The sequence below is a fragment of the Streptomyces sp. NPDC029216 genome (assembly GCF_040648015.1).
Classification (GTDB): Bacteria; Actinomycetota; Actinomycetes; order Streptomycetales; family Streptomycetaceae; genus Streptomyces.
Map to the genome: position 1 here is coordinate 1 of NZ_JBEZWL010000042.1, position 54,224 is coordinate 54,224.

At 72.0% G+C, this 54,224-nt stretch carries 46 protein-coding genes and 2 pseudogenes; 14 read left to right on the plus strand and 34 right to left on the minus strand.

Annotated features, from left to right (window positions below; all coding sequences use genetic code 11):
* Nucleotides 1–364: 364 nt before the first annotated feature.
* From AB0F18_RS17440 to AB0F18_RS17455, 4 genes and pseudogenes are all read left to right on the plus strand, one after another.
* Nucleotides 365–460 (plus strand): annotated as a pseudogene (locus AB0F18_RS17440) (IS5/IS1182 family transposase); the annotation flags it as partial.
* 552 nt (nucleotides 461–1,012) lie between these two features.
* Entirely contained in the window at nucleotides 1,013–2,881 is a 1,869-nt protein-coding gene (locus tag AB0F18_RS17445; RefSeq protein WP_362061027.1) for a hypothetical protein, read from the plus strand.
* A gap of 740 nt (nucleotides 2,882–3,621) precedes the next feature.
* The gene (locus AB0F18_RS17450) at nucleotides 3,622–5,031 is read left to right on the plus strand and encodes a hypothetical protein (RefSeq protein ID WP_362061030.1); all 1,410 of its coding nucleotides are present in this window, start codon (nucleotides 3,622–3,624) and stop codon (nucleotides 5,029–5,031) included.
* Nucleotides 5,032–5,380: 349 nt separating this feature from the next.
* Nucleotides 5,381–6,259 (plus strand): glutaminyl-peptide cyclotransferase, encoded by an 879-nt coding sequence (locus AB0F18_RS17455; protein WP_362061033.1) that lies wholly within the window; start codon nucleotides 5,381–5,383, stop codon nucleotides 6,257–6,259.
* An 828-nt stretch (nucleotides 6,260–7,087) separates the two neighbouring features.
* Here the strand turns inward: AB0F18_RS17455 and AB0F18_RS17460 are convergent.
* From AB0F18_RS17460 to AB0F18_RS17475, 4 genes are all read right to left on the minus strand, one after another.
* Nucleotides 7,088–7,651 (minus strand): hypothetical protein, encoded by a 564-nt coding sequence (locus AB0F18_RS17460; protein WP_362061036.1) that lies wholly within the window; start codon nucleotides 7,649–7,651, stop codon nucleotides 7,088–7,090.
* Between the two features lie 336 nt (nucleotides 7,652–7,987).
* The gene (locus tag AB0F18_RS17465) at nucleotides 7,988–8,512 is read right to left on the minus strand and encodes an O-acetyl-ADP-ribose deacetylase (RefSeq protein WP_362061039.1); all 525 of its coding nucleotides are present in this window, start codon (nucleotides 8,510–8,512) and stop codon (nucleotides 7,988–7,990) included.
* Complete coding sequence (locus AB0F18_RS17470) at nucleotides 8,512–9,930, minus strand: NAD(P)/FAD-dependent oxidoreductase (protein WP_362061042.1); 1,419 nt, start codon at nucleotides 9,928–9,930, stop codon at nucleotides 8,512–8,514. The genes AB0F18_RS17465 and AB0F18_RS17470 overlap by 1 nt, the downstream gene beginning before the upstream one ends.
* Nucleotides 9,931–9,994: 64 nt before the next feature.
* Nucleotides 9,995–10,822: an inositol monophosphatase family protein gene (locus tag AB0F18_RS17475; RefSeq protein ID WP_362061045.1), complete on the minus strand. Its 828-nt coding sequence runs from the start codon at nucleotides 10,820–10,822 to the stop codon at nucleotides 9,995–9,997.
* 237 nt (nucleotides 10,823–11,059) lie between these two features.
* On the opposite strand from AB0F18_RS17475, the gene AB0F18_RS17480 reads away from it, so the two are divergent.
* Entirely contained in the window at nucleotides 11,060–12,091 is a 1,032-nt protein-coding gene (locus AB0F18_RS17480; protein WP_362061155.1) for a trypsin-like peptidase domain-containing protein, read from the plus strand.
* A 35-nt stretch (nucleotides 12,092–12,126) separates the two neighbouring features.
* Here AB0F18_RS17480 and AB0F18_RS17485 read toward each other — a convergent pair whose 3' ends face one another.
* Nucleotides 12,127–15,402 (minus strand): AAA family ATPase, encoded by a 3,276-nt coding sequence (locus AB0F18_RS17485; protein WP_362061048.1) that lies wholly within the window; start codon nucleotides 15,400–15,402, stop codon nucleotides 12,127–12,129.
* Here AB0F18_RS17485 and AB0F18_RS17490 point away from each other — a divergent pair.
* Nucleotides 15,319–15,892 (plus strand): annotated as a pseudogene (locus AB0F18_RS17490) (RHS repeat domain-containing protein); the annotation flags it as partial. The gene AB0F18_RS17485 and the pseudogene AB0F18_RS17490 sit on opposite strands and share 84 nt — an antisense overlap.
* A gap of 51 nt (nucleotides 15,893–15,943) precedes the next feature.
* Here AB0F18_RS17490 and AB0F18_RS17495 read toward each other — a convergent pair.
* Nucleotides 15,944–16,264 carry a hypothetical protein gene (locus AB0F18_RS17495; protein ID WP_362061158.1) on the minus strand — a complete coding sequence of 107 codons (321 nt, stop codon included), beginning with the start codon at nucleotides 16,262–16,264 and terminating at the stop codon, nucleotides 15,944–15,946.
* 541 nt (nucleotides 16,265–16,805) lie between these two features.
* On the opposite strand from AB0F18_RS17495, the gene AB0F18_RS17500 reads away from it, so the two are divergent.
* The gene (locus AB0F18_RS17500; RefSeq protein ID WP_362061051.1) at nucleotides 16,806–17,300 is read left to right on the plus strand and encodes a barstar family protein; all 495 of its coding nucleotides are present in this window, start codon (nucleotides 16,806–16,808) and stop codon (nucleotides 17,298–17,300) included.
* Nucleotides 17,301–17,757: 457 nt separating this feature from the next.
* Here the strand turns inward: AB0F18_RS17500 and AB0F18_RS17505 are convergent, their stop codons facing one another.
* The 4 genes from AB0F18_RS17505 to AB0F18_RS17520 are packed head-to-tail and all read right to left on the minus strand — an operon-like array spanning nucleotide 17,758 to nucleotide 22,374.
* Nucleotides 17,758–18,771 (minus strand): TIGR03842 family LLM class F420-dependent oxidoreductase, encoded by a 1,014-nt coding sequence (locus AB0F18_RS17505; RefSeq protein WP_362061054.1) that lies wholly within the window; start codon nucleotides 18,769–18,771, stop codon nucleotides 17,758–17,760.
* Between the two features lie 57 nt (nucleotides 18,772–18,828).
* A complete protein-coding gene (hydA, locus tag AB0F18_RS17510) occupies nucleotides 18,829–20,229 on the minus strand; it encodes a dihydropyrimidinase (protein WP_362061057.1) in 1,401 nt (466 codons plus the stop codon).
* Between the two features lie 10 nt (nucleotides 20,230–20,239).
* On the minus strand, nucleotides 20,240–21,535 hold the full coding sequence (locus AB0F18_RS17515) for an aspartate aminotransferase family protein (RefSeq protein ID WP_362061060.1): 1,296 nt from the start codon (nucleotides 21,533–21,535) through the stop codon (nucleotides 20,240–20,242).
* Complete coding sequence (locus tag AB0F18_RS17520) at nucleotides 21,532–22,374, minus strand: nitrilase-related carbon-nitrogen hydrolase (protein WP_362061063.1); 843 nt, start codon at nucleotides 22,372–22,374, stop codon at nucleotides 21,532–21,534. The genes AB0F18_RS17515 and AB0F18_RS17520 overlap by 4 nt, the downstream gene beginning before the upstream one ends.
* A 308-nt stretch (nucleotides 22,375–22,682) precedes the next feature.
* On the opposite strand from AB0F18_RS17520, the gene AB0F18_RS17525 reads away from it, so the two are divergent.
* Nucleotides 22,683–23,117 carry a hypothetical protein gene (locus AB0F18_RS17525; protein WP_362061066.1) on the plus strand — a complete coding sequence of 145 codons (435 nt, stop codon included), beginning with the start codon at nucleotides 22,683–22,685 and terminating at the stop codon, nucleotides 23,115–23,117.
* Between the two features lie 380 nt (nucleotides 23,118–23,497).
* On the opposite strand, the gene AB0F18_RS17530 is transcribed toward AB0F18_RS17525, so the two are convergent.
* The 3 genes from AB0F18_RS17530 to AB0F18_RS17540 form a co-directional block, all read right to left on the minus strand.
* Nucleotides 23,498–25,801, minus strand: coding sequence for a hypothetical protein (locus AB0F18_RS17530; RefSeq protein WP_362061068.1), 2,304 nt, complete (start codon nucleotides 25,799–25,801; stop codon nucleotides 23,498–23,500).
* A 23-nt stretch (nucleotides 25,802–25,824) separates the two neighbouring features.
* Nucleotides 25,825–25,968, minus strand: coding sequence for a hypothetical protein (locus AB0F18_RS17535; protein ID WP_362061071.1), 144 nt, complete (start codon nucleotides 25,966–25,968; stop codon nucleotides 25,825–25,827).
* 102 nt (nucleotides 25,969–26,070) lie between these two features.
* Nucleotides 26,071–26,322, minus strand: a complete 252-nt coding sequence (locus AB0F18_RS17540) for a helix-turn-helix transcriptional regulator (RefSeq protein ID WP_362061074.1) — start codon at nucleotides 26,320–26,322, stop codon at nucleotides 26,071–26,073.
* Between the two features lie 64 nt (nucleotides 26,323–26,386).
* On the opposite strand from AB0F18_RS17540, the gene map reads away from it, so the two are divergent.
* Complete coding sequence (gene map, locus AB0F18_RS17545; protein ID WP_362061077.1) at nucleotides 26,387–27,154, plus strand: type I methionyl aminopeptidase; 768 nt, start codon at nucleotides 26,387–26,389, stop codon at nucleotides 27,152–27,154.
* 156 nt (nucleotides 27,155–27,310) lie between these two features.
* Here the strand turns inward: map and ggt are convergent, their stop codons facing one another.
* A complete protein-coding gene (gene ggt / locus AB0F18_RS17550) occupies nucleotides 27,311–29,110 on the minus strand; it encodes a gamma-glutamyltransferase (RefSeq protein WP_362061080.1) in 1,800 nt (599 codons plus the stop codon).
* A 101-nt stretch (nucleotides 29,111–29,211) separates the two neighbouring features.
* Here ggt and AB0F18_RS17555 point away from each other — a divergent pair, with 101 nt between their 5' ends.
* Nucleotides 29,212–29,937, plus strand: coding sequence for a hypothetical protein (locus AB0F18_RS17555; RefSeq protein WP_362061083.1), 726 nt, complete (start codon nucleotides 29,212–29,214; stop codon nucleotides 29,935–29,937).
* On the opposite strand, the gene AB0F18_RS17560 is transcribed toward AB0F18_RS17555, so the two are convergent.
* From AB0F18_RS17560 to murJ, 5 genes are all read right to left on the minus strand, one after another.
* Nucleotides 29,897–31,162, minus strand: coding sequence for a cytochrome P450 (locus AB0F18_RS17560; RefSeq protein ID WP_362061086.1), 1,266 nt, complete (start codon nucleotides 31,160–31,162; stop codon nucleotides 29,897–29,899). The two genes, AB0F18_RS17555 and AB0F18_RS17560, sit on opposite strands and share 41 nt — an antisense overlap.
* A 226-nt stretch (nucleotides 31,163–31,388) precedes the next feature.
* Nucleotides 31,389–31,892 (minus strand): hypothetical protein, encoded by a 504-nt coding sequence (locus tag AB0F18_RS17565; RefSeq protein ID WP_362061089.1) that lies wholly within the window; start codon nucleotides 31,890–31,892, stop codon nucleotides 31,389–31,391.
* Nucleotides 31,889–33,352, minus strand: a complete 1,464-nt coding sequence (locus AB0F18_RS17570) for a HAMP domain-containing sensor histidine kinase (protein ID WP_362061092.1) — start codon at nucleotides 33,350–33,352, stop codon at nucleotides 31,889–31,891. Before AB0F18_RS17570 ends, AB0F18_RS17565 begins: the two co-directional genes overlap by 4 nt.
* A gap of 9 nt (nucleotides 33,353–33,361) precedes the next feature.
* Nucleotides 33,362–34,042 (minus strand): response regulator transcription factor, encoded by a 681-nt coding sequence (locus AB0F18_RS17575; RefSeq protein ID WP_362061095.1) that lies wholly within the window; start codon nucleotides 34,040–34,042, stop codon nucleotides 33,362–33,364.
* Between the two features lie 41 nt (nucleotides 34,043–34,083).
* A complete protein-coding gene (gene murJ / locus AB0F18_RS17580; protein ID WP_362061098.1) occupies nucleotides 34,084–35,730 on the minus strand; it encodes a murein biosynthesis integral membrane protein MurJ in 1,647 nt (548 codons plus the stop codon).
* A gap of 332 nt (nucleotides 35,731–36,062) precedes the next feature.
* On the opposite strand from murJ, the gene AB0F18_RS17585 reads away from it, so the two are divergent.
* Entirely contained in the window at nucleotides 36,063–37,286 is a 1,224-nt protein-coding gene (locus AB0F18_RS17585; RefSeq protein WP_362061101.1) for an Ig-like domain-containing protein, read from the plus strand.
* Between the two features lie 142 nt (nucleotides 37,287–37,428).
* Complete coding sequence (locus AB0F18_RS17590; RefSeq protein ID WP_362061104.1) at nucleotides 37,429–39,018, plus strand: CocE/NonD family hydrolase; 1,590 nt, start codon at nucleotides 37,429–37,431, stop codon at nucleotides 39,016–39,018.
* A gap of 23 nt (nucleotides 39,019–39,041) precedes the next feature.
* Here the strand turns inward: AB0F18_RS17590 and AB0F18_RS17595 are convergent, their stop codons facing one another.
* The 12 genes from AB0F18_RS17595 to AB0F18_RS17650 all read right to left on the minus strand — a co-directional run bounded on the left by AB0F18_RS17595 (nucleotide 39,042) and on the right by AB0F18_RS17650 (nucleotide 48,965).
* On the minus strand, nucleotides 39,042–39,920 hold the full coding sequence (locus tag AB0F18_RS17595; RefSeq protein WP_362061107.1) for an amino acid ABC transporter permease: 879 nt from the start codon (nucleotides 39,918–39,920) through the stop codon (nucleotides 39,042–39,044).
* Complete coding sequence (locus AB0F18_RS17600; RefSeq protein WP_362061110.1) at nucleotides 39,917–40,561, minus strand: amino acid ABC transporter permease; 645 nt, start codon at nucleotides 40,559–40,561, stop codon at nucleotides 39,917–39,919. Before AB0F18_RS17600 ends, AB0F18_RS17595 begins: the two co-directional genes overlap by 4 nt.
* 17 nt (nucleotides 40,562–40,578) lie before the next feature.
* Entirely contained in the window at nucleotides 40,579–41,487 is a 909-nt protein-coding gene (locus tag AB0F18_RS17605; RefSeq protein ID WP_362061112.1) for a glutamate ABC transporter substrate-binding protein, read from the minus strand.
* A 12-nt stretch (nucleotides 41,488–41,499) separates the two neighbouring features.
* Nucleotides 41,500–42,243, minus strand: coding sequence for an amino acid ABC transporter ATP-binding protein (locus AB0F18_RS17610; protein ID WP_362061115.1), 744 nt, complete (start codon nucleotides 42,241–42,243; stop codon nucleotides 41,500–41,502).
* A gap of 104 nt (nucleotides 42,244–42,347) precedes the next feature.
* Nucleotides 42,348–42,788 carry a DUF6278 family protein gene (locus AB0F18_RS17615; protein ID WP_362061118.1) on the minus strand — a complete coding sequence of 147 codons (441 nt, stop codon included), beginning with the start codon at nucleotides 42,786–42,788 and terminating at the stop codon, nucleotides 42,348–42,350.
* 76 nt (nucleotides 42,789–42,864) lie between these two features.
* Nucleotides 42,865–43,644 (minus strand): exodeoxyribonuclease III, encoded by a 780-nt coding sequence (locus tag AB0F18_RS17620; RefSeq protein ID WP_362061121.1) that lies wholly within the window; start codon nucleotides 43,642–43,644, stop codon nucleotides 42,865–42,867.
* A 30-nt stretch (nucleotides 43,645–43,674) separates the two neighbouring features.
* Nucleotides 43,675–44,307: an MBL fold metallo-hydrolase gene (locus AB0F18_RS17625; RefSeq protein ID WP_362061124.1), complete on the minus strand. Its 633-nt coding sequence runs from the start codon at nucleotides 44,305–44,307 to the stop codon at nucleotides 43,675–43,677.
* A gap of 24 nt (nucleotides 44,308–44,331) precedes the next feature.
* Nucleotides 44,332–44,922 carry a hypothetical protein gene (locus AB0F18_RS17630; RefSeq protein WP_362061126.1) on the minus strand — a complete coding sequence of 197 codons (591 nt, stop codon included), beginning with the start codon at nucleotides 44,920–44,922 and terminating at the stop codon, nucleotides 44,332–44,334.
* A complete protein-coding gene (locus AB0F18_RS17635; protein WP_362061129.1) occupies nucleotides 44,919–46,079 on the minus strand; it encodes an ROK family glucokinase in 1,161 nt (386 codons plus the stop codon). Before AB0F18_RS17635 ends, AB0F18_RS17630 begins: the two co-directional genes overlap by 4 nt.
* Nucleotides 46,076–46,924 carry an ATP-binding cassette domain-containing protein gene (locus tag AB0F18_RS17640; protein WP_362061132.1) on the minus strand — a complete coding sequence of 283 codons (849 nt, stop codon included), beginning with the start codon at nucleotides 46,922–46,924 and terminating at the stop codon, nucleotides 46,076–46,078. Before AB0F18_RS17640 ends, AB0F18_RS17635 begins: the two co-directional genes overlap by 4 nt.
* Entirely contained in the window at nucleotides 46,921–47,958 is a 1,038-nt protein-coding gene (locus tag AB0F18_RS17645) for an ABC transporter permease (protein WP_362061134.1), read from the minus strand. Before AB0F18_RS17645 ends, AB0F18_RS17640 begins: the two co-directional genes overlap by 4 nt.
* Nucleotides 47,955–48,965, minus strand: coding sequence for a sugar ABC transporter substrate-binding protein (locus tag AB0F18_RS17650; RefSeq protein WP_362061137.1), 1,011 nt, complete (start codon nucleotides 48,963–48,965; stop codon nucleotides 47,955–47,957). Before AB0F18_RS17650 ends, AB0F18_RS17645 begins: the two co-directional genes overlap by 4 nt.
* 143 nt (nucleotides 48,966–49,108) lie before the next feature.
* Here AB0F18_RS17650 and AB0F18_RS17655 point away from each other — a divergent pair, with 143 nt between their 5' ends.
* Nucleotides 49,109–50,113, plus strand: a complete 1,005-nt coding sequence (locus AB0F18_RS17655) for a Gfo/Idh/MocA family oxidoreductase (protein WP_362061140.1) — start codon at nucleotides 49,109–49,111, stop codon at nucleotides 50,111–50,113.
* 48 nt (nucleotides 50,114–50,161) lie between these two features.
* On the opposite strand, the gene AB0F18_RS17660 is transcribed toward AB0F18_RS17655, so the two are convergent.
* The 3 genes from AB0F18_RS17660 to AB0F18_RS17670 all read right to left on the minus strand — a co-directional run bounded on the left by AB0F18_RS17660 (nucleotide 50,162) and on the right by AB0F18_RS17670 (nucleotide 53,253).
* Entirely contained in the window at nucleotides 50,162–51,355 is a 1,194-nt protein-coding gene (locus AB0F18_RS17660; RefSeq protein ID WP_362061143.1) for a cytochrome P450, read from the minus strand.
* 62 nt (nucleotides 51,356–51,417) lie between these two features.
* Nucleotides 51,418–52,335, minus strand: coding sequence for a DMT family transporter (locus AB0F18_RS17665; RefSeq protein ID WP_362061146.1), 918 nt, complete (start codon nucleotides 52,333–52,335; stop codon nucleotides 51,418–51,420).
* A 300-nt stretch (nucleotides 52,336–52,635) separates the two neighbouring features.
* Nucleotides 52,636–53,253: a dihydrofolate reductase family protein gene (locus tag AB0F18_RS17670; protein ID WP_362061149.1), complete on the minus strand. Its 618-nt coding sequence runs from the start codon at nucleotides 53,251–53,253 to the stop codon at nucleotides 52,636–52,638.
* A gap of 182 nt (nucleotides 53,254–53,435) precedes the next feature.
* On the opposite strand from AB0F18_RS17670, the gene AB0F18_RS17675 reads away from it, so the two are divergent.
* Nucleotides 53,436–54,170, plus strand: a complete 735-nt coding sequence (locus AB0F18_RS17675; RefSeq protein ID WP_362061152.1) for an SDR family oxidoreductase — start codon at nucleotides 53,436–53,438, stop codon at nucleotides 54,168–54,170.
* Nucleotides 54,171–54,224 lie beyond the last annotated feature (54 nt).

The following is a 54,224-nucleotide window of genomic DNA, read 5'->3' on the forward strand; positions in this document are numbered from 1 at the left end:
ATGTGGTCTGTGCGCTCGGTCACGGCGAACCTCCTTGAAAAGGCACCGCTGGTCGGTTCCTGCGGCTCTGGAAGAAACCTAAAAGCTCAAGTTTGGTTGAGGTCAAGCGTCGACGTGGCCCTGCAAGTCCTGCCTGCAGAGCACCTGCAGGCCCTTCCCTGTCAATCGGAAGGCACAGCTCGCCAACTCGAGTGCTCATCCGTCAGCAGAAGCGTTGAGCACCTCAGGCATGGAGATCACGATCTACAGCTGGAGTCCTAGCACTCCAGCCGGACTTTGATGTTTTGCCTGGTCAACGGCTTGGGTGTGGGGAGTGTAACGGCGGAGCATGTGACTCACCTTGCTGCTGATCGTTCATATCGACATGGGGCGGGGTGATTTGACGGATGTTGAGTGGGAGCGGCTGCGGCCGTTCCTTCCGGTCAGCAACAGGCGTTGTGGACGGTGGTGGGATCACCGGCAGCACTTGGACCATCGCCCCGCTCAGCCCCCATCAGTCCAGGACGTTCACGGCCACGGTCCAGGCCCCGGCCGAACAGTGACGGCCACGGTCACCGTCACCACCGCCACGCCCGACGCCGGGCCCGTCGCCAGCTTCTTCACCGTGGACGACACGCCGCCCGGGCCACGGAGCTCGCGCAGCTGCTGCACACGTACGCGAACGCCTGGACATCGCCCGTCCGGTGACCGCCCTCACCGACGCGCTCACCACGGCCGGCGACGGGCCGCCTCGCGGACGCCCGCGCCGACTCGATCGGCCCGCAGGTCTGGGCAGGCTGGGACACGTGGCTGTCCCGACTGTGGGCGCCCGGCACCTGGCCGCAGTAACTTCCTGCGGGTGTACGAGCGGCGCATCCTCGACCACTACGTCGTCACGGCTCACCACCCGTCGGCCCTCTGACCGGCCGCAACCGAAGGTGGCCCAGCGGGCCACTCGAGTGCCGGGCCGTCCGGGGGACTTCGTGGCGTGTCGCCCGCCCCGTACTTGTACCTGCTCGCAGGATCTGTGGGCGTGCCGAAGCCTCCCGCACCACGCCGTCGCGGCCTCCTCTCCCTGGCCGCCACCGCCTCGCTGTCCCTCGCTTCCCTCCTCCTCCCCGCCGCCTCCTCCGCCACCGCCGCCGCGGCCTTCGTCGTGTCCAACGGCGGCTTCGAGACCGGTACCACGGTCGGCTGGACCCCGGCCGGCACGACCGCCGTGGTCGCGTCCGGCGCGCACAGCGGTACGTACGCCGCCCGCGTCGGCGGGACCGCCCCCACCACCGGGGACTCCTCGCTCGCCCAGACCTTCAACGCCCTCTCCGGGGAGGAGCAGCTGTCGTTCTGGTACAACGTCAGCTGCCCCGACACCCTGACCTACGACTGGGCGACGGCCACGCTCCGCGACAACACGACCGGCGTCACCACCACCGTCCTGCCCCGGACCTGCACCACCGGCCAGGGCTGGCAGCAGGTCACCACCCCCGTCACACCCGGCCACTCGTACACGCTCAGGCTGATCAGCCACGACGACAACTACCCCGGCGACCCGACGTACACCCTCTACGACGACGTGCAGCTCACCGCGCCGCCGGCCGTCCCCACGCTGACGCAGATCGACACCGACCCCTTCACCAACACCGGCAGCCAGCACGCCACCGTGGTGGAACCCGACACCTTTGCCTTCGGCAACACCGTGCTCGCCGTCGCGCAGAACGGCCGTTTCTTCAGCGGAGGCGCGTCCGGCCTCGGGTTCGCCCGGTCCGGCGACGGCGGGACGACGTGGACGCGCGGCACCCTGCCGGGCATCACCGTCTACCAGGGCGGCGCCTTCTCCCGTGTCTCGGACCCATCGGTGGCGTACGACGCACGGCACGGCACCTGGCTGGTCGCCGGACTGGCCCTCAACTCGACCTCCGGCGGGGTCACCGGCGCCGGCGTCACCGTGAGCCGCTCCACGACGGGCGGCTCGAGCTGGGCCAACCCCGTCCGGGCGGTGGGCTTCAACGGGCCCAACTACGACAAGTCGTGGATCGTCTGCGACAACACCACCACCAGCCCGTTCTACGGCCGCTGCTACATCGAGTCCGACCAGACCTCCAACGGCAACCGGATCGTGCTCAGCACCTCGACCGACGGCGGACTGACCTGGTCGGCACCGGTCGCCCCGGCCGGCGCCCCGAGCGGGCTCGGCGGCCAGCCGCTGGTCCGGCCGAACGGCACCGTCGTCGTGCCGTACTCGGCCAACGGCAACGCGATCCGCGCCTTCACCTCCACCAACGGCGGCGCGTCCTGGAACAGCACCGTTCCGGTGGCCTCCGTCAGCGCGCACACCGTCGCAGGTGGCCTGCGGGCCCCGCGGGGGCTGGCCTCCGCGGAGATCGACGCGGCCGGGCGGATCTTCGTCGCCTGGCACGACTGCCGGTTCCGCGTGAACTGCTCGGCCAACGACATCGTGTACGCCACCTCGGCCGACGGCACGACCTGGTCGGCCGTGAGCCGGATCCCCATCGACGGCACCGGCAGCGGCGTCGACCACTTCCTGCCCGGCCTGGGCATCGACCGCACCACCTCCGGGGCCACCACCAGGATCGGCCTGCACTACTACTTCTACCCGTCCGCCAACTGCACCTCGACCACGTGCCGGCTCCAGGTGGGCTACATCTCCTCCGCGACGGGCGGCAGCTCCTGGAGCACCGCGCGGGCGCTGTCAGGGCCGTTCCCGCTGTCGCAAATCGCCAACACCAACCAGGGGCGGATGGTGGGCGACTACATCTCCACCTCCGTGGTCGGCGGCCGCGCCATCGGCGCCTTCGCCGTCGGCCGGGCCCCGGCCGGCGCCCAGGCCTTCGACGAGGCGCTGTACACGGGGGGTCCGCTGGCCATCGGCAGCATGACGTGACGGCGGCAGCCCGGATGACCTGGTGACACGGCAAGGGCCGCTTCCTCGCGTACGAGGGAGCGGCCCTTCTGCCATGCGGTCGGCGCACTATGCGGTCGGTCCGCTGTGCGATCGGCGCACCATGCGGTCGGCCCGCTGTGCGATCGGCGGCACCCGGTGGAGATCGCCACAGTGACCGGGCCATCATCGGAGTCGGCGCCATCACGCCGGGAGCCTGATGAACGGTCGGCCCGTCAGAGCTGCTCGCGGATCAGGTCCTCCAGCGAGCCCTCGGGGACGGAGCCGTCCGGGGTGAGCTTGTCGACGGCCTGGGGCAGGGCCTGTGGTCTGCCTTTCCTCGGTACACGCCTGTCGGACTCATTCGGTCAGTACGGCCGGCACCGATATCCGTCGCGCACATAGGAACGGCGAAGCCATCACAGCCGGCCACCCCCGGTGCTGGCCCACCGAGCAGCCGCTCGCCTCCCGGCAGCGATCAGGGTGGTCGCATCAGCAGCCCCCCGCTCACACGTCCGAGATGAAACCGAGAACGGGCTCGGTGTGCGCTGATTCCTTGACATCGCCGGGCTACCGCTGGGGCGATCAGGTGACTTGGACGTTCGCCCCGTAGCCGGCTGCACTCCGAGGCGTTTTCCGTTCGGCATTCCCGGATCAAATCCGCGGCGCCTCCTCCATGAGCAGCGCAGCGGATATGCACAGAGCAGGAGAACACCATGGGTAGTCAAGGGTTGAAGCGAAGGATGTCCTCCCTTCTCACCCTCGCGGGGCTCGGCATCGCGCTGCCGTTCGCTGTCGGCATCACCCCCGCCTACGCGCAGGGGCCAGACCTGGAGGTCACCAAGACCCACGAGGCCACCTTCCCCCGCGGGGGGAGCGGCGTGTACACCATCACAGTGACCAACACCGGCACGGAGGCGTACAACGGCCAAGTAACCCTCTCCGAGACCCTGCCCACCGGACTCCTCGCGGAAAGCGTTTCTGCTCCCGCCGGATGGTCTTGCCAGATCGAACCGAACTCCACGTATTTCGAGTGCGTGAATTCGGGTCCGATCCTTCCGGACTCCACGCACACCTTCCTCCTCCGCGTCGATGTGCTCACTGACTCGCCGTGCTCGGTCACCAACAGGGTGGGACTCTTCGACGCCGACACAAACCAGATCGGTGGGGCCGAGGACCCCACCACCATTACCGGCGGCGAATGCCCACCCGGTCAGAACCCGCTCTTGTCCATCAGCAAGTCGCACACCGGCACCGTCACCCAGGGCGGGACGGGGACCTACACGATCTCTGTTTCCAACGCCGCTAACGCACAGCCGACCACCGGCACGGTCACCGTCACGGACACGATGCCCACCGGCGTCACCCCCACTGCTGCGTCCGGAACCGGCTGGAACTGCAGCATCTCCGGGCAGACGGTGACCTGCACCCGCAGCGACGCGCTGGCACCAGGCGCGAGCTACCCCACGATCACCGTCACCGCCAACGTGACTGCCAGCGTCGCTTGTACGTTCTCCAACACGGCCAGCGTCTCCGGCGGCGGCAGCGCCTCAACTGACGACTCCGACGAGACCACCGTCACCGGCGGCACCTGCACCCCCGCCCAGAACTCCGCCCTGTCCGTCAACAAGTCCCACACGAACAACTTCACCCAGGGCGGGACCGGCACCTACGCGATCGATGTAGCCAACGCCGCCAACGCCGGACCGACCACCGGCACGGTCACCGTCACGGACACACTGCCCGCCGGCGTCACCCCCACCGCTGCGTCCGGAACCGGCTGGAACTGCGGCATCTCCGGGCAGACGGTGACCTGCACGCGCACCGACGCGCTGGCGGCAGGTGCCAGCTACCCCACCATCACCGTCACCACCAACGTCACCACCAGCGCGCCCTGCACCTTCACCAACACCGCCAGCGTCTCGGGCGGTGGCAGCCCCAACGCCTCAGACAACGACCCGACCACCGTCACCGGCGGAACTTGTAGCGGGGGCAACGGAGGGAACGGCGGCAACGGGGGCGGCGGATCGATCCTCCCCATCAACCTCAACGGCGTGTTCACGATGTTCAACAACATCAGCACCAACAACAACATCAACAGCCCTGGTGGCACCAACACCACCAACCAGAACTTCACGAAGACGACCAACTGAAACCAACATCCCGTCAGGGCCGCCCGATGGAGGTGGCCCTGACGCGTGGCCGCTCCAGGACTCACCCCACACCGGACGATCGCTTGGGACGCGGGCCGAAACGGTGCGGGGCGACGCTCGATGCCTGATGGAGCAACCCGCGCGATGGAGACCATGAGCGCTGTGTGACCCACCAGAACGGGAGACCCCCGTGTTCCGGGGAACAGCTACCGCGACCCGCGCAGCACCGAGGAACTCGCGTAGTCGGCCATCGGTTGGGTCGCAGCCGTCGATGGCCGGTCAGACGACCACCGAGCCCGCCATCACTCGCCGAAGGTGGGCCAGACCGGGCAACCGCACACAGGCGCTCATGACGGTGGTGGCGGCAATCGCCGGGGCGCTGCTCCCCGGCCCAGCCGCACCGCGGGGCCTGATCCGCACCGTCCATGGCGCGCACACCACCTTCGCCCCTGCCCCCCATGGCCGCACACCGGTCACTGGCCGGGCAGTGGCAACCGCGCCCGGCCATGCCGTCGACCCTCGAACTCGGTCGCTGAGGGCGGTTGTGCGAGCCACCCTGCCCCACGATCCCCGGGCGTTCACCCAAGGTCTGGAGTTCCGCGGCGCCACCCTCTACGAGAGCACGGGGCTGGTCGGCCGGTCCTCCCTTCGTGCCGGGCCGCCGGGCAATCGGCCCACCCGGCAGGTCGAACTGCAGCCGCCCTTGTTCGGCGAGGGCATCACATTCTCGGGTGCCAGGCTATGGCAGCTCACCTGGCGTAACGGCATCGCCATCGAGCGCGACCCCAGCACCCTCGAGGAACGCCGCCGAGTCAGCTACCGGGGCGAAGGCTGGGGCCTGTGCCACCAGCACATCGCCGGGCGGGAACGGCTGGTGATGAGCGACGGAACAGACCGACTCACCTTCCGCGACCCCCACACCTTCACGGCGACAGGCGGCATCAACGTGCGCAAGGACGACACCCCCGCTGCACGCCTCAACGAACTGGAATGCGCTCCCGATGGTTCCATTTACGCCAACGTGTACGGGACGGACACGATCCTGCGCATCGACCCGCACACCGGCGCCGTCACCGCGCACATCGACGCATCCGGACTCCTGACCGCCTCCGAAGGCCGCCGCGCCGGCCAACTGAACGGGATCGCCGCCGTACCGGGAACCGACAAATTTCTGATCACCGGCAAACTCTGGCCCCGCATGTTCCAAGTCAACTTCGTACCCAGATGAGCCGTCCCAGCTGCTTGCCCGATCGCTGACTGGGACTCGGGCTCCGACCTTCCATCAACTCTCGATGAAGTTCTGAGGTGCAGTTAACAAGCCACCGCTGTTCCGGATACGCCACAACGGCCTTGGCCGACCCCCAGCCGATGTCGTCGGCCCGCGGGCAAGGCGGAGAATGCGGGCAGGTCGGAGACGGGGACGGTTCCACAAGATTCCTTCTGGTCAGGCCGCCCAAGCCAGAGCGGCAGCCTGCTTGGAAGCCGCCCGCGCAGTACCGGGAAGGGGCACGGCCTACGCGGGCGGCGGCTTCAACACGGTGGACGGTCGCGCTGTCCACCGAGGCAGGGTGCCGCTCAACCGTGGAGCGGCGGCAGCGGCGGCCAGTCCGGCTTTCCTCCGCCAGCGACAGCCAGCGCCTTGCGCAGCAAGCTCGGTCCGACGAGACGGTTCCGATCCCAGGGCCGGACCCAGAAGGGCTCGGGCGGGGCAGACCGACCGATCGGCGGCATGACCACCCGGCCCCTTGCCACGCAGCGGCCGAACTCGCCTTCCCACCGTGACGCTGTGCCGGGAGGAACGAGCCAGTACCGAAACGGCCGGCCGGGGTCGTCGACGACCGGGCCGCACCCGCCCTGCCAGGTATCCATGAGCGTGAGCGCCAGATCGGAGCGTCGCCCGCGAGGCGTGACCACAACCTCGAAGGTCAGGGGCCGAGCCGGAGCTCTACTTCGCCGCTGGCCTCGTGGTGCAGGAACCGGCGGACAGCAGCGGCCAGTTCATCGGTGTCAGAAGCCGGTGAGCAAGGAGGGACGGCTAACACCTCGGCGGGCAGGGTCATGCCGCTGCCCGCAGCCCGGCCGAAGCCAGAAGGCACCAGGCGGTGCCATCGATCGACAGGCCCCTGTACCCGCGGTGCACACGAGCGAGGTGATCGACGAGGAACAGACCCCGCCTGCCCTGGTCGTCCGGCTCCACCATCGGGTACACGGATACATACGGGCCGCCGCCGGCCACCGCCACCGTGAACGTGCGGTATCCAGCGATCAGCTGTAAACGAATAACCCTGCTGGCGCCGTACTGGAGTTCGATGGTGAAGAGTTCGCTCGCGATCAGCTCGGCCGCGTCCACCACGTCGTCCTCAACCCCCCAGCGACGCAGGCATGACGCCCTGTCCCTGCTTCTCGCCGACAATGGCAGGGAGGAACCACTGCTGTCGTTCACAGACCCCGTCGACAAGCGTTCCTGCTTCTGACCTACGCAGCCAAACCCGTGCTGCGCGGCGACCTTGAGGAGGTCCTCGAGCAGGTAGGGGGCGGCGGCGAGCTGCTTGTCGGTGAGCGGGGCGCCGTGCCGGTGGACGGCGGCGACACGCTCCGGGGGTGTGCGGGAGTCGGGCACGGTGGTCCCCTTCACAGGCTGGGCAGCCCAGGGGCCCGGTTGCGTCGTCGTGCTCCTGGTCGTGTTGCTCGTCGCGGGTGACGTCCGGGTACAGCTCCCGAAGGGCGGCCCGGTGGTGCTGCCCCCGGCAACGCCGGGCACCGGGCCCCACCCAGGCACGCCATATCGGCTTGGGCCACCCGCACCCTAGCCTCATCCCCCCCCCCCGCCTTAGACGGGCAGGGGTCATCAGCCGAAGCCAGGATGATTGCAGCAATACAAAAACCGCGCAGCGCGACTCGCTTGGTCGCACTGCGCGGCTTCAGGTCATGGGGACTCAGGCAAGATGGGATCTCGTCACTCGGCCTCTGAGGGGCCGAGCTGCTCTGCGAACACCTGGTACGCCTGCTCGTCGTAGAGGACGAACCTGACCTCCTCGACGCTGGTCTCGGCGCCCCGCACGGCCTCTACGGCGATGCGAGCGGCATCTTCCATGGGCCATCCGTAGGCCCCGGTCGAGATCGCCGGGAAGGCGACTGTCCGTGCCCCCAGCTCGTCGGCAACCCTCAGTGACTCGCGGTAGCAGGATGCCAGCAGCGACGGATCGCTCCCGGAAACCTGATACACCGGGCCGACGGTGTGGATGACGTGCTCCGCGGGGAGCCGGCCGGCCGTGGTGGCGACCGCCCGGCCGGTGGGCAGGCCCTTGCCGTAGTGGGAGCGGCGCAGGTCCTCGCAGGCGGCGAGGATCTCGGGGCCGCCGCGCCGGTGGATGGCGCCGTCCACTCCGCCGCCGCCGAGCAGCGAGGAGTTGGCGGCGTTGACGACGGCGTCCGCCTTCTCGGCGGTGATGTCGCCCTGGACGAGGGTGATGCGGACCATCAGCGTGCCTTTCGCAGGTGGCGCCAGACCGCCTTGGCGGCGTTGTGGCCGGACATGCCGTGCACACCGGGGCCGGGCGGGGTCGCCGAGGAGCAGAGGAAGACCGCCGGGTGGGCGGTGGTGTACGGGGAGAGGGTGACCTTGGGCCGCAGCAGCAGCTGGAGTCCGGCGGCGGAGCCGCAGGCGATGTCCCCGCCGATGTAGTTGGGGTTGCGGGCCGCGAGCTGCGGCGGGCCGGCGGTGGCGCGGGCGAGCACCAGGTCGCGGAAGCCGGGGGCGAAGCGTTCCAGTTGCCGTTCCACGGCTTCGGTGAGGTCGCCTTCCCAGCCCGCCGGGACGTGCCCGTACGCCCAGAAGACGTGCTTGCCCTCGGGCGCCCGGCCGGGGTCGACCAGGCTGGGCTGGGCGGTGATGAGGAAGGGGTTGCGGGGGGCGCGGCCCCCCGTGGCCAGTTGCAGGGCGGCGTCGATGTCGCGGCTGCCGGGGCCGATGTGGACGGTGCCGGCCCGGCGGGGGGCCTCGGCGGTCCAGGGCACGGGCCCGTCCAGCGCGTAGTCGAGCTTGAAGGCGGCGGCCCCGTACCGGTAGCCGTCGTACGCCCGGCCCAGGCGGGCGATGCGGGCCAGCGCGGTCGGGGAGGTGTCGAAGACGTACGCGCGGGCCGGCGGCAGGTCGTCGAGCCGCTTGACCTCGAATCCGGTGTGGACGGCCCCGCCGAGGTCCGCCAGGTAGGCGGCGAGCGCGTCGGAGAGGGACTGCGAGCCACCGCGCGGCATGGGCCAGCCGCCCGCGTGCGCGGCGAGCGCGAAGACCAGGCCGACGGCGCCGGTGGCGATCCCGCTCAGCGGGGCCATGACGTGTGCGACGAGCCCGGCGAACAGGGCCCGCGCGCGGTCGTCGCGGAAGCGGCGCAGCAGCCAGGTGGAGGGCGGCAGGCCGGTGAGGCCGAAGCGGGCGAGGAGCAGCGGGTCCCGGGGCAGGGCGGTGTTCGGCAGGGACATGAAGTCCCGGGCGAGGGTGTCCCACTGGCCGAGGAACGGCGCCACCAGCCGCCGGTACGCGCCCGCGTCCCGGGGGCCGAGGGAGGCCGCCGTCTCCGCGACGGAGCGGGAGAGCACGGCGGCCGTGCCGTCGTCGAAGGGGTGCGCCATGGGCAGCGGGGCGTGCAGCCACTCCAGCCCGTACCGGCCCAGCGGCATCGTCTTGAACACCGGGGAGCCGACGCCCAGCGGGTGCACCGCCGAGCAGGGGTCGTGCAGGAAGCCGGGGAGGGTGAGCTCCTCGGTGCGGGCCCCGCCACCGACCGACCCGGCGGCCTCGAAGACGGCCACCGAGTGGCCCCGGCGGGCCAGTTCGACCGCGGCCGTCAGGCCGTTGGGCCCCGCCCCCACCACGACTGCGTCGAGAATCGACGGCACTGACAACTCCTTCGTCCGGCGGCGGCCACTGCCCCCAGCTTATTGCGCCCGTCCACGCCCGCCGTCAGGCGTCGCCGCGCAGCAGTTCGCGGACGCGGACCGCGGTGGCCTCGTCGCGGCCCACCGCGAAGGGCAGCGCGTTGTCCCGGTCGACCCGGAAGGGGACCCGGTCCACGGTGCTCTGCGCGCCGCCCGCCTCGCCGACCAGCAGCAGCCCGGCCGCGTGGTCCCAGGCCGAGGGCCAGGTGAAGGCCAGGGCGTCCATCTCCCCGCGCGCCACCCGCAGGTACTCCAGGCCCGCCGATCCGCAGGGCCGGGCCGCCACGCCGGGCACGTCCAGGCGGGCCAGGTGGGCGCGGTCCTCCTCGGAGGTGTACAGCGGGTGGGCGGTGGCCACGCGCAGGTCGGCGCCGGGCTCCGGCGAACCGCTGTGGATCCGCTCGCCGTTGACGTAGGCGCCCTGGCCGCGCACGGCGGTGGCCAGGACCTCCAGGGCCGGGGCGTAGGTCCAGGAGGCGAGGATCTCGCCGCGGTGGGCCAGCGCCACGAGGGTGCAGAAGTGCGGGTCGCCCTCCACGAACTGCCGGGTGCCGTCGACGGGGTCGACGATCCACACCGGCGCGTCGGCGCGCAGCGCCCCGTACACAGTGGGGTCGTCGTGCACCGCCTCCTCGCCGACCACGGCCGAGCCCGGCAGGAGCCGCGTCAGGTCGGCCGTCAGGTGCTGCTCGGCCAGCCGGTCGGCAGCTGTGACCAGGTCGTGCGGGCCGCTCTTCTGGTCCACCTCGTCGTCGGCGAGCTGCCGGAATCTCGGCATGATCTCGGCCGCCGCCGCCTTCCGGATCGCTTCTTCGACGGCGGACAGACCATGGGCGAGGAATTCATCGATCATGCCCCCATCACATCACGCCCGGCCGTCGGGCCCCACCGACGGTCTCCGGCGTCCGGCCGGACACCGGGTGACGTCGAGGTGAACCCGGCCGGCCGTGCCCGGGGCAGTGCGGGGCCGCCTGCTCCGGCAGGACACCTCACGGAGGCGGGGCTAGCCTGAAATGGGGGTCGTCCGTGCGTGGAGAAAGGCGGCGGGCTCATGAGGGGACGTGCCAGGAGCGCCGTGGCAGTGGCCACGATGGTGGTACTCGCGACCGGCAGCGGCGGGGTGGCGTTCGCCGACGACCTGTCGGCCAAGGAGATCTACGAACGCGCCGCGCCGGCGACGGTGCACATCATCGGAACGTTGGGGTCGGGTACCGGGTTCATCTACGACGCCGCGAAGGGGCTCATCGTCACCAACGCCCACGTGGTGCTGGACGAGCCCTCCCTGCGGGTCGGCGTCGAGGACCGGGCCCCCGTGGCCGCCCGCCTGCTGGGGATCGACCCGTGCGAGGACCTTGCCGTGCTGACCTTTTCCAATCCCCAACCGGATCTGAAGGCGCTCAAGTTCGCCGACAGCAAGAAGGTCTCGTTCGCCGACAACGTCACCGCGCTCGGCTACCCCGAGTCGATCGAGGCACAGGGCTCGCAGAAGCCGGTGTTCACCACCGGAGCGGTGCAGAACCCGGACGTCAAGGACTCCGCGCCCGACCCGAACATGCCGCGCTACCCCGAGACCATCCAGCACTCCGCCACCATCAACCCCGGCAATTCCGGCGGCCCGCTGCTCAACGGGCAGGCCGAGGTGGTCGGCATCAACACCCTCTCCCTCACCGGTGGGGGCGTGCAGGGGCAGTACTACGCCATCAGCAGCGACCACGTCCGGCCCCTGCTGGACCAGTTGGCCGCCGGCGACGTGAAGAACGACCCCGGATGGGAGCTGGTGTCCCTGCAGGACCCGGAGCTGGCCGACTACTTCGCCAAGGAGGACGCCCCCAAGGTCGCGGCCACCCAGAAGCAGTTCAAGGACCAGGACGGCATGGTGGTCACCTATGCGCGGACCAACTCCCCCGCCGCCAAGGCGAAACTGGAACCGGGTGACGTGATCACCGGCCTGAAGGACACCGCCGTCACCTCCTACGCGGATGTCTGCGACGTCCTCCAGTCCGCCGCGCCCGGCGAGACGGTGCCTGTGACCGGCGCGTACTCCCCCATCACCGCCAACGGCAAGGACATCAAGGCGGGCGAGGCCTGGACCACCGACCTGGTCGTGGCCAAGGGCAGGTGACGACGGCGAAGGGGCGCGGCGGCGCCGCCGCTCCGCTACCGGGCGGCGTCCTCCGGGAGGAGGATGCGGAGGTCGTCCAGGGTCGCTTCGCGGCCGGTGCGTTCGAGGGCGGCGATGCGGCGGGCATGGGCGCTCTTGACCTCGTCGAAGAGTTTCCTGACCTCGCGGGCGTTGCCTTGGGCGAACCTCTCGGGGTCGGCGGCGATCTGGGCGCGGACCGCCCGGAGGGTGGCGTCCGGGGTCTCGAAGCCGGACCGCTCCGCGTGCTGGGCCAGGATGGTGAGCAGTTCCTCAGGGCGGTAGGCGGGGAAGCCGACGGTGGCCGAGAAGCGGGAGGCCAGGCCGGGGTTGGCGTCGAGGAAGGCCGTCATCTCGTCGGTGTAGCCGGCGGCGATCACGACGACCTCCTCCCGGTGGTCCTCCATCAGCTTCACCAGGGTGTCGATCGCCTCCTGCCCGAAGTCGGATCCGGTACCGGCCGGACGGGACAGGGTGTACGCCTCGTCGATGAACAGGACGCCACCGCGGGCCCGTTCGAACTGCTCGGCGGTCCGGAGGGCGGTGCTCCCGACCCACTGGCCGACCAGGTCGGCGCGGGACACCTCGACCACCTGGCCACGGGCCAGGACGCCGAGAGCGGCGAGCAGGGAGCCGTACAGGCGGGCGACCGTGGTCTTGCCGGTGCCGGGCGGGCCGGAGAAGACCAGGTGGCTCGGCATCGGGTCGGCGGGGAGGCCGGCCTGCCGGCGTCGCCGGGTGGTGACGATCAGGTCGGTCAGGTCGCGGATCTCCGCCTTGATGTCGTCCAGCCCGACCATGGCCGAGAGCTCGCCGAGGATCGTGTCCAGTTGCCCGGCGTCCCGGGCCTCCGCGAACCGTGCGCCCAGCCCGCGGTCGACGACTCCGTCCAGGTCGTCGGGCAGGAGCAGGACCAGTTCCTCGGATGACGGGGTGTCCTCGCGGTCGGCCAGCCTGAGCGCCTGCTGTTCGAGGGCGGCCTCGAAGATGCGCCGGGCCTCCCGTCCGTTGCCGAAGGTCTCGGTGCGCCGGGCCTGCCGGAAGTGGGCCGCCAGCGCGGCCCGGGTGGGTTCGGCGAGCAGGAAGCCGTACTGGCCGGCCAGTCCTTCGAAGATGCCGACCAGCTCGTCCGGGCTGTAGTCCTCGAACTCGATGGTGCGGGAGATCCTCGACTGCAGGCCCGGGTTGGCGGACAGGAACTCGCGCATTTCGGCCGAGTAGCCCGCGAAGACGACGACGACCTCCTCCCGGTGGTCTTCCAGCAGCTTGACCAGCGTGTCGATGGCCTCCTGGCCGAAGTCGGTTCCGGTGCCGAACCGGCGGGAGAGGGTGTAGGCCTCGTCGATGAACAGCACTCCGCCGCGGGCCCTGTTGAAGACAGCGGTGGTCATCGCGGTCGTCTCGCCGAGGTGTGACCCGACCAGATCGGCGCGGGAGACCTCGGTGAAGTGACCGCCGCTGACCACGCCCAGCGCGCCCAGCAGCCGGCCGTAGACCCGGGCGACGGTGGTCTTGCCGGTACCGGGAGAGCCCGAGAACACCATGTGCCGGCCGATCACGGGCCCTTCGGGCAGCCCCGCCGCCCGGCGCTGTTCGGCGACCCGCAGGAATTTGACCAGCTTCCGGATCTCGTCCTTGACCTCCCGCAGCCCGACCATGGCGTCCAGCTCGGCGAGGAGTCCCTCCACCGCCTCGGCCGTCACGGGCGTCCGCGTCCCGGCGGGCTCGGTCCGGGCGGGCGCCGCCGCCGACGGTGCCGAGGCCTGCGCCGGCGCGGCCGTCGGCACGGGCGGGACGTCGAGGCGGTCCTCGGCCTTGTTGCCCTCCGCCACCAGCTCCCGGATCTCGACATAGGAGCCCTGTGCGGTGACGATCCCGGGGCCGTCGGTATCGGTGACCTTGCAGCCCTGGAGCACCACCCGCGCCCCGGCGTCGACAGCGATGCCGACCCGGCCGCTGCGTGCCACCAGGGTTCCCTCCATGATCAGGGAGCCGTCGGCCGTGACACCCGCTCCGACGTCGGACTCCGAGACGGATCCCCTGACCACGGCGGCCTTGCCCCCGTCTCCGGCCAGGATCCCGTGTGCGCCGGCCCGCACGACCTCGCAGTCGGTGAGGGTGGCGGTCGACCCCTCGTCCGCCGAGGCCCCGTGGCGCGTGGCGTCCCTGACGGTCATCCGGGCGGCGGTCAGTGCGCCGGAGGTCGTGCACCAGACGCCGTCGACCGCCGCGTCCGCGATGAGGAGGCCGTGGACATCGGCCTGCCCGCTGTCGCGGACCACCAGGCCGCACAGGGTGGAACCGTGGATCTCGCTGGCCCGGATGGCGGCCTGCGCATGGTCCCGGACCAGGATCCCCGCCTCTCCGGCCTCCTCGACCCGGCACTGTTCGATCAGCGCGTTCACTCCCGAGGCCACGAGGATGCCGTGTTCCGCCGCACCCGTCACCCGGGTGTCGCGGACGCTCACCCGGCTGCCGTCCCGCAGCGCGATGCCGCAGAGGGCGGAGCCGATCACCTCGCTCCCCTCGATGAGGCCGGCGGCGTCGGAGTAGACGACGGCCCCCTCCCGCACGGTGCTGCGCTGCAGGAAGAGCTCGGACCCGCCCCAGGCGCTGACGGCGTTGCCGGACTTGGCGAGGAACTCGCAGTCCTCCACGACCGCCGTGCCACCCCTCACACCCAGCGCCCGCCCGGTCTCGTGCCAGTTGCGCAGGACCAGGCCGCGCAGCGTCATATGGCCTTCCACCTGGAAGTTGTACGCGGCGGCCCCGTCGATGACGACCGATCCCCGCCCGCCGAGCGCGGTGAGGACGACCGTGCCCCAACAGCGCAGCCCCTCGGTCCGGTAGTGACCCGGCGCAACGTCGATCAGGACCGGCCCGGGCGGCCTGGGGACCTCGAGCGCATCGAAGATCGTACGCAGCCCCCTCGGATCCGTCTGCGACACCAGCAACCTGAACATCAGCCCCCCGTTCACCGCGACGTCCCGCGCTCCTGATCGTATGTCAGGAAGCGCAGCCGTTGCGCCTATGCCGAGCACGGCCGCATGACGGTGGCGGAGCGGCCGGACGTAGACGGCGAACTGGTCGGCGCCCAGGTCGCGCAGGGCCCGGAGCTTGTCGATGTGGGCCTCGGCCGGGCCGAGCAGGCAGAAGCGGTCAACGATCTCGCCGGGGACGAAGTCGGTGGACGGGTTGTCGGCGCGGGCGGCGGTCTCGTCGGCATCAGCGACGCACTCTCCGGTGCCCGAGGCTTCGACGTGGACTCGGCCGGCCGTGTCACGGCCGTTCATGCGCGCGGCTGGACGGAGCAGTACGCCTACGACGACGCCGGCAACCAGACGCACGCCTCGTGGCCAGCGACGCATCCAGACCAGTCCGCGACGGGCGCACGCGTATACGAGGACACTCGGATCGCCAGCGCGGGTGCCGTCCGCTACGAAGACGACTACCAGGTCCGGATCGTCCTGCGCCAGAAGATCCGGCTCTTCCGAAAGCCCGACACCTGGCGCTACGAGTGGGACGCGGAGGACCGTCTCACCGCGGTGACGACACCCGACGGCACAGTCTGGCAGTACACGTATGATCCCCTGGGCCGACGGATGTCCGAGCAGTCCCCTTTCGAAACGGTCCACTTCACCTGGGACGGCACGACCCGAACGTGGTCTGACATGGGACCACGCGGGCCTGCGCCCCCTGTCCCAAACGGAACACCGCACGGACACGGACGACGAACGCTTCTTCGCCATCGTCACCGACCTGATCGGCGCCTCGACGGAACTCCCCGCGCGGCCATCGTCGACCGCCTCACCTTCAATGGCGCGATCGTCGGCGTCAGCCGTTCGGCGCCTCGAACGTCTGCACCGCAGTCCGGAAGGTGTCCCGACCGGGCTGAGCAGGGTTGATCAGCACCACGAAGTCCGGCAGGGCTCCGGAAACGGGCCGCCCCGCCTCGTCCTGACTGTCGGCTTCAGCCTGCCAGTCGATCAAGTGGACGACCACGGCATAGCGGCACCCGGGCACGGGGTGTTCGATCACACCATCCAAGACGTCCCCGCTGACGTCTTCGATGCCACCCACCAGTGCGCGACCGCGGGAGACGAAGAGATAGGGCTGGGAAGCCACCAGCTGGTGGGCTGTCTCCCGCTCGGTCAACCCGGCCGGGGCGGCTGCAGTGCCCGACCGGACCAGAACACCGAACGCGCCGGCGCCGCCGAAGTTGAGCGGAACCAGAGCACCAGCCTGGATGTGACGGAGGATGTCCTCGTCCTCCAGGAGTTCGTCCTCCCAGCTGCCGTAATCGACGACGGCCTCGAACCGCCTGATTCTCCCAGCAGAGACAACGATGCACCTGGCCGGGCCGCGTCACGCCAACACCCGGGGCCACTTCGGACCGTCCGGCCGGGGCCGATTCAAACCGTTACGGCCAGTGGACGCCGGAAGGTTCGCCGAATACCTCAACCTGTTCTACAGGTACCAGTGGGACCGAGGAGTTCAAGAACAACGGAAAGAACGACGGCTACATACTCCCCACCCATGAACCCTCGGGCAAGCCGATCACATATCAGGAATACGGGACCTACCCGTCACCGGACAATCCCGCGCCGGGCGGCGAGCGCTGGGTGTTCGGCAGTGATGGATCTGCCTACTACACTCCGACTCATTATCAGACGTACATTGTAGGCAGGAGCCCCAGATGGGTGGATCGATGAAGGAAGAGACGTCGGCGATCCATATCGCCCCGTGGATGCATGTCATTACGCCAGGCGGTAGCGTACCTCTCGATAAGCTCCTGCCGGCGTCGGGGAGCGTGTACATGGCGCGCCTCAACGGTCAGGACATGCCCGACGAGGTGTCGATGTTCCAGCACTTTTCGGAAGTACTCAAATTCCCCGAGTACTTTGGATGGAACTGGAACGCCTTCTACGATTGCGTGCGCGACCTGGAATGGCTTTCGGCGGACAATCGAATCCTGATCATCGAATCAGCCGAGAGCACCCTTCCCGAGGACAGCGACGCCCGCAAGGAACTGTTTGGATCTCTTTGGCGTGCAGGTCAACGGTGGTCCTACACCAAGCAACCTGAGGGCGTGACGCTCACAAAGCTCTCCATTGTCCTGTCATGCGACAAAGGATCTCTACCCACCATCGCGAAACAGCTTGAAGAATGGCAGAAGCAGGACAATTGGTGAGCTGACCCGGCCCATCACCTACAGGCCTGGACATCCCGCCGGAGGACTCTAAGGCCCGCAGAGCCCATCCGAACGGCGGCGTCCGTGCGCCGCCCGTCCAAGCGTGGTGACGCCATCCCGCACTGGAGGCGTCGACGATCGTCGCGCGCTTCGCACAGCCGGGGAAGGAATTCAACATGGTGATCTCGGCTGGAAGACCGAGCCCGGTTGCTCCCAGTCGCCCCAAGGATTTCCCAAGTGACAATTGAAGGTACGGACGTCGTGGTCACCTGGTCCGAAGGCGACACGACGGTCCGGTGGAGTGGCCCCGCTGGGAAGGTCGAGAAGTCCTACGCAATTCCGCCGCAGGCCGCCATCCTGCCAGCTGTCAGCCCCTCCACCCGACAACCCCGAATCGACGAGTTCGTTCGGGGTTGTCGGGCCGCCTACCCAGTCGGCCCTGCGCCGTCGGCAGGCGTCAGCTGAACGACGGGATGATGTCTGAGCCGTACGCGTCGATGACGGCCTCCCGGGCGTCGTGCATGTCGTAGACGGCGAACTGGTCCACGCCCAGGTCGCGCAGGGCGCGGAGCTTCTCGATGTGGGCTTCGACGGGGCCCAGGAGGCAGAAGCGGTCGACGATCTCGTCCGGGACGAAGTCGGTGGACGGGTTGTCGGCGCGGCCGTGGTGGCTGTAGTCGTAGCCGTGGCGGGCCTTGATGTACTCGGTGAGCTCGTCCGGGACCATGCCCGAGTGCTCGCCGTAGCGTGAGACGAGGTCGGCGACGTGGTTGCCGACCATTCCGCCGAACCAGCGGCACTGGTCCCGGGCGTGGGCCAGGGCGGCCGGCGAGTCGTCGGCCGTGACGTACGCCGGGGCGGCCACGCAGATGGTCAGGGACGCCGGGTCGCGACCGGCCTCGGCCGCGGCGTCCCGGACCGCCTTGACCATCCACTCCGTGAGGAACGGGTCGGCGAGCTGGAGGATGAAGCCGTCGGCCTTCTGGCCGGTCAGGGCGAGCGCCTTCGGGCCGTACGCGGCCATCCAGACGGGGAGCCTCCCGTTCTTGATCCACGGGATCTGCAGCTGCTTGCCGTCCACGACCGCCTCGCGGCCCTCGGCGAGGTCGCGGATGACGTCGATGGCCTCGCCCAGGCGGGCCAGGGTGTTGGGGGCGCGGCCGGCGACCCGCATGGCCGAGTCGCCGCGGCCGATCCCGCAGACGGTGCGGTTGCCGTACATGTCGTTGAGGGTGGCGAAGGTGGAGGCGGTGACCTCCCAGGTCCGGGTGCCCGGGTTGGTGACCATCGGGCCGATGTGGAGCTTCTGCGTGTTGGCGAGGATCTGGCTGTAGATGACGAACGGCTCCTGCCAGAGGACCGCCGAGTCGAAGGTCCAGCCGTAGCGGAAGCCGTTGCGTTCGGCCCGCTTCATCAGGCTGACGACCTGGGAGGCGGGCGGGTCGGTCTGCAGGACGAGGCCGAAGTCCATACGTCGCTCCTTGCTGGGGAGTACGGGCGCCGGGGCGTGCGGGCCCCGGCCGCCCCTCTAGAGGTACTGGCAGGCGGAACGGTGGACGAAGGCCCCATGGCCGGCCCGGCCGGTGAACTCGCGGCGTTCGATGACGAGTTCGCCGCGCGAGAGGACCGTGTCGACGCGCCCGGTGATCCGCTTGCCCTCGTACGCCGAGTAGTCCACGTTCATGTGGTGGGTCTCGGCGGAGATGACCTGCTCGGCGTGCGGATCGTAGAGGACGATGTCGGCGTCGGAGCCGGGCGCGATGGTGCCCTTCTGCGGGTAGAGGCCGAACATCCGGGCCGGGGTCGCGCAGGCGATCTCGATCCAGCGGCGGCGGCTGATGTGCCCGTCCAGGACGGCCTGGTGGAGGAGGTCCATACGGTTCTCCACGCCGGGCAGTCCGTTCGGGATCTTCGAGAAGTCGCCGCGGCCCAGCTCCTTCTGGCCGCGGAAGCAGAAGGGACAGTGGTCGGTCGAGACCACCTGGAGGTCGTTCGTGCGCAGGCCGCGCCACAGGGCCGCCTGGTGCTCCTTGGGACGCAGGGGTGTGGAGCAGACGTACTTGGCGCCCTGGAAGTCCGGCTCCGCGAGGTTGTCGGTGGACAGGAACAGGTACTGCGGACAGGTCTCGCCGAAGACCGGGAGGCCCTTGTCCCGGGCGGCCGCGAGTTCGGCGACCGCCTCCTCCGCCGAGACGTGGACCACGTACAGGGGGGATCCGGCGACCCGGGCGAGCTGAATGGCGCGGTGGGTGGCCTCCGCCTCCAGGAGGACCTTGCGGACCTCGCCGTGGTGGCGGGGGTCGGTCTCGCCGCGGGCCAGGGCCTGTTCGACGAGGACGTCGATGGCGATGCCGTTCTCGGCGTGCATCATGATCAGCCCGCCGTTGCCGGAGGCCCGCTGCATGGCGCGCAGGATCTGCCCGTCGTCGCTGTAGAAGACGCCGGGGTAGGCCATGAACAGCTTGAAGGAGGTGACGCCCTCGCTGACGAGGAGGTCCATCTCCTTGAGGGTGTGCTCGTTGACGTCCGAGAGGATCATGTGGAAGGCGTAGTCGACGGCGCAGTTGCCGTCGGCCTTCGCGTACCAGGTGTCGAGTCCCTCGCGCAGGGAGCGGCCCACGCTCTGCACGGCGAAGTCGACGATGGTGGTCGTGCCGCCCCACGCCGCCGCCCGCGTCCCGGTCTCGAAGGTGTCCGAGGCGGAGGTGCCGCCGAACGGCAGCTCCATGTGGGTGTGCGCGTCCACCCCGCCCGGGATGACGTACTTCCCGGCCGCGTCGATGGTGCGGTCGGCCGTCCAGGCCGCGGCGGCCTCCGAGCCGGTGGCGGCCAGGGCCGCGACGCGGCTGTCCTCGATGAGGACGTCCGCGTGGAGCTCGTCGGCGGCGGTGACGACCAGGCCGCCTCTGATCAGGGTACGGATGCTCATGTCGGTCCCCCTACTCGATGCTGCGGAGCGCCTGTCCGAGGATCTCGGCCCCCTCTTCCGCCTCGGTGACGGTGAGGGAGAGCGGCGGCGCGATGCGCAGCACGCTGGTGTCGTGGCCGCCGCCCTTGCCGATGAGCAGGCCGCCCGCGCGGGCCGCCTCCAGGACGGCCGCGGCCGCCTGCGGGTCGGCCCGGTCGGTGCCGGGCTCGGTGAGCTCCAGTCCGGCCATCAGGCCCCGGCCGCGGACCTCGCGCACGGCGGGCGAGGCGGCGGCGAGGGCGCGCAGCCGCTCCAGGAGGAGGCCGCCGACGCGGCGGGCGTTGCCCTGGAGGTCGTGGTCCAGGAGGTACGCGAGGTTGGCGAGGCCGGCGGCCATGGTGACGGGGGAACCGCCGAAGGTGGAGATGGAGTTGGAGTCCAGGCAGTTCATCACCTCGGCGCGGGCCACGACCCCGCCGATGGACATGCCGTTGCCGATGCCCTTGGCGAAGGTGAGGATGTCCGGCGGGCCGCTGCGCGCGTGGGCCTGCCAGCCCCAGAAGTTGTCGCCGGTGCGGCCCCAGCCGGTCTGCACCTCGTCGCTGATCCAGAGGATGCCGTGCCGGTTGAGGACCTCGCGGAAGGCCCCGTACAGCCCGTCGGGCGGTGAGGTGAACCCGCCGACGCCCTGGATGGGCTCCGCGATGAGGGCGGCCACTCCCCCGCGCGCCTGGCCGAGCACGTCCTCCAGGTCGGCGACGGCCGCGGCGGTGAAGGCGGCGTCGTCGAGTGCGGCGAAGGGTCCGCGGGTGCGGACGGCGCCGTGGACGTAGTACGTCTGGAGCGGGGAGAGGCTGGTCGGGGACCAGCCGCGGTTGCCGGTGATGCCGACGGTGGAGAAGGACCTGCCGTGGTAGCTGTTGCGCATCGCCAGGATCTGGTTGGAGCGGCGGTACGTGGTCGCGAGCAGCAGGGCGGTGTCGTTGGCCTCGGTGCCGGAGGTGGTGAAGAAGACCCGGGCGTCGGGGATGCCGGACAGGGCGGCGATCCGCTCGGCCAGCTCGATCATGGGCCGGTTGAGGTAGAGGGTGGAGGAGTGGATGATCCGCCCGGCCTGCTCGGCGACGGCCTTGGTGACCTCGGGCAGGGCGTGGGCGGTCATGGTGGTGAGGATGCCGCCGAAGAAGTCGAGGTACCGGTTGCCGTCGGCGTCCCAGACGTGGCGGCCCTCGCCGTGGGTGAGCTCGATGGGGCGGTCGTAGTAGAGCGCGAGCCAGTCGGGCAGCACGGTGCGGTGGCGGCTGTGCAGGGGGGTCGGGTTGGTCACGGCTGTACGAGCCCTCCGTAGGCGTCGGGGCGGCGGTCGCGGTAGAAGGCCCACTGCTCGCGGACCTCTTTGATCAGGTCGAAGTCGAGGTCCCGGACGAGGAGTTCCTCCTCCTTGTCGCTGGCGACCTCGCCGACGAACTGACCGCGCGGGTCGACGAAGTAGCTGGTCCCGTAGAAGTCGTTGTCGCCGTACTCCTCCCGGCCGACGCGGTTGATCGCGGCGACGAAGTACTCGTTGGCGACGGCGGAGGCCGGCTGCTCCAGCTGCCACAGGTAGGCGGACAGGCCCCGGGAGGTGGCGGACGGGTTGTAGACCAACTGGGCTCCGGCCAGGCCGAGTTGGCGCCAGCCCTCGGGGAAGTGGCGGTCGTAGCAGATGTAGACGCCGATGCGGCCGACGGCGGTGTCGAAGACGGGCCAGCCGAGGTTGCCGGGGCGGAAGTAGAACTTCTCCCAGAAGCCCTTGACCTGGGGGATGTGGTGCTTGCGGTACTTGCCGAGGTAGCTGCCGTCGGCGTCGATGACGGCGGCGGTGTTGTAGTAGAAGCCCTCGCTCTCCTTCTCGAAGACGGGGACGACGACGACCATCCCGGTCTCGCGGGCCAGCTGCTGCATCCGGCGCACGGTGGGGCCGTCGGGCACGGGCTCGGCCCAGCGGTAGTGCTCGGGCTCCTGGACCTGGCAGAAGTAGGGGGCGTTGAACACCTCCTGGAAGCCGATGATCTGCGCGCCCTGGGCGGCCGCCCTGCGGGCGTGCTCCTCGTGCTTGGCGATCATCGACTCGGTGTCTCCGGTCCAGGTGGCCTGGACGAGTGCGGCGCGGACGACTTGGGCCATGAGCTGCTCCTCGCGACGGGAACGCCGACTTCTACGCACGTAGACGGTGTGCGTAGGGAGTCGAAGGTAGGCCCCGTCACAGCGTGGGGCAAGACCACCTTGCGCGGTTGGAGTAGTCGATCAAGTTACGTCGCCACGTGGTCGTTTGCGGTCACGGTGTGGTCGGTTCACGTGGCCGGCCGCGGCGGTCCGGCGGGCGAGGGCCGGGCGGGGCGGGAGGGGGCCGGGCGGGGGCCGGGCGGGGCCGGGCGGGGCCGGGCGGGAAAAAGCGTTCTGCGGGTTTCGGGCCGGTGCGTAGGGTGGGGCCCATGTCGCTGAGTCACGTCGTCCTGTCCTGCGGGCGTTCCGTCGAGCTCTCCCAGCTGCGGATGCGGTCCACCTACGGTGGCCTGCTGGAGGGGTACCCCTGTAAGCCGGGCAACGAGATGCAGATCAAGGGCCTGCTGGCGAGCGCCCGACAGGCCTTCCCCGGCGCGCCGGTGCACCTCGTACCGCCCGTCCGCACCTACCCGGACGGGGCGTCGGGCGGCGCGTTCGGCCCCGTCGAGGTGCTGCCCGCGGTGGCCTGCGTGGGCACCTTCGGCTCGTACCCGGTCGACGCGGAGCTGAACCCGGTGCTGCACCGCTCGTCCCTCACGGTCGTCTGGTTCCAGGACACCCCGGACGTCCCGACCGGCGAGACCGCGCACCCGTCCCTGCGGGACCTGGACTGGACCGGCCTGGCCCAGGACCAGGAACTCTGACCACTCCCCCGAACCGACCCGGGCCAGGCCGCCTTCCGGGTCGGCCGGCCGCCTCCGGACCGGCCGGCGGCGCCGGCGTCCGTTGGTGGGCGTCCCGGGACGGAGGACGGGGGTCGCGGTGGGGGCGTCCCCGGCTGTGGCCGGCGGGTGCCGCTGGGGAGTGCACCGCTTAGCCCACGCTTCCGGTGGCGTGCGTCGCGGGGCGGCGCGGCGCCCGGGTACTGGGCGTCCTCGGGGTCCCGGCGCTGCCGGGGGACGACGTGGGGTGCAAGCCGGCGCAGGTGGCACCCCCCGGCCGTAGCCGGGGGACGAAGTGCGGCGCGGGGCGGCGCGGGCGGGGCTCCGGTGGTGGCCGGGGAGCGGGATCCGGAAGAGACGGCTTAGGTCGCCTGGAGGCCGGCGACGCGCAGGGCGTGGGACAGGTCGCGGTGCCTGGCGGCGGAGAGGGCGCGGGCCGCGCGGAGCAGGCGCGGGGCGAACCAGTGCGGGTCGTGGCGGGCCAGGGCGGCGGCCTCCTCGGCGGTGCGCAGCCGGACGAAGGCGCCGAGCAGTGCCTGGGCCTCCCGGTCCCGGCCGGCGTCGCCGAGGGCGAGGGCGGCTTCGGCGACCTCGCCGGCCGGACGGGCCACGCCCTGGCGCAGCAGCCGGTCGGAGTCGGCCACCCGGCCCGCCTCCCCGAGGGCCCCGGCGGCCGCGGCGAGCCGCTCGGGCGGGAGCGAAGCCGCCTCCCATAAGAGGGTGGCCCAGTCGGCGGCCAGCCCGGCGTGCCCGAGCTCCTCGGCGAGGCCGGGCAGCTCTCCGGCGGGCCACAGCGCGGCCTCGCACAGCAACGCGTGCGCCTCGCCGCTGCGCCCCTGTGCCCGCAGCGTGAGCAACTCGGCGACGAACGCCCCCCTGGCCGCTCCCCGGGGCAGCCCCGGGATGTCCCCGGTGACGACGTCCACACCGCCCTGGGCGGGGGCGCCCACCGCAGCTGCGGATCCGCCGACGGGCGCGCCGGACCAGGCTCCCCGGCCGCCGCCGGGCACGACATCCGACCCGACCTGGGCGGGGGCACCCACGGCAGCTGCCGAACCGCCGACCGGCCCGCCGGACCAGGCTGCCTCGTCGCCCCCAGGCACGACATCCGACCCGACCTGGGCAGGAGCACCCACGGCAGCTGCCGAACCGCCGCCCGGCCCGTCGAGCCAGGCTTCCCGCTCACCCCCAGGGACGACATCCGACCCAGCCTGAGCCAACGCACCCACCACAGCAACGGAGCCACCGCCCGACACACCGGACCAGGCGTCCCCGTCACCCCTGGGCACGACATCCGACCCGACCTGGGCGGGGGCACCCACGGCAGCTGCCGAACCGCCGACCGGCCCGCGGAACCAAGCTGCCCCGTCGCCCCCTGGATAGGCATCCGACCCGGCCTGAGCAAGCCCACCCGCCACAGCCGCCGAGCCGTCGGCCGGTGCGCCGGGCCAGGCTTCCCGGCTGCTACCGGGCTGGGGATCCGGGATGGGGGCCGCGGGGGCGTCGCCCGTCGTGGTCCCGGAGCCGGCGGAGCCGGTGAACAGCCAGCCCGAGGGGGCGCCTTCGGGGTCCCCTGCCGGCGCATCCGGCCCGGCGGCGGCGGGACGGGTGAACACCCGCCTCCTGCGGGCGACCTCGGCCGGAGGGCGGTCCAGGACGGCGGCCGCAGGGGCCGTGTCCGCCGGACCGAAGACACCCTCCGCCGGCTCCGGCCGCCCGTCGGAGGGGGCGCCCGCCGGGGTCCCGGGACTGGCGTCCGGTCGGGCGGAGCGCGTACTCCCGGGCTCGGCGGCCGGGGTCCAGCCGAAGCGGGCGCCGCGGGGCGTGTGGAAGGCGGGGGCCGGCAGCGTGGGGGCGGCAAGGTCCGGGGGCGGGGCCGGGGCCGCGTAGCGGGCTCCGCCGACGCGGCGGGCTCCGCGCAGCCAACGCCCCTCGGCCCGCCCGACCGGCGACTCGGCCCGGCTCACCGACACCTCCGTCGGACCGGGCCGGCTCTCAGAGGGCCCGCCGAGCCAGCCTGCCGAGGCCTCGCCCCCGCCGCCCGTCCGCTCGGGCCGGCCCATCAGGGCCCCCGGCCAGGCACCGGGAGCGGGGGCGCCGGCCGGGGAGGTGGCTCCGCCGCCTGGGGGGTCCGGTAGCGGGTGGGGGGTGCGTTGGCGGGGGACTGCTGGGAGGGTGAGGGTGGCCAGGCGGGATTCCAGGTCCGTTTGGCGGGCCGTCGCGCGGGCCGCGTCGTCGCGGGTCCAGGCCAGCTCGCGGGACAGGGCCTCCGCCTCCGCCGGGCCGGCCGCGGCGCCCAGCCGGTCGGTCAGGTTCCGCAGGGCGTCCTCCAGGGCGGCCCGCTGCTCGGCGGCCGCGGCGAGCAGGATCCGCAGCTCCCGCACCCCGCCCGGCTGCGCGTCCCACGCGGCGACGGCGGCGGCCCGTAGCCGTGCCGCGTGCGCCGCCTCCTCCGCGGCCGCGCCGGGCCCTCCCGGGAGGTCCAGCAGGAGGGATTCCAGTACGTCCCACGGCGGTACGGCGATCCCGTCGAGACAGGCCCGCATCCCCTCCGGGTCCCGCCTCAGGAACTCCCCGTACCAGCCCGCCCCGGGGTCCAGTCTCTGCGTCAACCCCCGCAGATAGTCCGTGAGTTGCCCGATGACCAGCGCAGTCGGCGTGTCCATCCCCGCATTGCATCGCACCCGCGTTACGGGCGCACTACGGGAGTCTCAAACCTTGACGGCGAACCCGCGTCCGCCGGAGTGGAGCAGGCGGCGGCCAGCAGGCCGGCCGCGAGGGCCGCGCCGAGGAGTGCGAGTCCGAGCCGCTTGGACGAGTTCGTGGCTGACACGCCTTCACCCTTGCCCCGGGCCGGGCCCCCTCCCCCACCGATTGCGCCGTCCGGCCGCCGGAGAGGACCCCGCAGGGGCAGGCGCCCGGTCCCGGACCCCCGTCAGGCCGGCACCAGCGCGCAGCGGCGTATGACGTCGTCCAGCGAGAGGCCGAGCGCCCCGGCGAGCGCGGCGACCGTGAAGAAGGCGGGGGTCGGCGCCCGGCCCGTCTCGATCTTGCGGAGGGTTTCGGGCGAGAGCCCGGCGCCGGCCGCGACCTCGACCATGCTGCGGGCGCCGCGCGCCTCGCGCAGCAGCGCGCCCAGCCGCTCGCCGCGCTCGCGCTCTTCGGGGGTCAGGGGGGTTCGCACCATGCCCCCATCCTACCCCGCGCGCCCATAACTATCCCGTTAAACTTATACCGGTATAGTTATCGGCATGGTGCAATTGAAGACGGACGAAGCGATCGACCAGATGCGTGCCGCCGGCCGGGTGGTCGCGCACGCCCTGGCAGCCGTGCGGGAGGCCGCCGAGGTGGGTGTGTCCCTGCTGGAGCTGGACGCGGTGGCCCGCGCGGTCCTGCGCGAGGCGCGGGCCACCTCGCCCTTCCTCGGCTACCGCCCGCACTTCGCGCCGGTGCCCTTTCCGGCGGTGGTGTGCGCCTCGGTGAACGACGCCATCGTGCACGGCGTCCCCGACGGCTACCGGCTCCGCGACGGCGACCTGGTCAGCATCGACTGCGGGGCCAGGCTGCGCGGCTGGGTGGGCGACGCGGCGGTCAGCTTCACCGTCGGCCGGCCCCGCCCCGCCGACCTGCGGCTGATCGGAACCGCGGAGGCGGCCCTCGCCGCCGGCATCGCCGCCGCCGTACCCGGCAACCGGATCGGCGACATCGCGCACGCGGTCGGCAGCGTCTGCCGCACCGCCGGCTACGGCATCCCCGAGGGCTTCGGCGGACACGGCGTGGGCCGCGGCATGCACGAGGACCCGGGGGTCCCCAACGAGGGCCCGCCGGGGCGCGGCATGCGGCTGCGCCCCGGCATGGTCCTGGCGATCGAGCCGATGCTGATCGCGGGCGGTACGGACGACTACGCCTGCGACCCCGACGGCTGGACCCTGCGCACCACCGACGGATCCCGCGCCGCGCACGTGGAGCACACGGTCGCGATCACAGCCGCCGGACCCAGGATCCTGACGGCGCTCTAGCACACGGACGGCCGGGCCCGCCGGCCCCCGGGGCGGGGCGCTCAGCCGGCCCTACGGCCCCCCGGCCCGGGCGCGCCGCCGCTCCTACGCCCTCCGGGCCCGCCGGCCTCCGGACGGGGCGCGCAGCCGGCCCCGGGACCGGGCGCGCGGCCGGTCCTACGACCTTCCGTGCGCGTGTACGACCATGGCCGAGCCCCCGCCCCGTCGGGTGGTCTCGGCGGCTGCCAGCCAGCGGCCGTCCGGGAGGCGCTGGACGCCCGTCGCGGCGCCGATCTCCGGGTTCTGCCGGAACGCCTGTCCCAGGCCCTCCAGTTCGGCCCGCAGCGGGCCGTTCCACAGCTCCGGTTCCAGTTCCGTCGTCGTCTGGTTGCGCTGGCTGGCGCGCGGCGCCTTGATCGCGTCCACCAGCGGCAGGCCCCGGTCCAGGTGGCCGATGAGGGTCTGCAGGACGGTGGTGATGATGGTCGCGCCGCCCGGGGAGCCCACGGCGAGGACCGGGCGGCCGTGGTCGAGGACGATCGTCGGGGACATGGACGAGCGCGGCCGCTTGCCCGGGCCCGGCAGGTTCGGGTCCGGGACGCCGGGGGCCGCCGGGGCGAAGGAGAAGTCGGTCAGCTCGTTGTTGAGCAGGAAGCCCCGTCCCGGGACGGTGATGGCGCTGCCGCCCGTGGACTCGATGGTCAGGGTGTACGAGACCACGTTGCCCCAGCGGTCGGCGACCGTCAGGTGCGTGGTGTTCTCCCCCTCGTACGTGGTCGGCGCGGCCTGCCCTGTGGTCGCGCAGGGCGCCGGGTTGCGGGGGTCGCCGGGGGCCAGCGGGCTGGTCAGCGTGCTGTCCGGCTTGATGAGGCAGGCGCGCGAGTCGGCGAACCGCTGCGAGAGCAGCTCGCGGGTCGGGACGGGCTGTGCGGCCGGGTCGCCGACCCAGCGGCCCCGGTCGGCGAAGGAGATGCGCGAGGCCTCGATGAACCGGTGCAGGTACTGCGCTTCAGACAGCTTCGACAGGTCGGTGCGCTCCAGGATGTTCAGCGCCTCGCCGACGGTGGTGCCGCCGGAGGAGGAGGGCGCCATGCTGTAGACGTCCAGGCCGCGGTAGTTCACCTGGGTCGGCGCCTGCCGCTTGGTCCCGTACGCGCGCAGGTCCGCGGCGGTGAGGTCGCCGGAGCGGACGTTCCGGGTCGCGGCCGGGTCGACCGGGGGCGTGCGGACGGCCTTGACGATGTCGTCGGCGATCGGGCCCCGGTAGAGCGCGCTGGTGCCCTTTCGGGCGAGTTCGGCGTAGGTGTCGGCGAGGTCCGGGTTCTTGAACGTGGACCCGACGACGGGGAGTTGTCCGCCGGGCAGGAACAGCCTGCGGGTGTCGGGGAAGTCCTTGAACCGGTCCTGGTTGGCCGCGGTCTGGGCCCGGAAGGTGCCGTCGACGGTGAATCCGTCCCGGGCCAGCTTCTCGGCGGGGCGCAGGAGTTGGGACAGCGGCCGGGTGCCCCAGGCGTCGAGGGCGGCCTTCCAGGTGGCGGGGGTGCCGGGGACCCCGACGCTGCGGCCGCTGGTCTGGCCCTCGGCGAAGGGGATGGGGACGCCGTTCTCCTGGAACAGGGTCTCGGTGGCCGTGGCGGGCGCGGTCTCGCGGCCGTCGATGGTCTGCACCCGGCGGGAGGCGGCGTCGTAGTAGACGAGGTACCCGCCGCCGCCGATGCCGGCCGAGTACGGTTCGGTGACGCCGAGGGCGGCGGCGGTGGCGACGGCCGCGTCCACGGCGTTGCCCCCGGCGCGCAGGACGGCGATGCCGGCCGCCGAGGCGTCGGCGTCGACACTGGCGACGGCCCCGCCGTAGCCGACGGCCACCGGCACCTTGGGCGGGGCGGCGGCCGGCGAGGGCGGAGCGGCGGCTCCGGTGGAGACGAGCGCCCCGGCGAGGGCTGCGAACGCTAACTGACGTGCTGCGGAAGCGCGCATCCGGTTCCTCCAGTCGACTGCCTGTCAGACCATGGACCGGAAGCCTAGCTTCGCCGCACCCCCCACGTCATGGAGGCGGTGTGACGGCTACGATCCGCCGCATGAACGACGACGTGCGCAACATCGTGCTCGGGGTGGTGGCCACCGCCATCAGCGGTGGCTCGGGCTGGTTCACCCGGACGTACCTGTGGCGCCGCGCCCTGCGCCGCAAGCAGGCCTTCTTCGGGCTGCCGGCCGGCTCGGACTGCCTGTTCGTGGTCAACCGGCAGATGGGCGGCACGGAGTCCTCGCTGCACCGCAACGACGCCTTCGCGCTGCTGGAGATATCCGCCCTGATCAAGGACTGCGGGGCGACGGTGCAGATCGTCACCCATGAGGCCCGCCAGGGCTTCGGGGAGCGGGCCGAGTTCTGCGTCGGCGGCCCCGCCTCCAACTCCCGTACGGTGGCCCATCTGCACTCCATGCTCCCGGGGGTGCGGGTCGACGTCTCCTCCGAACCCGGCCCGGACCGGGGGGCGATCGCCGTGGGCGGGGAGACGTACCGCTGGGAACCGGGGCTCGTCGAGTACGTGCTGCTCGCGCGGCTGACGACGGATCAGGGCTCGCGGCCGGTGTTCCTGCTGTCGGGGCAGACCGCCAACAGCAACCAGGCCGCGGCCCGTTACCTGGCGCGCAACCACGAGGGGCTGGCCCGCACCTACCGCGGGGCGGGCACCTTCTGCCTGCTGCTGAAGGTGATCAACTCCGGTGCGTACGGCCCGGACGTGACGGAGCTGGTGGCGGACGTCACCGCTGCGGCCCGGACACCCGCAGCGGCAGCCGTGTGATCCCGTTGATGAAGTTGGAGACCAGCCGGCGGGGCTCGCCCGCGAGTTCGGGCGCGGGCATCGCCGTACGCCACTCCTCGTAGAGGGTGCGCAGCTGGAGCCGGGCGAAGTGGGCGCCGAGGCAGACGTGCGGGCCGTCGCCGAAGGAGACGTGCGGGTTCGGGGTGCGGCCGAGGTCGAGGCGGTGCGGGTCGGTGAAGACGCGTTCGTCGTGGTTGGCGGAGGCGTGGAAGACCACGACCTTGTCCCCGGCGCGGATCCGGGCACCGGCGAGTTCGGTGTCGCGGGCGGCGGTGCGGCGGAAGCTGAGCACCGGCGGGTGGACGCGCAGGAGTTCCTCGACGGCCCGGTCGAGCGGCGCGCTGCCGTCGGCGAGGGTGCGGTAGGCGTCGGGGTCGCGGGCCAGGGCGAGGAGGCCGCCGGGGGCGGCGCTGCGCACGGTGTCGTTGCCGGCGACGGTCAGCAGGAAGAAGAACATCTCCAGCTCGGCCGGGTCCAGCCCGGCCTGTGCGAGGGCGGTCATCACGTCGTCGCCGGGGTGCGCGCGCTTGTACGCGGCCAGTTCGCGGGCGTAGCCGAACATCTCGCCGAGCAGGGCCGGGGAGCGCGGGTTGAGCGGCTTGCCGTCGGGGCCGAGGAGGGGGGCGGGGGCGTCCTCGGGGTCCTGGTAGCCGATGACGCGTACGGTCCACTCCAGCAGCAGGCCCCGGTCGGCGGCCGGGACGCCCAGCAGGTCGGTGAGGTTGAGCAGGGCGTATTCGTCGGTGACGGCACGGACCAGGTCGGCGGCGCCGTCCTCGGCCCCGTCCCGGGCGGCGGCCAGGAGCGTACGGGCACGCTCGCGGACCCGGCCGGCGAAGGCGTCGACCCGGGCGGGGGTGAAGGCGCGGGAGACCAGGCGGCGGAGCCGGCCGTGGTCCGCGGGGGGCTCCCCGGGCCCGCGGGGCCTGGGGGAAGGGTCCTGGTTGAGCATGGTGCGCCGCAGGAAGGGCAGGTCGGCGGGGTCGGGGTCGCGGATCTGGGTGGCGCCGAGCCAGGAGGAGTACGCGGCGTGGTCGCGCAGGACGCGGACGACGTCGGCATGCCGGGTGACGGCCCAGAACCCGGGCCCGGCGGGCCACCCCTGCACCTCCGGCTCCTCCTGCCAGGCGACCGGGTACCGGTCGCGCAGAACCCGGTAGCGCTCGTGCGGAACGCCTCCGGCGTAGAGCCACGGATCGAACACCCCGGGCACCCCACCCGCTCCGTCCGCCGCCACGCCGGCCCCGGGGCCGGCGGGCGGTCCGGGCTGCCCGGGAGCGGCTGACACGGCAGGCGCGCCAGGACCGCCGAGGTTGCCGGGGGCGGCTGGCACGGCGGGGGCTGCGGGATCAGGTGCGGCACGTTCCATGGCCCACACGCTGACGCCTCACGGAGCCCACCACAAGACGGCGCCGCCCCGCCCGCCCGCCTCAGTGCCCCGCGTCGCAGCGGGCAGGGGGCAAGGTGGTGTCGGTGCCGTGGAGGGCGACCTCGTACCGGGGGTCCACCGTCGACAGGGCGCTGCAGACCAGCTGGCGGCGGCCGAGGGGGTCCAGGCCGGCCACCGGGAACGGAAGGCGGACCTCCAGGCGGTCGGTCACGGCGACGGCCACCCCGCCCTCGGCGGCCTCCCCCTCCACGACCGGTACCCGGGTGCCGAGCCCGGCGTCCCGCTCCGCCGTGCCGGGACCGCGCAGCAGCCCGATCACGCTGCCCCGGGGCCCGCCCTGGGTGTACTCGGGCTGCGGGGCGGGGGCCAGGCGCCCGTCGGGGGTGACGAAGTAGGCCATGGAGCCTCCGGCGCGCGCGACGGCGACCCGGCCGGCCGCACCGCTCTCCACGACCCCCGTGGGTTTGATCCCGCAGGCGGTGGCCGCCAGCAGCGGGCCCAGCAGGGCGGCGGCCACGGCGGGGCCCCGCAGCGGCCGGCTCACGCGGCGGCCTCCAGCGGCATGTCGAGGGTGAACACGGCTCCCCCGAACGCGGCCGCCCTGTCGGGGGCGTTGGCGGCGCCCAGGGTGCCGCCGTGCAGCCGGACGTTCTCCAGGCTGATCGCGAGGCCGAGCCCGCTCCCGGCGGAGCGGGTGCGGGCGGCGTCCGCCTTGAAGAACCGGTCGAAGATGTGCGGAAGCACCTCGGCGGCGATGCCGGGGCCGCTGTCGGCGACCTCGACGACGAGGCGCTCCCCCTCGGCCGCGGGGGCGGTGCGCACGGCGACCCGTACGGGGGCGGCACCGTGCCGCAGCGCGTTGCCGACGAGGTTGGCGAGGACCACGTCGAAGCGGCGGGGGTCGAGGCGGGCACGGACGCCCTCCGGCAGGTCGGTGGTGACCCGGCCGTCGTCCCAGTGGCGGCGCTGGAGGGTCTTGCCCACGGCCTCGGCCACGTCCACGTCGTCGAGGTTGAGCCCGGCGGCGCGGGCGTCGAAGCGGGAGATCTCCATCAGGTCCTCGACGAGCACGGCGAGCTTGCCGGTCTCGGCGCTGATCAGCCGCAGGGCCTTGGCCGTGTCGGGGTCGAGGCGTTCGGCGTCCTCGTCGAGGACCTCGGTGACGGCGAGCATCCCGGCGAGCGGGGTGCGCAGTTCGTGGGAGACGTCGGCGGCGAACCGGCGGGCCCGGGCCTCCGCCTCCCGCAGTTCGGCCACGGACTCCTCCAGGGCCCCGGCGGTCTCGTTGAAGGTGCGGGCGAGCCCGGCCAGTTCGTCGGCGCCCCGGACCTCGATGCGGGTGTCGAGGCGGCCCCGGCCGAGGTTCTGTGCGGCGCGCCGCATGTCGCGCACGGGGCGCAGGACGCTGCGCGCAGCGAGCAGGGCGGGAACGACGGCGATGGCGAGGCCGGGGACGGCGCCCTGCTTGGCGGCCTGGACCATGGCGTCGACGGTCTGCTGTTCGGTGGAGAGCGGCATGACGGCGTAGAGCACGGCTCCGGTGGCCTCGCGGGCGCCGTTGTGGAGGAAGACGGCGGGCATGCCGATGGTCAGGTACGGCTCGCCCCGGTTGTCGGTGACGCGCTGGAAGGCGCCGTGGGGGTGGTCGGAGACCTGGGCGCGGAGCGTGTCGGTGAGGACGTCGGAGACGGGCGAGCCGAGGTCGGCGGAGGTGGCGCGCAGGGTGCCGTACTCGCCGAACACCACCCAGGGGTGGGGTTTGCCGCGTCTGCCGAGGTCGTCGACGACGCGCTGGAGCTGGCGCTGGTCCATCGGCAGGGTCAGGGCCACGGCGTCCAGCTGGTCGCGCAGGGTGCTGACGGCCGTGTCCTGGCTCTGGGTGAGGACGGCGCTGCGCGCCTGGCGGTAGGTGAGGGCGGCGGTGCTGACCGCACAGATCGCGGCGACCAGGAGGAACGCGGCGATCAGGCGGGTGCGCAGGCCGAAGGGCGCGCGGCTGGGCACAAGGGTCTCCTAGAGCGGCCCGAAGCGGTAGCCGAAGCCCCGCACCGTCTGTATGTAGCGGGGGCCGCCGTCGGGGTCCTCGACCTTGTGGCGCAGCCGGCGCACGCAGGCGTCCACGAGTCGGGCGTCGGCGTGGTAGCTGTGCTCCCACACGCTCTCCAGCAGCTGCTGGCGGGAGAAGACCTGTTCCGGGGAGGCCGACAGGTGGAGCAGGAGCTTGATCTCGCTGGGGGCGAGGGCGAGCCGTTCGCCGTTCTTGGCGACGGTCAGTCCGGCGCGGTCGACGGCGAGCTCGCCGTGGTGTTCCACCCCGAAGCGGCCCAGCGGGTCGGGGCGGCGGCGCAGGACGGCTCTGACGCGGGCCTCGATGATCGCGGTGCGGGCGGGTTTGACGATGTAGTCGTCGGCTCCGGCCTCCAGGCCCACGACGATGTCGAAGTCGTCGCCGCGGGCGGTGAGCATGATGATCGGGACCATGCTGGTTTCGCGGATCCGGCGGCAGACCTGGACGCCGTTGATGCCGGGGAGCATCAGGTCGAGCAGGACGAGTTCGGGGTGGAAGGAGCCGGTGAGGGCGAGGCCCTCCTCGCCGGTGCCGGCGGCTCTGACCTCGTGGCCCCTGCGGCGCAGGCCGAGGGCGACTCCTTCCCGGATGGAAGGGTCGTCCTCGATCAGCAGTACGCGTGGCATCCGGTCCAGTATCCCAGGGTGTTTTCCCGCGTTTCCTCCCCCTATCGGCCGGTCTTGCGGCGCAGGGAGTCCAGCAGGTCGGTGATCTCGTTCAGGCGCAGCGGCCTGGCGAGGAGTACGACGACCAGGGCGAGGGCCGCGGTTCCCGCTCCGGCCGCCGCGAATGCGCCGAGGCCGTCGGCGGCGCGGGCGGCCCCGTACCCGGCGGCGGCCGCGGGCAGGCAGGCGGCGAGGAGCCGCAGGTGGGTGCGCAGGGCGGTGGCGGTACGGGTGCCGGTGCGCGGGCCGAGGCGGCGGGAGAGGGCGTACGCGGTGACGGCGGCGCCGCCGATGAAGGCGAGGGAGGTGGCGGCGGCCATGCCGGTGACGGCCCAGCGGGCGGGCAGCAGCAGGTAGGCGGCGTAGGACAGGCCGGCGTTGAGGGCGACGACGACCAGGTTGAGGAAGAAGGGGGTCCGGGTGTCGGAGAGGGCGTAGAAGCCGCGCGCGAGCACGTACTGGGCGGAGTAGGCGATGAGGCCGGGGGCGAAGGCGGTGAGCATGCCCGCCATGGCGGCGACCCCGTCGGGGGTGACGTTGCCGTATCCGGAGACGCAGTCCATCACCCACGGGGCCAGCGCGGCGAAGAGCGCCGCGGCGGGCAGGACGAGGGCGGCGCTGGAGCGCAGCGCGTACGAGACGTCCTCGCGGACGGAGCCGTGGTCGCCGTCGGCGGCGGCCGAGCTCATCCGGGGCATGAGGGCGGTGACCAGGGAAACGGTGATGATGCCCTGCGGGACGATCCACAGCTGGTAGGCGCTGGTGTAGGCGGCGTAGCCGAAGCCGGAGCCGCCGGGCCGGTCCTGGACGGTGGTGGAGAGCTTGGTCACCACCCAGTAGGCGAACTGGTTGGTGAGCACGAGCATGACCAGCCAGCCCGCGTTGCGCAGGGGGCGGGTGAGGCCGCTGCCGCGCCAGTCGAAGCGGGGGCGCCAGCGGAAGCGCGCGGCGCGCAGCGCGGGGATCAGGGCGAGGGCCTGGACGACGATGCCGGCGGTGGTGCCGAGGCCCAGCAGCCGGGTGTCGGCGGCGGTGAGGCCGTCGTGGCCGCCGCCGGTGGCGTGGAGGTAGAAGCCGAAGACGGCGGTGATCACGAGGTTGTTGAGGACCGGTGTCCACATCATCGCGCCGAAGCGGCCGCGGGCGTTGAGGACTTGGCCGAGCAGGGTGAACAGCCCGTAGAAGAGGATCTGCGGCAGGCAGTAACGGGCGAGGGCGATGACCGTGTTGCGTTCCGCGTCCGTGTACGAGGAGGGGGTGTAGGCGTCGACGATCAGCGGTGCGGCGAGGACGGCGGCGGTGGTGAGCGCGAGGAGCGCGAGGGTGCAGGCGGTCAGCAGCCGGTCGGTGTACGCGGCCCCGCCGTCCCGGTGCCCCTTGGCGGCGCGGACGAGTTCGGGGACGAAGACGGCGTTGAGCGCGCCCCCGATCAGCAGCATGTAGATGATGTTCGGGACGGTGTTGGCGACGGTGTAGCCGTCCCCGAGGAAGGCGGTGCCCAGCGCGGCCAGCACCACGGCGGAGCGGACGAAGCCGGTGGCGCGGGAGACGACGGAGCCGGCCGCCATGAGGGCACCGCTGCGCAGCACCGAGGGCTTCGCCGGAGCCGGTTGTTCCGCTGCGGCGGGCCTGGTGTCGGTGGCTGTCACGGGCAGTCTCCCAGGGGTCGGGTTCGGGGGCTGAGGGTGGAGGGTACCTGGCGCGGGACGGGGGTCCTGCACCGGAATTCACTTCCGGAAGATGTCGTTCGCCCCTTTCCGCAGAGCCGAAGGTCCTTTATCCGGATCCAACACGACTTTCGGCCAGGACTCGTGAGTTCCGGTCACCGGCCCCCGACGGCGGCGAATGTGACCGTACGGCAACCGTTTCGCTGCGGCCCATGTCACAACGGCAAGGAGGAGCTTTTTCGGGGAATGCGCAACCTAAAGTCGTCCCGTTCACTCCTTCCTTGTGGACGATCATTACTTCGGAGGGGTTTTCCTTGAGCCGCACACGCCGCACCGCGCTTCCGCGCCACCGGGTCCGCCACGTCACGCTCGCCGGCACCGCGCTGCTGGCCGCCGCGCTGACCGCTTGCTCGGGCGGTTCCGGCGGCGGTGCGGAAGGCGGCGGCAAGGCCGACGCCAAGAACAAGCCGGCCATGGCGGTCTCGGTGAACCTCACGGGCGACCAGGTCAAGGCGGGCGAGCCGGTGAAGGTGACCATCGCCGACGGCAAGCTGGCGCAGGTCAAGGTGACGGACGGCAAGGGCGGGGAACTGGCCGGGCAGATCGCCTCCGACGGCAGGACCTGGACCTCGGGGCGCAACGCCGCACCGAACACCGACTACAAGGTCGAGGCCCAGAACACCGACAGCCAGAGCGCGAGCACCCAGTTCAAGACCTCGGCCGCCGACAAGGTGAACAAGGTCTCCATCAACATCCCCAAGGGCAGCACGGTGGGTGTCGCGATGCCCGTCTCGCTCGTCTTCGACAATCCGGTGAAGAACAAGGCCGAGGTGGAGAAGCAGCTGAAGGTGACCACCTCGAACAACACCGAGGGCTCCTGGGGCTGGTTCAAGGACTATTCCGGCAACGACCGGGTGGACTGGCGGCCGAAGGACTACTGGAAGTCCGGCACCGACGTGAAGGTGGAGATGAACCTGAACGGCGTGGACTCCGGTGCGGGAGGCGGGCTCTTCGCCCGCGATTACAACACCGAGTTCAAGATAGGCAAGGACCGCCGGATGGAGGTGAGCCTCGACACCAAGAAGATGTCGATCACCGAGGACGGCCAGGTGGTGAAGACGGTTCCGGTGTCGGCGGGCACTCCGGGCGGCCAGAAGGCCTCCTGGTCCGGGAAGATGGTGCTGATGACGAAGGAGGGCACCATCCGGATGGACTCCCAGACGGTGGGCCTCGGCGACGCCTACGACAAGATGGTCGACTACGCGATGCGGCTGACCTGGTCGGGCATGTACGTGCACGCCGCACCCTGGAACTCCGCCAACTTCGGCAGCGCCAACACCAGTTCCGGCTGCGTGGGCATGAGCGACGCCAACGCCAAGTCCGTATACGAGCAGGTGCAGGCCGGCGACCCCCTGGAGGTGGTCGGCAGCGGCTCCAAGGGCACCGCCGACCTCGGCAACGGGTACGGCGAGTGGAACCTGCCCTGGGACCAGTGGAAGGCCAAGAGCGCCCTGGGCGGCGCCACCCAGGCGGGCTGAGGCCGGCCGGTGCGCGGGGCCGCGGATCCTGACATTCCACCAATTGTTACCGCTACGTAACTTACTGACGGGTTACCTTGAGTAAGTCCCTCCCGTTACCGTCGGGTCACTTTCGGACACCGGCGCACGCGAGGAGCGTTCGATGAGAGCCCGCCCCCACACCGCAGCAGCCGCGGCCGCTTTGATCGCCGCGACCGCCCTGGGCCTGGCCCCCCACCAGGCCCAGGCGGCCCCCACCGCCGCTCCACAGGCGTCGTCCCAGGCATCCTCGGAGGTACGCCTCTACGACATCCCCGGCTCCGGCGGCATCACCCTCAAGGGGAACGTCTTCACCCCGGCCGGCGCCGAACCCGGCCGGAAGTACCCCCTGATCGTGTTCCCCACCAGCTGGGGCATGCCGCAGATCGAATACGTCGCCCAGGCCAAGCAGCTCGCCGACTCCGGCTACGTCGTGGTGAGTTACACCTCCCGCGGCTTCTGGCTCTCCGGAGGGCAGATCGAGACGGCCGGGCCGGCCGACATCGCCGACGTCTCCTCCGTCATCGACTGGGCCCTCGCCACCACCCCCGCCGACCCCGCCCGCGTGGGCCTGGGCGGGGTCTCGTACGGCGCGGGCATCAGCCTGCTGGCCTCCGCGCACGACCCCCGGATCAAGGCCGTCGTCGCGCTCAGCGGCTGGGCGAACCTCATCGAGTCCATCTACTCCGGCCGCACCCAGCACCGCCAGGCCGCCGGGATGCTCGGCGCCGCCGGCTACCTCACCGGCCGCCCCGGACCCGAACTCCAGCAGATCCTCGGCGACTTCCTCGGCTCGAAGCTGGAGAACGAGCAGGCCATGATCGAGTGGGGGAAGAAGCGCTCCGCCTCCGAGCAGGTGGACCGGATCAACGCCAACGGCGCCGCGGTCATGCTGGGCAACGCCTGGGGCGACACCATCTTCCCGCCCAACCAGTACGCGGACTTCTTCGAGAAGCTCACCGGCCCCAAGCGCCTGGAGTTCCGCCCCGGAGACCACGCCACCGCCGAGGCCACCGGCCTGCTCGGACTGCCCAACGACACCTGGACCAACGCCCACCGCTGGTTCGACCGCTACCTCAAGGGCGAGCGCAACGGCGTCGACACCGAGGCCCCCGTCCAGCTCAAGTCCCGCAGCACCGGCGGCTACGAGGGCTACGCCGACTGGAAGTCGGTCGGCACCGGGGGCACGGAGAAGCTGCCCCTGGCGGACACCGAGCACGTGTGGGCCAACGTCGACTCCGGCGCCGACGGCGGCGTCATCTTCCTCTCCAGCATCCTCGACCAGTTCGCCAAGGCTCCCCCGGTCGCCTCCATCCCCCTGCTCCCCCGCGCCTTCGCCGCCGTCTGGCAGTCCCCGCGCTACGACCGCGAGCGCCGCGTCCGCGGCACCGTGCGCCTGCACACCACCGTCACGCCCACCAAGGGCGACGGCACCTTCGTCGCCTACCTCTACGACGTCGGCCCGCTCGGCATCGGCAAACTGGTCAGCAACGCCCCGTACACCTTCCACGGGAAGACCCCCGGACAGTCCTTCGGCGTGGACCTGGACCTCTTCTCCACCGCCTACGACGTGCCCGAGGGCCACCGGCTCGCTCTCGTCGCCGACACCGTCGACCCGCTCTACATCGAGCACAACCCCACCGGCGCGCGGCTGACCTTCTCCTCGCCGCGCACCGACCCCTCGTACCTCTCGGTGCCGCTGCGCGAGCAGTGATCCACGGCCGCGGCCGGTGGGGGTCACCTCCCCGGCAGCACCGGTCCCGGTTCGGCGGGAGCGACCTCGACGGCCCCGGTCTTGGGGCTGCGGCGCTCCCGCCGGGCCACCCAGGTGGCGAACCAGGACAGCAGCATGCACATGCCGATGTAGATCGGCGAGATGATCAGGACCACGGGGATGAACGGCAGGTCGTAGTCCAGGTTCGAGGCGATCAGCTTGCCCGCGTGCAGGAACTCCTCGTAGGTGATCAGGAAGCCGAGCGAGGTGTCCTTCAGCGCCACCACCAGCTGGCTGATGATCGTGGGCAGCATCGCCCGGACCGCCTGCGGGGCCAGGACGAAGGTCATCACCTGCGTCTTGCGCATGCCGAGCGCGTACGCCGCCTCCCGCTGTCCCCGCTCCACGGCGTTGATGCCCGTACGGAAGACCTCGGCCAGCACCGAGCCGTTGTACAGGGTCAGCCCCGCCACCAGCGCGGGCAGCGGCTGCACCTTCAGCGCGACGAAGATGAAGAAGATCATCACCAGCACCGGCATGGCCCGGAAGAACTCCACGCACAGCGTCGCCAGCCAGCGCACGGGCCGGTGCACCGAGAGCCGGCCGGTGGCGAGCACCGCGCCGAGGACCAGCGAGAGCACCGAGGCGTAGGCAAAGGCCTTGAGGGTGTTGCCCAGGCCCTTGAGCAGCAGATCCTGGATGCCTTCGTAGGCGAAGGGGCGCCACTTGGCGGCGGTGAACTGGTGGGTGTCGAAGAGCAGGTACAGGATCCAGGCGAGCAGGCCGAGGATCACCACCGTCGAGACGATCCCGTAGAGGAAGTGGCGGCGCAGCGCGTTCGGCCCGGGCAGGTCGTAGAGGGCGGTGGACTCCAGGTCCCCGCGCAGCGCGTGCGCGGTCATCGGGCGACTCCGTAGCGCTTCTCCAGCACGTTGAAGAGCGCGCTGATGGACAGGGTGATGATCAGGTAGCCGACGGCGATCCAGAGGAAGGTCCAGATGATGCTGTAGCCCAGCTCGCTGAGGGTCTTGTACGTGCCCAGCAGCTCGGTGACGCTGAAGGCGCCGGCGATGGCCGAGTTCTTGGCGAGGGCGATCAGCGTGGAGCCGATGGGCGGGATGACGGAACGGAAGGCCTGCGGCAGCACGACCGCGCCCAGGGTCTGCCCGAAGGTCATCCCGAGGCTGCGGGCGGCCTCGCCCTGCCCCTTGGGCACGGTGTTGATGCCCGAGCGCAGCGCCTCGCAGATGAACGCCGAGGTGTAGCAGCCGAGCGCGAGGACGGCGAACAGCTGGAACGGCAGGACCAGCCCGAAGCGCGGCAGGCCCAGCAGTACGGCGAAGAAGAGCAGGGTGAGCGGGGTGTTGCGCAGCACGGCCACCCAGACCGTGCCGAAGAGCCGGAAGGAGCCGACGGGCGCGACGCGGAAGGAGGCCATCAGGAAACCGAGGGCCAGGGCGACGAGCGAGGCGTAGACGGTCAGTTCGACGGTGCCGAGGAAGCCCTTGCCGTAGAGCGCGAAGTTCTCGGTGAGTACGTCCATGGTGGTGCGCTCTCCCCTCAGCCCGCCGGGTAGCGGTCGATGGCGGGCGGCTTCGGGGCGGGCTGCCCGGAAAGGCCGAGCGTGGCCTCGTAGGCCTTCTTCCAGTCGCCGTTCTTCTCGTGCTCGGCCAGTGCGTCGTCGAGGGCGAAGCGCAGGGCGTTGTCGGAGCGGGGGACGCCGATGCCGTAGGGCTCCTGGGAGAACGGCCTTCCGACGACCTTGAGCTCGTCGGGGACCTTGGCGGCGTAGCCGAGGAGGATGGAGTCGTCGGTGGAGACGGCGTCGACCTGGTAGGTCAGCAGGTTGTCCACGCAGACCGAGTAGGTGTCGTAGGCGACGAGCACCGCCTTGGGGAAGTCCTTCTGGAGGCGCTGGTACGGGGTGGAGCCGGCGGCCGAGCAGACCCGCTTGCCGGCGAGGTCCTCCGGGCCCTTGATGTCCTTCTCGTTCCTGCGGACCAGCAGGGACTGGCCGGCCATGAAGTAGGGCCCGGCGAAGCCGACCTGCTTCTTGCGCTTGTCGTTGATCGTGTAGGTGCCCACGTAGTAGTCGATCTGGCCGTTCTGCAGGGCCGTCTCGCGGTTGGCGGAGGCGATCGTCTTGAACTCGACGGTCTTGGGGTCGAAGCCCAGCGAGGCGGACATCATCTTGGCGATCTCGATGTCGAAGCCGCGGTAGGCGCCGGAGGCGGGGTCCTTCTCCCCCATGTACGGCTGGTCCTCCTTGGCCCCGACCACCAGCCGGCCGCGCCTTCTGGCCTTCTCCCAGGTGGGCGAGTCGGGCAGCCGGAAGCCGGTGTCCACCCTGTACACGGGCAGGTCCTCGGGCTGCGGCCCCTTGACCGGGGGGCTGCCGCTCCTCCCGCAGCCGGCGGCGGCCGCGAGGAGGGCGAGGGCCAGGGCGAGGGCGCGCAGGGTGTGCTTCATGGGGGCCGCCCCTCAGTGCTTGAGGATCTTGGAGAGGAAGTCCCGGGCACGCTCGCTCTCGGGGGCGGTGAAGAAGGCCTCCGGGGTGCGGTCCTCGACGATCCTGCCGTCGGCCATGAAGACGACGCGGTTCGCGGCGGAGCGGGCGAAGCCCATCTCGTGGGTGACCACGACCATGGTCATCCCCTCGGCGGCGAGCTGCTGCATGACCTCCAGCACCTCGTTGATCATCTCGGGGTCGAGGGCGGAGGTGGGCTCGTCGAAGAGCAGGGCCTTGGGGTTCATGGCCAGGGCGCGGGCGATGGCCACGCGCTGCTGCTGTCCGCCGGAGAGCTGGGCGGGGAACTTCTCGGCCTGGCTCGCGAGGCCGACCCGTTCCAGGAGTTCCCGGGAGCGCTTGTCGGCCTCCTCCTTCTTGCGCTTCCTGACCTTGATCTGGGCGAGGGAGATGTTGGCGAGGACGGTCTTGTGCGCGAAGAGGTTGAAGGACTGGAAGACCATGCCGACCTCGGCGCGGAGCTGCGCCAGCTCCTTGCCCTCGTCGGGCAGCGGGCGGCCGTCCAGGAGGATCTCGCCGGAGCCGATGGTCTCCAGGCGGTTGATGGTGCGGCAGAGGGTGGACTTCCCGGAGCCGGAGGGGCCGATGATCACCACCACCTCCCCGCGGCCGACGGTGAGGTCGATGTCCTGGAGGACGTGCAGATTCCCGTAGTGCTTGTTGACGCCCCGCAGCTCGATCAACGGTTCGACGGCCATGCGCTGCCCTGCCCACTTGTCGGTGTGTCGAGGTCAGCGCAAACTATCCAGCCGCCGAAGGGGACTTCACCGCGACACGCCTAAAAGGCACATAAAGTGCGACATCAGCCCTCGGAGGCCTCGGCGTAGGCCTGGCTGAGCTCGGGGGAACCCGTCATCGCCCAGGAGACACCCGACTCGACCACGTTGAGCTCCCGCCCCGAGGCCAGCCGGATCACCGGCTGGCCGTTGGGCCAGACCTGCCAGCCGGTCCCCGGGATGGTCCGGATGATCACGGTGCCGAGGTAGAAGCCGGCGTCGTTGCCCAGCCACGGCACCGCCTCCGGGTCGCGCCGCCAGCGGGGCATCAGCTGGTCGAGCGCCTCCAACGACGCCGGGGTCTGGTCCAGTTCCAGCCCGGCCGCCCTCGCCTGGGCGCGCAGCATCTCGCACTCCGAGAACAGCTCGGCGACGCCCTCGGGATCGTCCGCGAGGGCGGCGGCCAGTCCCGCACCCTGTTCCGCTTCGTGCCGGTGCAGCCAGTTGGCCAGGAAGGGGATGTTCATGCGGCCCAGCCTGGCACCAGGATCCCCGGCTGGCCACAGGGCGCGCCTTGATCCCCGGCCCTTCCGGAGATCGCCGCTACAGATCGAGGTCGACGACGACCGGCGCGTGGTCGGAGGCGCCCTTGCCCTTGCGCTCCTCGCGGTCGACGTAGGCGTCCTTGACCGCCTTCGCGAAGGGCGCGTTGCCGTAGACCAGGTCGATGCGCATGCCCTTGTTCTTGGGGAAGCAGAGCTGGCGGTAGTCCCAGTACGTGTACGGGCGGTCGTACTTCAGGGGGCGCGGCACCACGTCGGAGAGGCCGGCGGCGCGCAGCGCCTCCAGGGCGGCCCGCTCGGCGGGGGTGACGTGGGTGAGGCCGGCGAAGACGGCCGGGTCGTAGACGTCCTCGTCGGTGGGGGCCACGTTGAAGTCGCCGAGCACCGCGAAGGGGCGCGGGCCGGCCGCGTCCTCGGCTACGGCGGTGGTCAGGGAGCGGAACCAGTCCAGCTTGTAGCCGTAGTGGTCGTGCTCGACCTCGCGGCCGTTGGGCACGTACACCGACCAGACCCGCACCCCGCCGCAGGTGGCGGAGACGGCGCGGGGCTCCTGCACCCCCTCGTAGTCCGGCCCGCCGGGCAGCCCGACGACGACGTCCTCCAGGCCCACCCTGGAGAGCAGGGCCACGCCGTTCCACCGGCCGGTGGCGTTGACGGCCGACTCGTAGCCCAGCTCGCGCAGCGCGTCGGCGGGGAACTGCTCCGCCGTGCACTTGGTCTCCTGGACGCAGAGCACGTCGGTGCCGGAGGCCTCCAGCCAGGCCAGCAGGCGGGGCAGCCGGGCGGTGATCGAGTTGACGTTGAACGTGGCGATACGCATGTCCACCAACCTACCGCCCGGCACCGACAGTCAGAGGGCGGCGCTCTCGCCCGCCCCGAGGCGGCTGTGGGGGGCGCCGCCGAGGTTGCCCAGGGCCGTGTCGTAGATCGGCCTGGCGATGTCGGCGAGGTAGGCGTCGTGGATGTCGATGGCCCGGCGCGGCTTGACCTCGCGGACGTAGTCGATCACTTCGGCGATCTTGTTCCAGGGGGCGTGGACCGGCAGCATCAGCGTGTCGACGGGGGCGTCCGGGACGGTCAGCGCGTCCCCGGGGTGGAAGAGGGAGCCCTCGACGAGGTAGCCGACGTTGGTGACCCGCGGAACGTCCGGGTGGACCACGGCGTGCAGTTCGCCGTGGACCTGGACCTCGAAGCCGGCGGCGGTGAAGGTGTCGCCGTGGCCCACGGTGTGCACCCGGCCCGGGTAGGCGGCGGCCATCCGCTCGGCCACGCTGCGCAGGGTCCACAGGGCCGCCGCCGGGTTCGCGTCGAGGGCGGCGCGCAGCCGGCCCTCGTCGAAGTGGTCCGGGTGCTCGTGCGTGACCAGCAGGGCGTCCGCCCCGAGGCCCGCGTCGGGTTCGCTGAAGACGCCCGGGTCGATGACGAGCGTCTGCCCGTCCTTCTCCAACTGGACGCAGGAGTGCAGCCGTTTGGTGAGCTTCATGATCCCCACCCTATGCCGCGCGGGTTACGGAACGGTGGTGGAGACCACGTAGACCCGGGGGGCGTGGGGGTTGGCGTAGTCGACCGTGACGTCCCGGGTGGGGCGCGGGTCCTGGGCCTCCAGGGTGACCCCGTACCAGGTGTGCCTGGGGCTCCAGCTCCAGCCGGCGACCTGTGCGTCGCGCTCGGAGACCGAGACCCCGGGGGTGAGCGCCTCGCGGCTGGTGCCGAGGTCGGCCAGGAAGGTGTCCAGCTGCTGCGGGGTGACCTGGAACTGGACGTACAGCCGGCTGGTGTGCCAGTTGTTGGTCTCCAGGTAGCCGACGGACGAGGCCATCAGCGGGATCGGCACCTCGTAGATGCTGCGCTGCACCTTGGAGGGCCAGTCCGGGCGCACCTTGACGGCGCCTACCCGGGCGGCCTTGTCCCTGCCGCTCTCACGGCTCTGCTGGGCGGAGATGAACAGGTAGCCGGCCGGGACGCCGATGAGCAGCAGGATGATGAGCGCGGTGACCCAGCGGCGGCGGACGGTGCTGCGCCGCTCCTCGGGGGTGGGGGGCCGGCTGCCGCCCGCCTCGGGCGAGGAGGCCTGACGGGGCAAGATGGGCGGTGTCACTGCTGTTCCTGCTCCTCGGGACCGGCGCTGCCGCGCCGGCCGTACTGCGCGTAGCGCTCGTACCGCTCGACGCGCCGGCGGGTGGCGCGCCGGAAGCGGCGGGCGACGAGCCGGGCGAGGTCGGCGGCGCCGACCATGCCCGCCTCGGGGCCGAGCTGAGCCTTGGCGATACGGGCCTCGGGCCGGTAGCCGCGGCCGGTGAGGTGGCGCCGGAAGGCCTCCCGGGCGGGGCCGATGAGCAGGTCGTCGGCGGCGCTGACGCCGCCGCCGATGACGAAGCACGAGGGGTCGAGGGCGGCGGCGAGGTTGGCGATGCCGACGCCGAGCCACTGGCCGATGTCCTGGAGGAGCTCGACGCACATGGCGTCGCCCTCGCGGGCCAGCTCGGTGATGAGCGGTCCGGTGATCTCGTGGACGTTGCCGCCGACCCTGGCGATGATGTTGTACGCCACCGGGGAGTCGGCGGCGGCCAGCTCGCGGGCCTCGCGGACCAGGGCGTTGCCGGAGCTGTACTGCTCCCAGCAGCCGCGGTTGCCGCAGGGGCAGCGGTGGCCGCCGGGGACGACCTGCATGTGGCCGAACTCGCCGGCCACCCCGTAGCGGCCGCGCTTGACCTGACCGCCCTCCAGGATGGCCCCGCCGATGCCGGTGCCCAGGGTGATCATGACCAGGTGGTCCTCGCCCCGGCCGGCGCCGAAGCGCCATTCGGCCCAGGCGGCGGTGTTGGCATCGTTGTCCACCATGACGGGGACCGCGAGCCTCGACTGGAGGGCGTCGCGCAGCGGCTCGTCCCGCCAGGCGAGGTGGGGGGCGAAGAGCACGCGGGAGCGGTCGGCGTCGACCCAGCCGGCGGCGCCGATGCCCACCGCGTGCACGTCGTGCCGGTCGGAGAGGTCCAGCACCAGTTCGACGATGGTGTCCTCGACGACCTTGGGGCTCTTGGACTTGTCCGGGGTCTCGGTGCGGATCTTCTCCAGGATGACCCCGTCGGCGTCGACGACGCCCGCCATCACCTTGGTGCCGCCGATGTCGATGCCGACCGTGGGAACGCGGGGGGCGGTCAGGTGCGACCGGCGCTCACGGGTCCCGATGGTCCGCAGGACGGTGCCTCGCGCCGACCCGCGGTGGGCGAGCGAGAACTCCCGGTAGGTGGTCATCGAGTGGTGTCGTCCCTGTCGGAGGCGGTGGCGGGGATGGAGCCGGACGGGGTGTCCGGTGCTGATTCTGCCACCCGCTCCAGTTCGTGGCTCAGCTCCTCCAGCTCGGAGCCACCGGCCATCTGCCGGGTGAGCTCGTCGAGGGTGATCGAGTCGCGGGTGTGGCTGCCCGCCATGGTGCCGCGCTTGAGGAGGACGAAGCGGTCGCCGACCAGGTGGGCGTGGTGCGGGTTGTGCGTGATGAGGACCACGCCGAGACCGGCGTCGCGGGCGGCGGCGACGTACTTGAGGACCACGCCGGACTGCTTGACGCCGAGGGCGGCGGTGGGCTCGTCGAGGACGAGGACCTTCGCGCCGAAGTACACGGCGCGGGCGATGGCCACGCACTGGCGCTCGCCACCGGAGAGGGTGCCGATGGGCTGGTCGACGTCGCGCAGGTCGATGCCCATCCGCAGCAGCTCGGTGCGGGTGGTCTCGCGCATGAACGCCACGTCGAGGCGGCGGAAGGGGCCGCGGCCCTTCGTCGGCTCGGAGCCCAGGAAGAAGTTCCGCCAGACCGGCATCAGGGGGACCACGGCCAGGTCCTGGTAGACGGTGGCGATGCCGCGGTCGAGGGCCGCGCGCGGGTTGGCCAGTGCGGTCGGCTCGCCCTCGATCTCGAAGGTGCCGGCGTCGTGCCGGTGCAGCCCCGCGATGATCTTGATGAGGGTGGACTTGCCGGCGCCGTTGTCGCCCAGGACGCAGGTGATCTCGCCGGCCGAGACCTCCAGGGAGACGTCCTGGAGGGCGCGGATGTTGCCGTAGTACTTGCTGACGCCCGTCAGCTTCACCAGGGGTGTGCTCATGCCCGTGCCTCCGCCCGCTTGCGGACCCATGCGTTGAGCAGCGTGGCGAGCAGCAGCATGGCGCCGAGGAAGAACTTGAACCAGTCCGGGTTCCACTGGGCGTAGACGATGCCGTTGCTGGCCATGCCGAAGATGAACGCGCCGACGGCCGAGCCGATCGCGGAGCCGTAGCCGCCGGTCATCAGGCAGCCGCCGATCACGGCCGCGATGATGTAGAGGAACTCGTTGCCGACGCCCTCCCCGGACTGGACGACGTCGAAGGAGAACAGGATGTGCTGCCCGGAGATCCAGGCGCACAGCGCGACGCCCATGTAGAGGCCGATGCGGGTCTTGACGACCGGGACGCCGGTGGCGCGGGCCGCGTCGGCCCCGCCGCCCACGGCGAAGATCCAGTTGCCGGCGCGGGTGCGCAGCAGGATCCAGGTGGCGACGGCGACCAGGACCAGCCACCACAGGATGGTGACCTTGAGGGTGACCGAGCCGACGTTCCACTGGGAGGCGAACAGCGCCCGGGCGGAGGGGAAGCCCTCCATGTCGGCGATGGTCTTGGTGGAGACGGTGCCGCTGATCAGCTTGGTGAAGCCGAGGTTCAGGCCGGTCAGCATCAGGAAGGTGCCGAGCGTGATGATGAAGCTGGGCAGCTTGGTGCGGGTGAGCATGAACCCGTTGAAGAAGCCGAGGGCCAGGGTGACCAGCAGGGACACCCCGACGCCGACCCAGACGTTGGCGGTCATCTGGTAGCTGAACATCGAGCTGAACAACGCCGAGGTGGTCACCATCACGCCGGCCGACAGGTCGAACTCGCCGCCGATCATCAGCAGGGCGACCGGGACCGCCATGATCCCGATGGTGGAGGCCGAGTAGAGCACCGTGCTGAGGCTGGAGGCCTTCAGGAAGCTGTCGGCGGCGAAGGAGAAGAACACGAAGACGGCGGCGGCGCCGACGACCGCGCCCAGCTCGGGGCGGCCCAGCAGCCTGCGGACGTAGGAGACGGGCGCGAGCCGTTCGTCGACGGCCGGGGCGGCGGTGCTCATCGGCTGCCCCGCTTGATGAACGACTCCAGCTTGGCGGCCTGGTCCGCGGTGACGATCTGCGGCCCGGTCAGCACCGGCCGGCCGCCGCCGAGGACGTCCGCGTTGTAGCGGTGGAGCCACAGCAGGTCCACGGCCTCGTACCCCTGGAGGTAGGGCTGCTGGTCCACGGCGAAGCCGAGGGCGCCGGACTTCAGGTCGCGGGCGACGGACTCGTTGAGGTCGAAGGTGTCCACCTCGGCCTTGCTGCCCGCGGCCTCCTTCGCCTTGACGGCGGTGGGCGCGAAGGGGGCGCCGAGGGTGAGGATGCCGTCGACGGAGGGGTCCGCCTGGAGCTTGGCCTGGACGGCGGCCTGCACGGCGGGCATGTTGGTGCCCTCGACGTAGAGGTTCTCCATGGTGCCGCCGAAGGTCTTCTTCGCCCCGGCGCAGCGCTGCTCGTGGCCCACGTTGCCCTGCTCGTGCAGGACGCAGACCGCCTTCTTCAGGCCCCGCTTGGTCATCTCGGTGCCGACGGCCTCGCCGGCGATCTCCTCGTCCTGGCCGATGTGGGCCAGCGCCCCGTACGCGGCCGACTGGGCGGAGCCGGAGTTGACCGTGATCACGGGGATGCCCGCCTTCACCGCCTTGCCGACGACGTCCTTGAGGGCCTCGGGCTTGGCGAGGCTGACGATGATCCCGTCGACCTTCTGGTCGATGGCGTTCTGCACGAACTGGGCCTGCTGCTGCGCCTGGTCGTCGTGCGAGTAGACGAAGTTGATGTTGTCCTTCGCCGCCGCCTCCTTGGCGCCCTTCTGCACGATGTCCCAGAAGGTGTCGCCGTCGCCCGCGTGCGTGACCATCGCGAAGGTCCAGCGCGGCGTGGACACGGCGGGCCGGCCCGCCTCCGCGGCCTTCGCCCGTTCCTCGGCACGCTTGCCGCCCGTGCTGCTGCAGCCCGCGAGGGAGGCCCCCAGTACCGCCGCGAGCACGGCGCCGACGACGCGTACCCCTGTCCGAACCCTAGCCACGTCGCCGTGCCCTTCCCTCGTCCGTCATGAATCGGTCATTTCCGGTTTCAGCCGCCCAGTATCCGCCACAGTGGACCATGAAGGGTCATCGGGGCGTGCGCGGGCAGATTGACAGGTCCCCCGTACGGGGTCACGTTGAGTGCATGCGCATCGGGCTCATCGGAACGGGCCGGATCGGGTCCTTCCACGCGGCCTCACTGGCCCGCCACCGGGACGCCGGCTCGCTGCTGCTGGCCGACGCCGAACCGGGGCGGGCCGCGCGGCTCGCGGACCGGCTGGGCGCCACCGCCGCGCCCTCCGTCGACCAGGTCTTCACCTGGGGCGTGGACGCGCTGGTCGTGGCCTGCTCGACCGCGGGGCACGCCGATCTCGTCGTACGGGCCGCGCGCGGCGGACTGCCGGTGTTCTGCGAGAAACCGCTGGCCCCCGACCTGGCGCGGACCCTGGCGGTGCTGCGCGAGGTGACCGCCGTCGGCGGGGTGCTCCAGGTGGGCTTCATGCGCCGCTTCGACCCCGGCTACCGGACCGCGCGGGAGCTGGTCCGTTCGGGGGCCCTCGGGCGGCTGCACACCGTCCGCACGATGACCGCCGACGCGGCCCCGCCGCCCGCCGCCTACCTCGCCTCCTCCGGGGGCCTGTACCGGGACTGCCTGGTGCACGACTTCGACATGGCGCGCTGGGTGACCGGCCGGGAGGTCACCGAGGTGTACGCGGCCGGTTCGGACGCGGGGCCGGCCGCCTTCCGCGAGAACGGCGACATCGACACGGCGGCCGCCGTCCTCACCCTCGACGACGGGACCCTGGTCACCAGCACCGGCAGCCGCTGCAACGGCGCCGGGTACGACGTGCGGATGGAGCTGGCCGGGGAGCTGGACCAGATCTCCTGCGGGCTGGACGACCGTACGCCGATCGCCTCCACGGAACCGCACGGCCCGCCCCCGGCCGGCAAGCCGTGGACCGGCTTCCTGGAGCGGTTCGCCCCCGCCTACGAGGCCGAGCTGGCGGCCTTCGTCCGGCTGGTGCGCGGCGAGGGGGCCAACCCCTGCGACGGCCGGGAGGCCCTGGCCGCGTTCCGGGTCGCGGAGGCCTGCGAGCTCTCGCGCCGGGAGCGGCGCCCGGTGCGGCTGGCGGAGCTCCCGGACCTGTGACGGCCCCTGCGGTGCCCGGGCGGACGGGGGTACGTTCACGGGCTGCGGCTACCAGCGCACCGGCAGCCGGGTCACGCCCCGGATCAGGCTGCCCCCGATCCAGTCCGGCGGGCCCCCCGCCGGGTCCTCGGCCAGGTCCGGGAAGCGCTCCAGCAGACCGCGGAAGGCGATGCGGCCCTCCAGCCGGGCGAGCGGGGCGCCGATGCAGAAGTGGAGTCCGTGCCCGAAGGCGAGGTGGCCCCGCGGGGCGCGCCGGATGTCGAAGGCGTCCGGGTCCTCGTAGCGGCCGGGGTCGCGGCCGGCGCCGGCGAGCGAGACGAGGACGGTGGCTCCGGCCGGAACGGCGGTGCCGCCGATCTCCATGTCCTCGTGGGCGTAGCGGTAGGTGGTGTTCTGCACCGGGCCGTCGTAGCGGAGCATCTCCTCGATCGCGCCGTCGAGCAGGCCGTCGCAGTCGGCGCGCAGGTCGGCCAGCTGGCCGGGGTGGGCCAGCAGGGCGCGCGTGCCGTTGGAGATGAGGTTGACCGTGGTCTCGTGGCCCGCGATCAGCAGCAGGAAGGCCATGCCGATGAGCTCCGTGGCCGACAGCGCGTCTCCGTCCTCGTCCCTGGTCCGGATGAGGGCGCTGAGCAGGTCCTCGCCGGGGTCCTCGGCCTTGGCCCCGACGAGTTCCGCGAGGTAGTCGCCCAGCTTCTGGTGCGCGGTGGTGCGCGGGGTCGCGGAGGTGGGTGCGAGGACCTCCCTGGACCAGTGCCTGAAGCGTTCGCGGTCCGGTTCGGGCACGCCGAGGAGTTCGCCGATGACGGTGACGGGCAGCGGGAAGGCCAGGGCCTCGATCAGGTCGGCGGAGCGCTCCGGGCGGGCGGCCATCGCGTCCAGGAGTTCGTCGGTGATCTGCTGGACGCGGGGGCGCATGGCCTCCACGCGGCGGGTGGTGAACTCGCGGGCGACCAGCCGGCGCAGCCTGGTGTGCTGCGGCGGGTCGGTCTCCAGCAGGTTGCTGTTGGCCGTGGTGGCCGCGACGCCGGGCAGGACCCCGCCGCTCTTCCAGTCCTTGCGCAGACCGGGGTGGCTGAGGGCCTGGCGGGCCTCCTCGTAGCCGACGACCAGCAGCGCGGGCGCGAACTCGGGCGGGGAGACCTCTACGCGGTGTACCGGTCCTTTGGCCCGCAGGCGGGCGTAGTAGGCGTGGGGGTCCGCGCGGAAGTCCGGGTCGTTCGCGCTGATGTCCGGTTGTGGCATGCGGTCAGATTAGTGGGGCGCCGCGCCGCCGGGCCCTGCGGTTTCCGGCCACTCACCCAAGATCATTCGGCCATCGCGCGGCGGCCCCAGGCGGTGCCGGCCAGGACGAGGGCCGCGCCCGCGAAGCCGGCCGGGCCGAGCCGTTCGCCGCCGACGGCGAGGCCCGCGGCGGCGGCCCACAGCGGTTCGGTGCCCAGCAGCAGGCTGACGCGGGAGGGCGAGGAGCGGCGTACGGCCCACATCTGCACGAAGAACGCGAAGAGGGTGCAGAACACCGAGAGGAAGGCGAGGCCCGCCCATTGGGCGGGGCCGAAGGCGGCGGCGACGGCCCACGGGCCGTCGCCGGTGCCGGGCAGGGCGGCCAGCAGGGCGAAGACCAGGACGGCGCCGCCGAGCTGGACGGTGGTGAGCGAGAGGGAATCGGCGTCCCGGACGGCCTCGATCCGGGCCATCAGCAGGACGTGCAGGGTGCGGGCGAGGGCCGCACCGAGGATCAGCAGGTCGCCCGTGCCCGGGACGGTGAAGCCGGCGCCCTGGGTGAGCAGGACGACCCCGGCGACGGAGACCCCGGCGGCCGCGACGAAGGCGGCCGAGGGGGCGGTGCGCCGTACGGCGGACTCGGCCAGCGGGGTGAAGATCATGGTCAGGCTGATGATCAGCCCGGCGTTGGTGGCGGAGGTGTGCACCACCCCGTAGGTCTCCAGCAGGAAGATCCCGCCCAGTACGAGGCCCAGCAGGCCGGCGCCGCGCAGCTGGGCGGCGCTCAGCGCCCGCAGCCGGCGCCGTCCGGCGACGGCCAGGACGGGCAGGACGAGCGCGAAGCGCAGGACGAGCACGGCGATGACGGTGTGCGCGGCGGTGATGCCCTTGGCCGCGAGGTAGCTGCCGCCCCAGACGACGGCGACGAGGAGGACGGGCAGGTCCGCGAGCCAGGCCCGGCGGGGGGCGAGGGCGGGGGCGGGGGCGGTGAGGCTGGACACCGGGGCGGCTCCGACGGGGGTAGGGCGTGGAGACGTCGGCGGCTCGCACGGGTGCGGGCCCACGGTAGCCCGGGGCGATCTTGCCGGTCGAGCGGGTTTCCCCCGCGCCGGGCCCGCCTCCGCCCCGCACCCGGGCCGCCCCGGCCGTCCCGTCCGCCCCGGCCGTCTCGTCCGTCCCGGCTGTCTCGTCCGCCCCGTCCGCCCCGGGCCGTCCCGTCCGCCCCGTCCGCCCTGGCCGCCCCGCGTCCCGGCCGCCCCGCGTCCCGGCCGCCTCGGGCCGCCCCGGCGTCCCGGCCGTCCTCAGGCGTCGAAGGCGCGGAAGACCGCCCGGCCCGTGGGGCGGTAGGTGTGGATGGCGGTCCCCCGCTCCGTGGTGCGCGAGGCGGTCAGCTCGCAGGCCGTGGGCAGGCCGCCGGTCGGGAACAGGCGCCGGCCCGCACCCAGGAAGACCGGGAAGACGAGCAGGTTCAGCTCCTCGACCAGGTCCCGCGCGAGCAGCCACTGCGCGAGCCGCCCGCTGCCGTGCACCTGGAGCTCCCCCTCGGTGGCGTCCTTGGCCCGTACGACCTCGGCCTGGAGCTGCTCCCCGTCCAGGACGGTCGCCGGCCCCCAGGCGGGCTCCTTGAGGGTGGTGGAGGCGACGTACTTGGGCAGCCGGTTGAGCCGGTCCGCGATCGGGTTGGCGGGGTCGTCGTGGTGGGGCCAGTAGGAGGCGAAGATGTCGTACGTCCGGCGGCCCAGCAGGAAGGCGCCGACGCGGCCGAAGACCTCCTCCATGAACTCCTGCATGCCCTCGTCGGCGTACGGGGCGAGCCAGCCCCCGTAGGCGAACCCGCCGCTGGCGTCCTCCTCCGGCCCGCCGGGGGCCTGCATCACCCCGTCGAGGGTCAGGAAGGTGGTGAGGGTCAGCTTTCCCATGGCTCCGCGCTCCTTGTCGTACGTCGTGCGTCCGGTTCCCCCCGCACCCGTTCAGACTCCCGCCCGTCCCGGGACTCATCGGCGCGGCGCGCGTGAACGCGAGGTCGGATTCCCGCCAGCGCCGCCACCCCCCGCCCTATTTGATTGAACACGCAACCAAATGGCATCGGGAGGGAACGGACATGAACGGCAACACGGTGGCCCTGGTGACGGGCGGCAGCCGGGGGATCGGGGCGGCCACCGCACTGCGGCTGGCCGAGGACGGCTTCGACGTCGCGCTCACCTACGTCAATGGCGCCGCGGCGGCGGCCGCGGTCGTCGGCAAGATCGAGGCGCTCGGGCGCCGGGGCCTGGCGGTACGGGCCGACGCGGGCGCCCCCGAGGGCCCGCGGGAGGCGGTGGAGGAGACCGTGCGCACCCTCGGCCGGCTCGACGTGCTGGTCAACAGCGCGGGCGTCGGGGTGCTCGGCCCCCTGGACTCGCTCACCCTCGCGGACGTGGACCGGGTGCTCGCGGTCAACGTCCGGGGCGCCTTCCTGGCCGCCCGGGCCGCGGCCGCGCACCTGACCCCCGGCGGGCGGATCATCACCGTCGGCAGCTGCATGACCCAGCGGGTGCCGGGTCCGGGCGGGACCCTGTACGCGACGAGCAAGGCGGCCCTGACCGGGCTGACGAAGGCGCTCGCGCGGGAGCTCGGCGGGCGCGGGATCACCGCCAACCTGGTGCACCCGGGCCCGACGGACACCGACATGAACCCGGCCGACGGTCCGTACGCGGACGGTCAGCGCGCGATGACGGCGCTGGGGCGTTTCGGCACGGCGGACGAGGTGGCCGCGATGGTCTCCTTCCTCGCCGGCCCCGACTCCCGGTACGTCACGGGCGCGGAGTTCTCCGTGGACGGCGGGCACGCCGCGTAGCCCGCGCGAAGAGCCGGAGGAACGCCGATGGGCGCACCGCGAACGCGGTGCGCC

Excerpts from the sequence above, each read along its gene's own strand:
- AB0F18_RS17625 (WP_362061124.1), bottom strand. The coding sequence starts at position 44,307 with ATGAAGCTCACCAAACGGCTGCACTCCTGCGTCCAGTTGGAGAAGGAC.
- AB0F18_RS17635 (WP_362061129.1), bottom strand. The coding sequence starts at position 46,079 with ATGACCACCTACCGGGAGTTCTCGCTCGCCCACCGCGGGTCGGCGCGA.
- AB0F18_RS17660 (WP_362061143.1), bottom strand. The coding sequence starts at position 51,355 with ATGCCACAACCGGACATCAGCGCGAACGACCCGGACTTCCGCGCGGAC.
- ggt (WP_362061080.1), bottom strand. The coding sequence starts at position 29,110 with ATGCGCGCTTCCGCAGCACGTCAGTTAGCGTTCGCAGCCCTCGCCGGG.
- AB0F18_RS17525 (WP_362061066.1), top strand. The coding sequence starts at position 22,683 with ATGTCGCTGAGTCACGTCGTCCTGTCCTGCGGGCGTTCCGTCGAGCTC.
- AB0F18_RS17500 (WP_362061051.1), top strand. The coding sequence starts at position 16,806 with ATGGGTGGATCGATGAAGGAAGAGACGTCGGCGATCCATATCGCCCCG.
- AB0F18_RS17555 (WP_362061083.1), top strand. The coding sequence starts at position 29,212 with ATGAACGACGACGTGCGCAACATCGTGCTCGGGGTGGTGGCCACCGCC.
- AB0F18_RS17645 (WP_362061134.1), bottom strand. The coding sequence starts at position 47,958 with ATGAGCACCGCCGCCCCGGCCGTCGACGAACGGCTCGCGCCCGTCTCC.
- AB0F18_RS17655 (WP_362061140.1), top strand. The coding sequence starts at position 49,109 with ATGCGCATCGGGCTCATCGGAACGGGCCGGATCGGGTCCTTCCACGCG.
- AB0F18_RS17620 (WP_362061121.1), bottom strand. The coding sequence starts at position 43,644 with ATGCGTATCGCCACGTTCAACGTCAACTCGATCACCGCCCGGCTGCCC.
- AB0F18_RS17540 (WP_362061074.1), bottom strand. The coding sequence starts at position 26,322 with ATGGTGCGAACCCCCCTGACCCCCGAAGAGCGCGAGCGCGGCGAGCGG.
- AB0F18_RS17605 (WP_362061112.1), bottom strand. The coding sequence starts at position 41,487 with ATGAAGCACACCCTGCGCGCCCTCGCCCTGGCCCTCGCCCTCCTCGCG.
- AB0F18_RS17485 (WP_362061048.1), bottom strand. The coding sequence starts at position 15,402 with ATGAACGGCCGTGACACGGCCGGCCGAGTCCACGTCGAAGCCTCGGGC.
- AB0F18_RS17670 (WP_362061149.1), bottom strand. The coding sequence starts at position 53,253 with ATGGGAAAGCTGACCCTCACCACCTTCCTGACCCTCGACGGGGTGATG.
- AB0F18_RS17475 (WP_362061045.1), bottom strand. The coding sequence starts at position 10,822 with ATGATCGATGAATTCCTCGCCCATGGTCTGTCCGCCGTCGAAGAAGCG.
- AB0F18_RS17530 (WP_362061068.1), bottom strand. The coding sequence starts at position 25,801 with ATGGACACGCCGACTGCGCTGGTCATCGGGCAACTCACGGACTATCTG.
- map (WP_362061077.1), top strand. The coding sequence starts at position 26,387 with ATGGTGCAATTGAAGACGGACGAAGCGATCGACCAGATGCGTGCCGCC.
- AB0F18_RS17455 (WP_362061033.1), top strand. The coding sequence starts at position 5,381 with ATGACGGTGGTGGCGGCAATCGCCGGGGCGCTGCTCCCCGGCCCAGCC.
- AB0F18_RS17450 (WP_362061030.1), top strand. The coding sequence starts at position 3,622 with ATGTCCTCCCTTCTCACCCTCGCGGGGCTCGGCATCGCGCTGCCGTTC.
- AB0F18_RS17505 (WP_362061054.1), bottom strand. The coding sequence starts at position 18,771 with ATGGACTTCGGCCTCGTCCTGCAGACCGACCCGCCCGCCTCCCAGGTC.
- AB0F18_RS17640 (WP_362061132.1), bottom strand. The coding sequence starts at position 46,924 with ATGAGCACACCCCTGGTGAAGCTGACGGGCGTCAGCAAGTACTACGGC.
- hydA (WP_362061057.1), bottom strand. The coding sequence starts at position 20,229 with ATGAGCATCCGTACCCTGATCAGAGGCGGCCTGGTCGTCACCGCCGCC.
- AB0F18_RS17590 (WP_362061104.1), top strand. The coding sequence starts at position 37,429 with ATGAGAGCCCGCCCCCACACCGCAGCAGCCGCGGCCGCTTTGATCGCC.
- AB0F18_RS17600 (WP_362061110.1), bottom strand. The coding sequence starts at position 40,561 with ATGGACGTACTCACCGAGAACTTCGCGCTCTACGGCAAGGGCTTCCTC.
- AB0F18_RS17520 (WP_362061063.1), bottom strand. The coding sequence starts at position 22,374 with ATGGCCCAAGTCGTCCGCGCCGCACTCGTCCAGGCCACCTGGACCGGA.
- AB0F18_RS17465 (WP_362061039.1), bottom strand. The coding sequence starts at position 8,512 with ATGGTCCGCATCACCCTCGTCCAGGGCGACATCACCGCCGAGAAGGCG.
- AB0F18_RS17675 (WP_362061152.1), top strand. The coding sequence starts at position 53,436 with ATGAACGGCAACACGGTGGCCCTGGTGACGGGCGGCAGCCGGGGGATC.
- AB0F18_RS17480 (WP_362061155.1), top strand. The coding sequence starts at position 11,060 with ATGGTGGTACTCGCGACCGGCAGCGGCGGGGTGGCGTTCGCCGACGAC.
- AB0F18_RS17575 (WP_362061095.1), bottom strand. The coding sequence starts at position 34,042 with ATGCCACGCGTACTGCTGATCGAGGACGACCCTTCCATCCGGGAAGGA.
- AB0F18_RS17610 (WP_362061115.1), bottom strand. The coding sequence starts at position 42,243 with ATGGCCGTCGAACCGTTGATCGAGCTGCGGGGCGTCAACAAGCACTAC.
- AB0F18_RS17595 (WP_362061107.1), bottom strand. The coding sequence starts at position 39,920 with ATGACCGCGCACGCGCTGCGCGGGGACCTGGAGTCCACCGCCCTCTAC.
- AB0F18_RS17615 (WP_362061118.1), bottom strand. The coding sequence starts at position 42,788 with ATGAACATCCCCTTCCTGGCCAACTGGCTGCACCGGCACGAAGCGGAA.